Annotated in this window: 50 protein-coding genes (1 of these 50 only partly in view); 20 read left to right on the top strand and 30 right to left on the bottom strand. The window is 66.3% G+C overall.

Annotation, left to right across the window (positions count from 1 at the left end):
* Positions 1 to 55: 55 nt before the first annotated feature.
* Together hpaR and hpaA are read right to left on the bottom strand one after the other, a co-directional pair.
* On the bottom strand, positions 56 to 478 hold the full coding sequence (gene hpaR / locus ACQ4OD_RS04035) for a homoprotocatechuate degradation operon regulator HpaR (RefSeq protein ID WP_023632900.1): 423 nt from the start codon (positions 476 to 478) through the stop codon (positions 56 to 58).
* 170 nt (positions 479 to 648) lie between these two features.
* The gene (hpaA, locus tag ACQ4OD_RS04030) at positions 649 to 1,551 is read right to left on the bottom strand and encodes a 4-hydroxyphenylacetate catabolism regulatory protein HpaA (protein ID WP_430943915.1); all 903 of its coding nucleotides are present in this window, start codon (positions 1,549 to 1,551) and stop codon (positions 649 to 651) included.
* Between the two features lie 163 nt (positions 1,552 to 1,714).
* Between hpaA and ACQ4OD_RS04025 the strand changes: the two genes are divergently transcribed.
* From ACQ4OD_RS04025 to ACQ4OD_RS03990, 8 genes are all read left to right on the top strand, one after another.
* Positions 1,715 to 2,389 carry a fumarylacetoacetate hydrolase family protein gene (locus tag ACQ4OD_RS04025; RefSeq protein ID WP_430943914.1) on the top strand — a complete coding sequence of 225 codons (675 nt, stop codon included), beginning with the start codon at positions 1,715 to 1,717 and terminating at the stop codon, positions 2,387 to 2,389.
* Positions 2,386 to 3,165 (top strand): fumarylacetoacetate hydrolase family protein, encoded by a 780-nt coding sequence (locus ACQ4OD_RS04020; protein ID WP_430943913.1) that lies wholly within the window; start codon positions 2,386 to 2,388, stop codon positions 3,163 to 3,165. The genes ACQ4OD_RS04025 and ACQ4OD_RS04020 overlap by 4 nt, the downstream gene beginning before the upstream one ends.
* Complete coding sequence (hpaE, locus tag ACQ4OD_RS04015; RefSeq protein WP_430943912.1) at positions 3,162 to 4,622, top strand: 5-carboxymethyl-2-hydroxymuconate semialdehyde dehydrogenase; 1,461 nt, start codon at positions 3,162 to 3,164, stop codon at positions 4,620 to 4,622. Before ACQ4OD_RS04020 ends, hpaE begins: the two co-directional genes overlap by 4 nt.
* 141 nt (positions 4,623 to 4,763) lie before the next feature.
* Positions 4,764 to 5,687, top strand: coding sequence for a 3,4-dihydroxyphenylacetate 2,3-dioxygenase (gene hpaD, locus ACQ4OD_RS04010; protein ID WP_102685126.1), 924 nt, complete (start codon positions 4,764 to 4,766; stop codon positions 5,685 to 5,687).
* An 11-nt stretch (positions 5,688 to 5,698) separates the two neighbouring features.
* The gene (locus tag ACQ4OD_RS04005; RefSeq protein WP_102685125.1) at positions 5,699 to 6,109 is read left to right on the top strand and encodes a 5-carboxymethyl-2-hydroxymuconate Delta-isomerase; all 411 of its coding nucleotides are present in this window, start codon (positions 5,699 to 5,701) and stop codon (positions 6,107 to 6,109) included.
* A gap of 7 nt (positions 6,110 to 6,116) precedes the next feature.
* Positions 6,117 to 6,920: a 2-oxo-hept-4-ene-1,7-dioate hydratase gene (gene hpaH, locus ACQ4OD_RS04000; RefSeq protein ID WP_430943911.1), complete on the top strand. Its 804-nt coding sequence runs from the start codon at positions 6,117 to 6,119 to the stop codon at positions 6,918 to 6,920.
* Between the two features lie 9 nt (positions 6,921 to 6,929).
* Positions 6,930 to 7,730 carry a 4-hydroxy-2-oxoheptanedioate aldolase gene (gene hpaI / locus ACQ4OD_RS03995; RefSeq protein WP_139671117.1) on the top strand — a complete coding sequence of 267 codons (801 nt, stop codon included), beginning with the start codon at positions 6,930 to 6,932 and terminating at the stop codon, positions 7,728 to 7,730.
* A 135-nt stretch (positions 7,731 to 7,865) separates the two neighbouring features.
* On the top strand, positions 7,866 to 8,825 hold the full coding sequence (locus tag ACQ4OD_RS03990; protein ID WP_430943910.1) for a ribonuclease Z: 960 nt from the start codon (positions 7,866 to 7,868) through the stop codon (positions 8,823 to 8,825).
* A gap of 40 nt (positions 8,826 to 8,865) precedes the next feature.
* Here the strand turns inward: ACQ4OD_RS03990 and ACQ4OD_RS03985 are convergent, their stop codons facing one another.
* Genes ACQ4OD_RS03985 through ACQ4OD_RS03975 form a run of 3 tightly spaced genes read right to left on the bottom strand, consistent with a single transcriptional unit; the run spans position 8,866 to position 11,511 of the window.
* Positions 8,866 to 10,434, bottom strand: a complete 1,569-nt coding sequence (locus ACQ4OD_RS03985) for a sensor domain-containing diguanylate cyclase (protein ID WP_277504257.1) — start codon at positions 10,432 to 10,434, stop codon at positions 8,866 to 8,868.
* Positions 10,435 to 10,477: 43 nt separating this feature from the next.
* On the bottom strand, positions 10,478 to 11,272 hold the full coding sequence (xth, locus tag ACQ4OD_RS03980) for an exodeoxyribonuclease III (RefSeq protein ID WP_430943909.1): 795 nt from the start codon (positions 11,270 to 11,272) through the stop codon (positions 10,478 to 10,480).
* Complete coding sequence (locus ACQ4OD_RS03975; protein ID WP_102685119.1) at positions 11,269 to 11,511, bottom strand: hypothetical protein; 243 nt, start codon at positions 11,509 to 11,511, stop codon at positions 11,269 to 11,271. Before ACQ4OD_RS03975 ends, xth begins: the two co-directional genes overlap by 4 nt.
* Positions 11,512 to 11,655: 144 nt before the next feature.
* Between ACQ4OD_RS03975 and ACQ4OD_RS03970 the strand changes: the two genes are divergently transcribed.
* Both ACQ4OD_RS03970 and ACQ4OD_RS03965 read left to right on the top strand, forming a co-directional pair.
* On the top strand, positions 11,656 to 12,156 hold the full coding sequence (locus ACQ4OD_RS03970) for a DUF4142 domain-containing protein (protein ID WP_023631357.1): 501 nt from the start codon (positions 11,656 to 11,658) through the stop codon (positions 12,154 to 12,156).
* Between the two features lie 28 nt (positions 12,157 to 12,184).
* The gene (locus tag ACQ4OD_RS03965) at positions 12,185 to 12,436 is read left to right on the top strand and encodes a hypothetical protein (RefSeq protein ID WP_102685118.1); all 252 of its coding nucleotides are present in this window, start codon (positions 12,185 to 12,187) and stop codon (positions 12,434 to 12,436) included.
* Between the two features lie 190 nt (positions 12,437 to 12,626).
* Here the strand turns inward: ACQ4OD_RS03965 and ACQ4OD_RS03960 are convergent, their stop codons facing one another.
* A complete protein-coding gene (locus ACQ4OD_RS03960) occupies positions 12,627 to 13,505 on the bottom strand; it encodes a LysR family transcriptional regulator (protein ID WP_102685117.1) in 879 nt (292 codons plus the stop codon).
* A 104-nt stretch (positions 13,506 to 13,609) separates the two neighbouring features.
* Here ACQ4OD_RS03960 and ACQ4OD_RS03955 point away from each other — a divergent pair, with 104 nt between their 5' ends.
* Positions 13,610 to 14,584, top strand: coding sequence for a polysaccharide deacetylase family protein (locus tag ACQ4OD_RS03955; RefSeq protein WP_430943908.1), 975 nt, complete (start codon positions 13,610 to 13,612; stop codon positions 14,582 to 14,584).
* Between the two features lie 208 nt (positions 14,585 to 14,792).
* On the opposite strand, the gene ACQ4OD_RS03950 is transcribed toward ACQ4OD_RS03955, so the two are convergent.
* The gene (locus ACQ4OD_RS03950; RefSeq protein WP_430943907.1) at positions 14,793 to 15,347 is read right to left on the bottom strand and encodes an ester cyclase; all 555 of its coding nucleotides are present in this window, start codon (positions 15,345 to 15,347) and stop codon (positions 14,793 to 14,795) included.
* Positions 15,348 to 15,476: 129 nt separating this feature from the next.
* Here ACQ4OD_RS03950 and ACQ4OD_RS03945 point away from each other — a divergent pair, with 129 nt between their 5' ends.
* A complete protein-coding gene (locus tag ACQ4OD_RS03945) occupies positions 15,477 to 15,860 on the top strand; it encodes a winged helix-turn-helix transcriptional regulator (RefSeq protein ID WP_102685114.1) in 384 nt (127 codons plus the stop codon).
* A gap of 1 nt (position 15,861) precedes the next feature.
* On the opposite strand, the gene ACQ4OD_RS03940 is transcribed toward ACQ4OD_RS03945, so the two are convergent.
* The 19 genes from ACQ4OD_RS03940 to ACQ4OD_RS03850 all read right to left on the bottom strand — a co-directional run bounded on the left by ACQ4OD_RS03940 (position 15,862) and on the right by ACQ4OD_RS03850 (position 31,377).
* Positions 15,862 to 16,029 carry a DUF6021 family protein gene (locus ACQ4OD_RS03940; protein ID WP_173862475.1) on the bottom strand — a complete coding sequence of 56 codons (168 nt, stop codon included), beginning with the start codon at positions 16,027 to 16,029 and terminating at the stop codon, positions 15,862 to 15,864.
* A 113-nt stretch (positions 16,030 to 16,142) separates the two neighbouring features.
* Complete coding sequence (locus ACQ4OD_RS03935) at positions 16,143 to 16,994, bottom strand: CsgG/HfaB family protein (RefSeq protein WP_110704246.1); 852 nt, start codon at positions 16,992 to 16,994, stop codon at positions 16,143 to 16,145.
* A gap of 32 nt (positions 16,995 to 17,026) precedes the next feature.
* Positions 17,027 to 17,446 (bottom strand): curli assembly protein CsgF, encoded by a 420-nt coding sequence (locus tag ACQ4OD_RS03930; protein WP_198754288.1) that lies wholly within the window; start codon positions 17,444 to 17,446, stop codon positions 17,027 to 17,029.
* A complete protein-coding gene (gene csgE, locus ACQ4OD_RS03925; protein ID WP_102685112.1) occupies positions 17,443 to 17,838 on the bottom strand; it encodes a curli production assembly/transport protein CsgE in 396 nt (131 codons plus the stop codon). Before csgE ends, ACQ4OD_RS03930 begins: the two co-directional genes overlap by 4 nt.
* The gene (locus tag ACQ4OD_RS03920; protein ID WP_430943906.1) at positions 17,835 to 18,356 is read right to left on the bottom strand and encodes a type II secretion system protein; all 522 of its coding nucleotides are present in this window, start codon (positions 18,354 to 18,356) and stop codon (positions 17,835 to 17,837) included. Before ACQ4OD_RS03920 ends, csgE begins: the two co-directional genes overlap by 4 nt.
* Complete coding sequence (locus tag ACQ4OD_RS03915) at positions 18,331 to 18,705, bottom strand: type II secretion system protein (RefSeq protein ID WP_102685110.1); 375 nt, start codon at positions 18,703 to 18,705, stop codon at positions 18,331 to 18,333. Before ACQ4OD_RS03915 ends, ACQ4OD_RS03920 begins: the two co-directional genes overlap by 26 nt.
* Before the next feature lie 5 nt (positions 18,706 to 18,710).
* Positions 18,711 to 19,184 carry a type II secretion system protein gene (locus ACQ4OD_RS03910; protein WP_139671140.1) on the bottom strand — a complete coding sequence of 158 codons (474 nt, stop codon included), beginning with the start codon at positions 19,182 to 19,184 and terminating at the stop codon, positions 18,711 to 18,713.
* Positions 19,181 to 21,058, bottom strand: coding sequence for a secretin N-terminal domain-containing protein (locus ACQ4OD_RS03905; protein ID WP_430943905.1), 1,878 nt, complete (start codon positions 21,056 to 21,058; stop codon positions 19,181 to 19,183). The genes ACQ4OD_RS03910 and ACQ4OD_RS03905 overlap by 4 nt, the downstream gene beginning before the upstream one ends.
* Positions 21,055 to 21,558: a hypothetical protein gene (locus tag ACQ4OD_RS03900; RefSeq protein WP_198754289.1), complete on the bottom strand. Its 504-nt coding sequence runs from the start codon at positions 21,556 to 21,558 to the stop codon at positions 21,055 to 21,057. Before ACQ4OD_RS03900 ends, ACQ4OD_RS03905 begins: the two co-directional genes overlap by 4 nt.
* The gene (gene pilO / locus ACQ4OD_RS03895; protein ID WP_198754290.1) at positions 21,558 to 22,109 is read right to left on the bottom strand and encodes a type 4a pilus biogenesis protein PilO; all 552 of its coding nucleotides are present in this window, start codon (positions 22,107 to 22,109) and stop codon (positions 21,558 to 21,560) included. The genes ACQ4OD_RS03900 and pilO overlap by 1 nt, the downstream gene beginning before the upstream one ends.
* Entirely contained in the window at positions 22,096 to 22,638 is a 543-nt protein-coding gene (locus tag ACQ4OD_RS03890; RefSeq protein WP_046855693.1) for a pilus assembly protein, read from the bottom strand. Before ACQ4OD_RS03890 ends, pilO begins: the two co-directional genes overlap by 14 nt.
* Before the next feature lies 1 nt (position 22,639).
* On the bottom strand, positions 22,640 to 23,422 hold the full coding sequence (locus tag ACQ4OD_RS03885) for a hypothetical protein (RefSeq protein WP_430943904.1): 783 nt from the start codon (positions 23,420 to 23,422) through the stop codon (positions 22,640 to 22,642).
* Complete coding sequence (locus ACQ4OD_RS03880; RefSeq protein WP_198754291.1) at positions 23,403 to 25,091, bottom strand: GspE/PulE family protein; 1,689 nt, start codon at positions 25,089 to 25,091, stop codon at positions 23,403 to 23,405. Before ACQ4OD_RS03880 ends, ACQ4OD_RS03885 begins: the two co-directional genes overlap by 20 nt.
* 54 nt (positions 25,092 to 25,145) lie before the next feature.
* Positions 25,146 to 25,679: a response regulator gene (locus ACQ4OD_RS03875; protein ID WP_173862474.1), complete on the bottom strand. Its 534-nt coding sequence runs from the start codon at positions 25,677 to 25,679 to the stop codon at positions 25,146 to 25,148.
* A 238-nt stretch (positions 25,680 to 25,917) separates the two neighbouring features.
* On the bottom strand, positions 25,918 to 26,559 hold the full coding sequence (locus tag ACQ4OD_RS03870) for a SurA N-terminal domain-containing protein (RefSeq protein WP_198754292.1): 642 nt from the start codon (positions 26,557 to 26,559) through the stop codon (positions 25,918 to 25,920).
* Between the two features lie 19 nt (positions 26,560 to 26,578).
* Complete coding sequence (locus tag ACQ4OD_RS03865) at positions 26,579 to 28,060, bottom strand: cytochrome c/ABC transporter substrate-binding protein (protein WP_372241237.1); 1,482 nt, start codon at positions 28,058 to 28,060, stop codon at positions 26,579 to 26,581.
* A 34-nt stretch (positions 28,061 to 28,094) separates the two neighbouring features.
* A complete protein-coding gene (locus ACQ4OD_RS03860) occupies positions 28,095 to 28,751 on the bottom strand; it encodes an SCO family protein (RefSeq protein ID WP_110704228.1) in 657 nt (218 codons plus the stop codon).
* Positions 28,748 to 29,401 (bottom strand): SCO family protein, encoded by a 654-nt coding sequence (locus ACQ4OD_RS03855; protein ID WP_430943903.1) that lies wholly within the window; start codon positions 29,399 to 29,401, stop codon positions 28,748 to 28,750. Before ACQ4OD_RS03855 ends, ACQ4OD_RS03860 begins: the two co-directional genes overlap by 4 nt.
* A complete protein-coding gene (locus ACQ4OD_RS03850) occupies positions 29,398 to 31,377 on the bottom strand; it encodes a cytochrome D1 domain-containing protein (protein ID WP_198754345.1) in 1,980 nt (659 codons plus the stop codon). Before ACQ4OD_RS03850 ends, ACQ4OD_RS03855 begins: the two co-directional genes overlap by 4 nt.
* A gap of 645 nt (positions 31,378 to 32,022) precedes the next feature.
* On the opposite strand from ACQ4OD_RS03850, the gene ACQ4OD_RS03845 reads away from it, so the two are divergent.
* The 6 genes from ACQ4OD_RS03845 to ACQ4OD_RS03820 all read left to right on the top strand — a co-directional run bounded on the left by ACQ4OD_RS03845 (position 32,023) and on the right by ACQ4OD_RS03820 (position 37,116).
* The gene (locus ACQ4OD_RS03845; protein WP_102685262.1) at positions 32,023 to 32,799 is read left to right on the top strand and encodes an ABC transporter substrate-binding protein; all 777 of its coding nucleotides are present in this window, start codon (positions 32,023 to 32,025) and stop codon (positions 32,797 to 32,799) included.
* Positions 32,800 to 32,823: 24 nt separating this feature from the next.
* The gene (locus ACQ4OD_RS03840) at positions 32,824 to 33,513 is read left to right on the top strand and encodes an ABC transporter permease (RefSeq protein WP_430943902.1); all 690 of its coding nucleotides are present in this window, start codon (positions 32,824 to 32,826) and stop codon (positions 33,511 to 33,513) included.
* A gap of 12 nt (positions 33,514 to 33,525) precedes the next feature.
* Positions 33,526 to 34,224, top strand: coding sequence for an ABC transporter permease (locus ACQ4OD_RS03835; RefSeq protein ID WP_102685260.1), 699 nt, complete (start codon positions 33,526 to 33,528; stop codon positions 34,222 to 34,224).
* 9 nt (positions 34,225 to 34,233) lie between these two features.
* Positions 34,234 to 35,346 (top strand): succinylglutamate desuccinylase/aspartoacylase family protein, encoded by a 1,113-nt coding sequence (locus ACQ4OD_RS03830; protein ID WP_198754294.1) that lies wholly within the window; start codon positions 34,234 to 34,236, stop codon positions 35,344 to 35,346.
* A gap of 19 nt (positions 35,347 to 35,365) precedes the next feature.
* Positions 35,366 to 36,130: an ABC transporter ATP-binding protein gene (locus ACQ4OD_RS03825; RefSeq protein WP_198754295.1), complete on the top strand. Its 765-nt coding sequence runs from the start codon at positions 35,366 to 35,368 to the stop codon at positions 36,128 to 36,130.
* 80 nt (positions 36,131 to 36,210) lie between these two features.
* The gene (locus ACQ4OD_RS03820; protein WP_102685257.1) at positions 36,211 to 37,116 is read left to right on the top strand and encodes a MurR/RpiR family transcriptional regulator; all 906 of its coding nucleotides are present in this window, start codon (positions 36,211 to 36,213) and stop codon (positions 37,114 to 37,116) included.
* Between the two features lie 127 nt (positions 37,117 to 37,243).
* Here the strand turns inward: ACQ4OD_RS03820 and katB are convergent, their stop codons facing one another.
* The 3 genes from katB to ACQ4OD_RS03805 form a co-directional block, all read right to left on the bottom strand.
* On the bottom strand, positions 37,244 to 38,785 hold the full coding sequence (gene katB, locus ACQ4OD_RS03815; RefSeq protein ID WP_198754296.1) for a catalase KatB: 1,542 nt from the start codon (positions 38,783 to 38,785) through the stop codon (positions 37,244 to 37,246).
* A 164-nt stretch (positions 38,786 to 38,949) separates the two neighbouring features.
* Positions 38,950 to 39,363, bottom strand: a complete 414-nt coding sequence (gene arfB, locus ACQ4OD_RS03810; RefSeq protein ID WP_102685255.1) for an alternative ribosome rescue aminoacyl-tRNA hydrolase ArfB — start codon at positions 39,361 to 39,363, stop codon at positions 38,950 to 38,952.
* A gap of 46 nt (positions 39,364 to 39,409) precedes the next feature.
* Positions 39,410 to 40,636: an NADH:flavin oxidoreductase/NADH oxidase family protein gene (locus tag ACQ4OD_RS03805; RefSeq protein ID WP_198754297.1), complete on the bottom strand. Its 1,227-nt coding sequence runs from the start codon at positions 40,634 to 40,636 to the stop codon at positions 39,410 to 39,412.
* 185 nt (positions 40,637 to 40,821) lie between these two features.
* Here ACQ4OD_RS03805 and ACQ4OD_RS03800 point away from each other — a divergent pair, with 185 nt between their 5' ends.
* Complete coding sequence (locus tag ACQ4OD_RS03800; RefSeq protein ID WP_430943918.1) at positions 40,822 to 41,784, top strand: acetoacetate decarboxylase (ADC); 963 nt, start codon at positions 40,822 to 40,824, stop codon at positions 41,782 to 41,784.
* 32 nt (positions 41,785 to 41,816) lie between these two features.
* Here ACQ4OD_RS03800 and ACQ4OD_RS03795 read toward each other — a convergent pair whose 3' ends face one another.
* Positions 41,817 to 42,254, bottom strand: a complete 438-nt coding sequence (locus ACQ4OD_RS03795) for a MerR family transcriptional regulator (protein WP_102685253.1) — start codon at positions 42,252 to 42,254, stop codon at positions 41,817 to 41,819.
* Positions 42,255 to 42,375: 121 nt separating this feature from the next.
* On the opposite strand from ACQ4OD_RS03795, the gene ACQ4OD_RS03790 reads away from it, so the two are divergent.
* Positions 42,376 to 42,881 carry the 5' portion of an alpha/beta fold hydrolase gene (locus tag ACQ4OD_RS03790; RefSeq protein WP_139671184.1) on the top strand. It continues 325 nt past the right edge of the window, so 506 of the gene's 831 nt are visible here — the first part of the coding sequence; its start codon is at positions 42,376 to 42,378; the stop codon falls past the right edge of the window.

Raw genomic sequence — 42,881 nt, 5'->3', positions numbered from 1 at the left:
CACCCCTGTGGGAGCCGGCTTGCCGGCGATGGGCCGCACAGCGGCCCCCTTGATTTCAGGGCCTGACCTTCTTCAGCTCGTTCAACAACCCCATCAACTGCTCCAGCTTGTCCGCGCCGAACTGGCGCTGGATCTCCTGGTAGTTGCGCTCCATCTCCTCGCTCATCGCCAGGAACGCCTGCTGCCCACGCACGGTCAGGCTGATGAAGATGCGCCGCTGGTCCTCCGGCGACTTGCGCCGCGCCACCAGGCCGTCACGCTCCAGGCGCTTGAGCACGCCGCTCATGCTCGGTTTGAGGATGCAGGCCTGGTCGGCCAACTGGTGGCTTTCCAGCTCGCCCTGCTGGCGCAGGATACGGATCACCCGCCATTGCTGCTCGGTCAGGTCGTGGGCATTCAGGGCCGGGCGGAAGAACGCCATGGTCGCTTCGCGGGCCTGCAGCAGGGTCAAGGTCAGGGAGGGTCTTGGTTGGGTCATCAGGATCAAGGGCTGTTTTATTAAGATATTAATAAAGTGAAATACATTTTCACCCGGGCTGTCCAGCCCTGTGAAAAGTACCAGCGCTCCTGGCAATCACCCATTCCCGCGATGCCTTCCCCATAGCACGATCTGCCGACAGCCAGCCGCCCGGAGCCCGTCGCCGCATGTCAACGCAACCCCGCCTGGCGCTGGCGATATTCGCCCGGCGTCATTTGCGCATGGCGCTGGAAGAAGCGGCTGAAGTACGCCGGGTCCTTGAACCCCAGGCGGTAGCAGATCTCGTTGGCCGAGCCGCCGGTGTACAGCAGCAAGCGCCGCGCCTCCTGCATCAGCCGCTCGAACACCAGGCGCTTGGACGGCAGGTCGGCCATGCGCCGGCACACGTCGTTCAGGCGCGCCTCGGTCACGCCCAGGGCCGCCGCGTAGGCCGGCAGGGTCCAGTGTTCGAGGTAGTGGCGCTCGATCAGTTCGTTGAAACGGTGGAACAGCTGCAGGTCCTCGTGCCGCGCGGGCGTGGCCTCCAGCGAATTGGCGCACAGGCGCAACAGGCTGATCATCACCAGGCGGGCCAGGTCCTGCACGGCGGTGCCCTGCCCGGCCTGGCCATGACCCAGTTCGCCGCCCAGCAAGTCGAACAATTGCTCCAGGCGCTGCACCTCCTCGGCCGCCGCCCCCTGCAGGTGGCCGAGGGCAACGCACGCCGGTTGCAGGCGCGGCCCGAGCGCAAGCCCGGGTTCGGCCTGCAGCAGTTGCCAGACCAGTTGCTGGCGCACGGTCAGCACATGGCCGTCGGCATCGGGCTCGGTGACGAAGGCATGGGGAATGGTCGGCGGGGTGAGGAAGAACATCGGCCCCGACTCGTGGTAACGCTGCTCGTCCAGGTACACCCGCACGCTGCCGGTCTTCACGTAGTGGACCTGGAAGAAACGGTCGTGGCGGTGCACCGGCATGTTGCGGCCGAAGAAACCGGCCAGGTTGCCCAGCCGGTCGTAATGCACCTCGCTGTCGCTGTAGCGCTGGTCGTAGACCTGACCGATGTTGATGTTGGGGATCGGCTGTCGTTCTTTCATTGTTGTTCTCGCAGCGGTGAAACGCGCCGGGGGACATCATCCTAGCACCACCGGCCAGCGGCGAATGCCTTGACGATCGTTAACATATTAAATATAACGTTAACACATTAACAAAAACACCACGAAGCGCCCCCTGTCGCTTCGCCCACCGCAGGAGAAATGCATGAGCCGTGCCTTGCACGAGGTCGCCAGCGGCAGCCTGTTCGGCGTCGCCCTGAACTACCAGGGCCTGCTGCAACAGCATCTGGCGTCCTTCCACGAAGCGCCGTACCAGCAGCCGCCGGTCAAGCCGGTGCTGTTCATCAAGACGCCCAACACCCGCAACGGTCACGCCCAGCCAGTGACCTATCCCTCGGCAGTCGAACGCCTTCAAGCGGGCCCTGCACTGGGCGTGGTCATCGGCAAGGACGCCAGTCGCGTCAGCCTGGACAACGCCCTGGACCACGTGGCGGGCTACACCATCGTCAACGAGTTCAGCCTGCCCGAAGACAGTTACTACCGCCCGGCGGTCAAGGCCAAATGCCGCGACGGTTTCTGCCCGCTCGGCCCGCAACTGGTGCCGCCCACGCAGGTCGGCAACCCCGACGCGCTGGGCATTCGCCTGTGGGTCAACGGTGAGCTGCGCCAGCAGAACAACACCGCCAACTGCGTGCGCGGCGTGGCCCGGCTGATCGCCGAGATCAGCGAGTTCATGACCCTGCATGCCGGCGACGTGCTGATCACCGGCACGCCGGAAAGCCGTGTCGATGTGCTGCCCGGTGACCGGGTGACGGTCGAGATCGACGGCCTCGGCCAGCTGACCAACTCCATCGTCGCCGAACAAGGACTCGCCCCATGAAGCACGCCCGTATCCTGTTCGACGGCCAGGTCCACGCGGTCACCGTCGAAAACGACCAGCAACTGCGTCTGGCCGATGGCCGCCTGGTCGGCGCCGACCAGGTCACCTGGCTGCCGCCGGCCAGCGGTAGCATGTTCGCCCTGGGCCTGAACTACGCCGACCACGCCGCCGAGCTGGCCTTCACACCGCCCACCGAGCCGCTGGCCTTCGTCAAGTCGCCCGGCACCTACACCGGGCACGACCAGGTCAGCTGGCGCCCGGACAACGTCAAGTACATGCACTACGAGTGCGAGCTGGTGGCGGTGATCGGTAAGCCGGCGCGCAACGTCAAGCGCGAGGACGCCCTCGACTACCTGGCCGGCTACACGGTGTGCAACGACTACGCCATCCGCGACTATCTGGAGAACTACTACCGCCCCAACCTGCGGGTGAAGAACCGTGACGCCACCACCCCGGTAGGCCCGTGGATCGTCGACACCGCCGATGTGCCGGACCCGTCGAACCTGACCCTGCGCACGTGGATCAACGGCGAGCTGAAACAGCAAGGCACCACGGCCGACATGATCTTCGACATCCCCTACCTGATCGAATACTTCTCCAGTTTCATGACCCTGCAACCCGGCGACATGATCGCCACCGGCACCCCGGAAGGCCTGGCCGACGTGGTCCCGGGCGACGAGGTGGTGGTGGAAGTGGAAGGCGTCGGCCGCCTGGTCAACCGGATCGTCAGCGAAGCCGAGTTCTTCGCCCGCAACGCACAAGAGGCAACAGCATGATCAAGCACTGGATCGATGGCCGCGAAGTCGAAAGCCGCGACACCTTCGTCAACTACAACCCGGCCACCGGCGAGGCCATCGGCGAAGTCGCCAGCGGCGGCGCCGAGGAAGTCGCCCTGGCCGTGGCCGCGGCCAAGCAAGCCTTCCCGAAATGGGCCAATACACCGGCCAAGGAGCGCGCGCGCTTGATGCGCCGCCTGGGTGAGCTGATCGAGCAGAACGTGCCGCAGTTGGCCGAGCTGGAAACCCTGGACACCGGCCTGCCGATCCACCAGACGCGCAACGTGCTGATTCCCCGCGCCTCGCACAATTTCGACTTCTTCGCCGAGGTGTGCACACGTATGGACGGCCACAGCTACCCGGTGGACGACCAGATGCTCAACTACACGCTCTACCAGCCGGTTGGAGTGTGCGCGCTGGTGTCGCCCTGGAACGTGCCGTTCATGACCGCCACCTGGAAGACCGCGCCGTGCCTGGCCCTGGGCAACACCGCGGTGCTGAAGATGAGCGAACTGTCGCCGCTGACCGCCAATGAGCTGGGGCGCCTGGCCGTGGAAGCCGGCATTCCGGATGGCGTGCTCAACGTCATCCAGGGCTACGGCGCCAGCGCCGGCGATGCCCTGGTGCGTCACCCGGACGTGCGCGCCATCTCCTTCACCGGCGGCACCGCCACCGGCCGGAAGATCATGCAGACCGCCGGCCTGAAGAAGTACTCGATGGAACTGGGCGGCAAATCGCCGGTACTGATCTTCGAGGACGCCGACCTCGAGCGTGCGCTGGACGCTGCCTTGTTCACCATTTTCTCGCTCAACGGCGAACGCTGCACCGCCGGCAGCCGCATCTTCATCCAGGAGAGCGTGTATCCGCAGTTCGTTGCCGAGTTCGCCGCCCGTGCCAAGCGCCTGATCGTCGGAGACCCGACCGACCCGAAGACCCAGGTCGGCTCGATGATCACCCAGCAGCACTACGACAAGGTCACCGGCTATATCCGCATCGGCCTGGAAGAAGGCGCGCGCCTGCTGGCCGGTGGCCTGGAACGCCCGGCCGGATTGCCGGCGCACCTGGCCAAGGGGCAGTTCATCCAGCCGACGGTGTTCGCCGATGTGAACAACAAGATGCGCATCGCCCAGGAAGAGATCTTCGGCCCGGTGGTGTGCCTGATCCCGTTCAAGGACGAGGCCGAGGCGCTGCAACTGGCCAACGACACCGAGTACGGCCTGGCTTCGTATATCTGGACCCAGGACATCGGCAAGGCCCATCGCCTGGCACGTGGCATCGAGGCAGGCATGGTGTTCATCAACAGCCAGAACGTGCGCGACCTGCGCCAGCCGTTCGGCGGTGTCAAGGGCTCGGGCACCGGCCGCGAAGGCGGGCAATACAGTTTCGAGGTCTTCGCCGAGATCAAGAACGTGTGTATATCCATGGGTAGCCACCACATTCCGCGCTGGGGGGTGTAACGCGGGGCTGCTGAGCAGCCCATCGCCGGCAAGCCGGCTCCCACAGGGATCACCGCACACTGTGGGAGTCGGCTTGCCGGCGAAACGAGGGCGAAGCCCTCGCCATGGATACATAACAACAACTCGTTACCGGAGACTCCCATGGGCACACTTGCTCTCGCCGCCAAGATCACCCACGTGCCGTCGATGTACCTGTCCGAACTGCCCGGCCCGCGCCAGGGCTTTCGCCAGGCGGCCATCGACGGCCACCTCGAGATCGGCCGGCGCTGCCGCGAACTGGGCGTCGACACCCTCGTCGTGTTCGACACCCACTGGCTGGTCAACGCCAACTACCACATCAACTGCGCCGCGCACTTCGAAGGCCTGTACACCAGCAACGAACTGCCGCACTTCATCGCCAACATGAACTACGGCTTCCCAGGCAACCCCGAGCTGGGACGCATCCTCGCCGACGAGTGCAATCGCCTGGGCGTGGAAACCATGGCCCACGACGCCACCACGCTGGCGCCTGAGTACGGCACCCTGGTGCCGATGCGCTACATGAACACCGACCAGCACTTCAAGGTGATCTCGGTCTCGGCGCTGTGCACCTCGCACTACCTCAACGACAGCGCGCGCCTGGGCTGGGCCATGCGCAAGGCGGTCGAGGAACACTACGACGGCACCGTGGCCTTCCTGGCCAGCGGCTCGCTGTCGCACCGTTTCGCCCAGAACGGCCAGGCCCCGGACTTTGCCACCAAGGTCTGGAGCCCGTTCCTGGAAACCCTCGACCACCGCGTGGTGCGCCTGTGGCAGGACGGCGACTGGGCCGATTTCTGCGCAATGCTGCCCGAGTACGCGGTCAAGGGCCACGGCGAAGGCTTCATGCACGACACCGCCATGTTGCTCGGCGCGCTCGGCTGGTCGAAATACGACGGCAAGGCCGAGGTGGTGACGCCGTACTTCGGTTCCTCCGGCACCGGCCAGATCAACGCGATCTTCCCGGTCACCCCGCAGGATGGCAGCGCGATCCCTGCCGCCCAGGCCTCGAACCGGGCCGGCGTCACCTCCACAAGCCGCCTGTAAGGAGCATCACCATGCCCCATCTGGTCCTGCTCTACAGCCCGGATATCGAAGCCGACGCCGATATGCCAGGCCTATGCCGCGCCCTGGCCGACTGCATGCTCGCCCAGCGCGACGAACACCATCGCCAGGTGTTCCCCACCGGCGGCACCCGTGTGCTGGCCTACCCCGCCGCCCATGCGGCAATCGCCGATGGCCGCGGTGCCTACGGTTTCGTCTACGCCAACCTGCGCATGGGCGCTGGCCGCAGCGCCGCGGTGCACCAGCAGGTCGGTGACGCGCTGCTGGCGGTGTTGCGCCGGCACCTGGACGCGCTGCTGGAACGTCGCCCGGTCGGCGTGACCCTGCAGATCGACGAAAGCCAGGCCCAGGTTTACGACGCCAAGCACAGCAGCCTGCACCCTCTGTTCACCCGCCAGCCCTGAGGTCTCCATGCTCGACGCCCGTATCATCCAGCAAGCCGCCGCCCGCCTCGACCAGGCCGAACGCACCCGCGAACAGGTCGGCCAGTTTTCCCTGGAACATCCCTCGATCGGCATCGAGGACGCCTACGCCATCCAGCGTGCCTGGGTGGCGCAGAAGATCAAGGATGGCCGCAAGCTGGTCGGCCACAAGATCGGCCTCACCTCCCGGGCCATGCAGGTCTCCTCGAACATCACCGAGCCAGACTACGGCGCGCTGCTCGACGACATGCTGTTCGAGGAAGGCCGCGACATTCCCTTCGAGCGTTTCATCGTGCCCCGGGTCGAGGTGGAACTGGCGTTCATCCTCGGCAAGCCGCTCAAGGGGCCGAACGTGACCTTGTTCGAGGTGCTCGACGCCACCGAGTGGGTGATCCCGGCGCTGGAGATCATCGATGCGCGCATCCAGCAGGTCGACCCACTCAGCGGCGTCACCCGCAAGGTCTTCGACACCATCTCCGACAACGCCGCCAACGCTGGCGTGGTCATCGGCGGGCGTGCGGTGCGGCCGGGCGATATCGACCTGCGCAAGGTACCGGCGGTGCTGTACCGCAACGGCGTGATCGAGGAATCCGGCGTGTCGGCGGCGGTGCTCAACCACCCCGCCAAGGGCGTGGCCTGGCTGGCCAACAAGCTGGCGGCACATGACGTGAGCCTGGAAGCCGGCCAGCTCATTCTCGGCGGCTCGTTCACCCGCCCGGTGGCCGCCCGCCCCGGCGACACCTTTCACGTCGACTACGACCAGCTTGGCTCGATCGCCTGCCGTTTCGTCTGAGGAGCGCCCATGCACATGCCCATCAACACCTTCAAGCAACGCCTGCGCGACGGCCAGGCACAGATCGGCCTGTGGCTCGGCCTGGCCGACCCATATTGCGCGGAGCTGGCGGCCAACGCCGGCTTCGACTGGCTGCTGCTCGATGGCGAGCATGCGCCCAACGACCTGCGCAGCCTGCTCGGCCAGTTGCAGGCGGTGGCGCCCTACCCGGCCCAGCCCATCGTGCGCCCGGTGATCGGCGATACCGCGCTGATCAAGCAGTTGCTCGATATCGGCGTGCAGACCCTGCTGGTGCCCATGGTCGAAAGCGCCGAGCAGGCACGTCAGCTGGTGCGGGCGATGCGCTACCCGCCCCACGGCGTGCGCGGTGTCGGCAGCGCGCTGGCGCGGGCGTCGCGCTGGAACAGCATCCCCGGCTACCTGGACCAGGCCGACGAGCAGATGTGCCTGCTGGTGCAGGTGGAAAACCGCGAAGGGCTGGCCAACCTCGACGCGATCTGTGCCGTCGAAGGTGTCGATGGCGTGTTCATCGGCCCCGCCGACCTCAGCGCCGCCATGGGCCAGCGGGGCAATCCGGGGCATCCTGAGGTCCAGGCGGCCATCGAGGATGCCATCGTGCGCATCGCGCGGGCCGGCAAGGCGGCAGGTATTCTCAGCGCCGACGCGACGCTGGCCCGACGTTACATCGAACTGGGCGCGGCGTTCGTCGCGGTGGGGGTCGACACCACGGTGCTGATGCGCGGCTTGCAGGGGTTGGCGGGCACGTTCAAGGCAGGGACCGCCGCCATCGCCCAGGGCGGTGTCTACTAGCCTGGCCTTGTAGCGCGTAAGCTCGATGTTGGGGCGATCCGGTGAAGCACTGCTGGCTCGCCCGGCAGCACCATGCTAGCCTCCGCGCGCCCCGCCCTGCGGGGTCGCGACAACGTCGAATCAAGGAGTCAGGCAATGGACCTGCAGTTTCTGGGCACCTCCTCCGGGGTGCCTACCAAGGCCCGCAACGTCAGCGCGACCGCGGTCATCGAGGCCACCGGCACCGGTTGGTTCCTGGTCGATTGCGGCGAAGGCACCCAGCATCAGCTGCTGCACAGCCCGCTGTCGGTGCGCGACCTGCGCGCCATCTTCATCACCCATGTACACGGCGACCATTGCTTCGGCCTGCCGGGGCTGCTGGCCAGCGCCGGCATGTCAGGGCGCAAGGAGCCACTGGTGCTGGTCCTGCCGGCCGACCTGCACCCCTGGGTCCGGCAGAGCCTGGAGGTCAGCGACACCTACCTGCCCTTCGAGTTGCAGATGCAGGCGCTGGAGACCTTTGGTGGCTTGAGCCACGGTAACATCCAGGTCGGCGTGGTCGAGCTGTCGCACCGGGTACCCTCCTACGGCTTCGTGTTCGAGGAGCGCGACCCGCAACCGCACCTGGACACCGAGCGCCTGCGCGCCGACGGCATCCCCGCCGGGCCGCTGTGGGGGCAGATCGCCCGTGGCCGAACGGTCGAGCACGAAGGTCGCCAGATCGACCCGCAGGCCTACCTGCAACCGACGCGCCCGGCGCAACGCATCATCGTCTGTGGTGACAACGACCGCCCCGAATTGTTGAGCGAACTGGCCGCCAACGTTGACGTCCTGGTCCACGAAGCCACCTTCACCCAACCGTTGGTCGAACGCACCCAGGCCAGCTTCGGGCACAGCACCGCCGCCGCTGTGGCGCGCTTCGGCGAGATGGTGGGGGTGAAGAACCTGGTGCTGACGCACTTCAGCGCCCGCTACCAGTCGGGCGGTGGGCGCGGCGGTTCCATCGAGGAGGTACGCGATGAGGCGCTGGCGCACTACAAGGGGCACCTGACCCTGGCCCGGGACCTGGCGCGCTATCGGATTGGCCGTGACGGGGTGCTGGTCGAGGTGGAGTAAGGCCCTGCCTTGGCGCCATGACAGACCTCAGGCGATGGCTTCAATGCGCCGGATGCTGCTCCACACTGGCCGCCAGGCAGTAGCGATCACGCCCCTGCCGCTTGGCCTGGTAGAGCGCCGCATCCGCCGCCGCCATCAGGTTTTCCGGGGTCACCGTCGCCAACGTCGGCGCACCCACCGCAATTCCGGCGCTGGCCGTGACATGGCCGTACGGACTGCCACCGTGCTCGATGGCCTGCCGGCGCAGCAACTGCAGGATCTCCTGCACGATCTGGCTGGCCCCCGCGGCATCGGTATCGGGCAGCAGCAAGGTAAACTCTTCGCCACCATAACGCACCGCCAGGTCGCCCGGGCGTTTCAGCGCCTGGCGCAACAGCTCGCCGAAGCGGCGCAGGCACTGGTCGCCGGCCGGATGCCCGTAGCGGTCGTTGTAGGACTTGAAGCAGTCCAGGTCGAGCATCACCAGGGCCAGGGCATAGCCCTGTCGCCGCGCCCGGCGTATCTCCGGTTCCAGCACCGCATCCAGCCGCCTGCGGTTGCCCAGCCCGGTCAGACTGTCGGTCAGGGCCAGCGCCTTGAGGGTCTGGTGGGCCTGGTGCAGGGCACGCTCGATGGCGATGCGCTCGCGCAACTGGCGCAGGACGATCCAGCCGAAGCCGGCCAGGCCGATCAGTACCAGGACCAGCACCGCCACCGACTTGATCATGTCATGGCGCCACGGCGCGATGATCGACTCGCGCGACAACCCCGCCTCCACCACCAGCGGGTAGCTGCTCAGTGCGCGAAACCCGTACAGGCGCGGCGTGCCATCGACCACCGCCACCGCCTCGGCCACCCCTTCGCTGGCATGGGGCAGGTACTTGCGGAAGATGTCGCTGGCCGCCAGGCTGCGGCCGATCACCGGCTCGACGAACGGCCGGCGCACGAGGATGGTGCCGTCGCGCTTGGCCAGCACCAGGGCGCCACGTTCGTCGATCTTGAAGTCGCCGTAGTAGCGCACGAACCAGTCGACCTTGATGGTCCCCAGCAACACCCCGGCAAAGCTGCCGTCGGCATTTTCCAGGCGCCGCGAGATGGGGATGATCAGGTCACCCGTGGAGCGGCTGCGCACCACCGTGCCGATACGCACCTGACGGTCGGGATGGGTGCGGTGATAGATGAAATAATCTCGGTCGGCATTGTTGGCACCCGCTGGCACGTCATCCTTGTCGGTGACGATCCAGCCGCCGTCGGGGCCATAGACGAACAGGCCATGCAGTTGCGGCATGATCTGCGCCTGCTGCTTGAGCAACGCGTGCAGGCGCGGTCGGTCGACATGGGCGAAGCCATCGCCCTCCAGGCGCTCGGCCAAGGCCGCGGTGATCGCGTCCACCTGGCGGATGGCATCCTCGGCATGCTGGGCGGTGGCCCGGGCCAGGTTGCTGACCGCGTTTTCGGCATTGGTGAACACCTGCCGGTAGTCGCGCCAGATCCGCCAGCCCTCCACCAGTACGAAAGCCAGCATCACCACCGCCATGAAGCTGAGCATCAGGCGGAACAGCGACACGGCGCGGCCCTCGCCGGTCACCGGGAAGAGGCCGTCCTCGGTCTGTTTCCTGACTGCGCGCATTGAAGTCCCTTGTCATCGACCCTTGGCCGCCAATGACTATAGTTCAGCGCCGCTTGCGTGTGCCGAGGCTGATCCACACCGGCGCGTGGTCGCTGGCGTGCGCCTCGTTGCGCACCCAGGCGTCGACCCCGGCGTCCTTCAGGTAAGGCGCCAGGGCCGGGTTGAGCAGCAGGTGGTCGATGCGCAGCCCGGCGTTGCGCGGCCAGTGGTTACGGAAATAGTCCCAGAAGGTGTAGACCCGCTCGTGCGGGTACAACTGCCGCAACGCATCGCTCCAGCCCTGCTCCAGCAAACGCTGGTAGCAGGCGCGTGACTCGGGCTGCAGCAGCGCGTCCTTGAGCCACGATTTCGGGTTGTAGATGTCCTGGTCGGTGGGCACCACGTTGAAGTCCCCCGCCAGCAACACAGGGTGATCGGCGCCGCGCAGCGTGTCGGCATGGGCGATCAGGCATTCGAACCAGCGCAACTTGTAAGCAAACTTCGGGCCCGGTTGCGGGTTGCCGTTGGGCAGGTACAGGCAGGCCACCTGCACGCCGTGCACCGCCGCCTCGATATAACGGCTCTGGCCGTCATCCTCCATGCCCGGCAAGCTGCGGCGCACCTCCAGGGGCTGGCTGGCGCGGGCGAGGATGGCGACCCCGTTCCATGACGCCTGGCCGAAGTGCAGGCAGCCGTAGCCGGCAGCCTCGATGGCCGCACCGGGAAACTGCGCGTCGCTGGCCTTGAGTTCCTGCAGGCAGACGATGTCGGGCTGCTCACGCGCCAGCCAGGCCAGCAGGTTGTCGAGCCGGCTGCGGATGCCGTTGACATTGAACGTGGCTATCTTCAGCGCTTTCATGCGTCGGGGTCGTCCACGCGGGCCTGCACCGCGTCTTGCAGTGCCCCCAGGTGGGCCTGGTCGGCCAGCTCCTTGAGCTTGAGCCAGTCGTCCCAGTCGATCGCGCCATCATCGCGCAGCGCCTCGGCCGTGCGCAGCAATTCATGGTGATAGGCGTCGGGCGATTCGCGCCGATAGCTGGCATCGTCGTACTGGGCGTACCAGGCCTCGAGTTCGGGAATGCTGCGTTCGATGCTCATGGTCGGGTTCCTCTGCACCTTTGAAGGTGTGAGCCTTGCTTGTCATCATCGGTTCAAAGCGCGCAGAAAAATTAAACCTTTGCCCGCCGCCGGCCCTCAACCGTACGCGACACTGACGTCGCGCCAACGGATAAGGAGTCACAGATGAGCAATCTGTTCCTCAAGCGGGTCGGGTTTTCCATGGTGCTGGGCATGGCGTCGCTACAGGCCATGGCCGCCTCGTCGGACGACTTCGTCGACGCCGCCACCGAGGCCGGCATCGCCGAGGTGGTGACCGGCAAGCTGGCGCTGGACAAGAGCAAGGACCCGCAAATCAAGACCTTCGCCCAGCAGATGGTCACCGATCACACCCAGGCCAACCAGAAGCTCGGCGACATCGCCCGCAAACTCGACATCAGCGTGCCCGATGAAGCGGCGCTGACCGACAAGGTCAAGAAGATGATCCTGGAGTGGCGTGACGAGTCGTTCGACCGCTCCTATGTCAACAACCAGGTCGAGGCCCACGAGAAAGCCGTGGAACTGTTCAGGAAGGAGGCCGCCTCGTCCGACAAGGCCGAGCTCAAGGCTTTCGCCGGCGAGACCCTGCCCAAGCTCGAAGAGCACTTGAAGCATGCCAAGGAACTACAGGCCAAGCACGGCCAGTAACCCGCCCCACTGAAAAAGCGAGGCTCCCATGAGCAATGATGCACTGCGTTCGGAAGTCCTGACCCGCCTGTTGCACGCCCACCCACAAGGGCTGGGCAAGGAAGTGCTGGACAACTACCGCGGCGAGAAAGCCGTGGCCGGCATGCTCAAGACCCTGCAGGAGCAAGGCTTGATCCACGATGGCAGCGTGAATGTCGAATCCGGACACGCGCTCAGCGTCAACTACCCGATCAAGCTGTCGTCCGCCGGTGTCGAGGCCGCCAGGCAAGCCGAAGGCTGATGCCGGTCCGCCCTGTGGCAATGGTTCGGCCAACTGCCACAGGGCGTGCCAGGGTCTGTACGAAATGTGTCTGCGCGAAGGCCAGACAAGGCGAAACGGGGGGAGGAAGCGGAGTGTACTGGAGTACATGAGCATTCCGAGCCCCGTTTCAACGCAGTATGGGCGAGTGCAGATACATGTCGTACAGACCCTACCGCAGGCCTTCGATGATCGCCTCCATCAACGCCCGCACCCGCCGTGGCTGCACCCGCGTCGGCGCATAGACGATCTGCAGCGCCACCTGCCCGGCGCTGAAGTCCTCCAGCACTTCGACCAATCGGCCATTGTCGAGGTCGTCGCGCACATCGCGAAGCGATTTCAGGCACAGCCCGTGCCCATCCAGCGCCCAGCGGCGCACCTGCTCGCCGCTGTTGGCAACCCGCCGCCCGCGCACGCCGACCGGGTAAGCCGCGCCGTCCAGGCGAAATGGCCAGACCCGTTCGGCGTGGATGCCGAAACGCATGACGATGCAATCGTGGTGGGCCAGGTCGTCCGGGTGCAGTGGCGTGCCGTGGCGATGCAAGTAGTCGGGCGCGGCGCACACCACCCGGCGGTTGTCGCCCAGGGGCCGTGCGCGCAGGGAACTGTCGGCCAGGGTGCCGTAGCGGATGGCGAAGTCGATGCCCTGCCCCACCAGGTCGACGTATCCATCGGTCAGGTCCAGGTCGATCGAGACTTGCGGATGCTCGGCCAGGAAACGGTCGAGCAGCGGCACGATGCAGTGCTGGCCAAGGTCCACCGGCGCGCTCAGGCGCACCAACCCGGAGATCTTCTGCTGGCCGTCTCTGAGACGGCTTTCCAGCTCGTCGGCCTCGGCCAGCAGGCGCCGTGCGCCCTCGGCGAGTTGCCGGCCGGCGTCAGTGAGGCTCAGCGAACGGGTGCTGCGGGTCAGCAGCGCCACCCCGTAGTGTGCCTCCAGCGCCGCCAGGCGCTCGGACACCGTGGCCGGTGACAGCCCGCGCTCGCGGCCTGCCGCCGACAGGCTGCCTTTTTCGATTATGGTCAGGAACAACGCCAGGTTATCCAGCATGCTTTTCGATTTTCCCGAAATATGATTTTGACTTTCGCCTGATTATTGGTGATTTCCTCGCTAATTACACTGCCCGGCATCGACACCCGCACAGGAGCAACTCGATGACCAGCAGAAGAGATTTCATGAAAGGCACCCTCGCCGGCGGCATCGCCGTGGCGGCGGGCGCGGTATTGGCGAAAGAGCCAGCCGGCAGCACCGGGGCGCCGCCCGATAGCGCCGAGGGCAAGGGGTTCTGGCCCAATGGCGCGCAACTGGTGATTTCCGTGTCGTTGCAATTCGAATCCGGTGGCCAGCCGGAACACGCCGAAAGCCCCTTCCCGCCCCTGGATTCGCGCTATCCCGACACCATCGCCCCCAGCTGGTACCGCTACGGCCCGCTGGAAGGCGTGCCGCGCCTGCTCGCGCTGTTCGACCGGCACGGCATCAAGGTCACTTCGCACATGGTCGGCAAGGCTGTGGAGGCTTACCCGGAGCTGGCGGCCGAGGTGGTCAGGCGCGGCCACGAAGCCGCCGGGCACGGCCTGCACTGGGCTCCGCAGTACAGCCTGACGCCGGCGGAGGAGCGTCGCCAGTACGAGCAGGCCAGCGCCATCATCGAGCGCGTCACCGGCCAACGCCCGGTGGGTTTCAACGCGTTCTGGATGCGTCACTCCCGCGAAACGTTGAACATCCTCCAGGACCTCGGCTTTCTCTACCACATCGACGACCTGGCCCGCGACGAACCCTCGATCATCCCGGTGCGCGGCAAGCCTTTTGCGGTAGTGCCCTACACCCTGCGCAACAACGACATCGGTCGTATTGCCGGGTCCACGGCGATGACCGGCGCCGCGCTGTTGCAGGAGCTCAAGGACGAGTTCGACGTGCTTTATGCCGAAGGCCGCCAACGGCGCCGGCTGATGTCGCTGTCGGCGCATGACCGCATCGGCGGCACACCTACCGTGGTGCGCGCGCTGGACCAGTTCTTCACCTATGCCCGCGGCCATGCCGGCGTGGCGTTCATGCGCAAGGACGAGATTGCCCGTTGGGCCCTTGCCCAGGCCGATACGCCGGTCAATCCGCCACGGGTGTTCGCCTGACCGACAGGGGGTGCTTAGCGCCCTTTCGCCGGCAAGCCGGCTCCCACACCGACCGCGCCGCCCTCAAGCCAAGCGCCATCTCTGTGAGAGCTGGCTTTGCTCCCACACCGACCGCGCAAATGTCACGCCATGCACTGTACCTGTGGGAGCCGGCTTGCCGGCGATGAGGCCAGTCCTGACAACCCTGGATCAAGGCCGGCCCGGGTATTCAACGCCCAACCAACCCCGCCTGCCGCATGAACGCAAGGTTGTCCTCCAGATGCCAGTCCTCGGCGATCCGGCCCTCGGCGACACGGTAGATATCCATGGCGATGAAATCGATGGCCTGGCCCTGCCCCTGGTGCTCGCCCAGCTTGCCGCTGAAGTGCCCGGTGAAACGCAGCGCCGCGGTGACCCGGTCGCCTGCGACGATCATCTGCAGCACCTCGCAGCGCAGGTCCGGCACCGCTGCGCGAAATGCCCTGGAAGCGCTCAATGGCCCTTCCACGCCCTGTGGCCGTCCCGGTGGCAGGGTGTTGTCGCGAAAGTCGCTGGCCAGCGCGGCGCGGGCCATGGCCTCGTCGCCGGTGTTCCAGAAGGTGTCGTAGCGGCGGGCGGCGAGGATCTGCTGCTCCAGCTGGGCCTTGGGCAGGCTCCGGTCCACGACCAGGGTGGCCGGAGTCACCAGCTCGCCGGCACTGCCCGGATTGGCCGCCGCGCTCAGCAGCAACAGGGTGATCCAGCGGCCAGCACGCAGCGCCGAAGCCTTGGGTTCGGTGTTCATCTCAGTTTCCTTCAGTGCGTTCAACGGGTGGGTATGGCGCGGCCGCGAACCATGGATAAAAGCCTAACCAGTCCCGCCCAGGCGCTCAAGAAGGCACTTTTCACTCACCTGATTACCTTGGAGTAACCCATGGCCCATTACCGCGAATGCCCCGCCTACGACGTGTTCGCCCCGAATTGCCCGGCCCGCCTGGTACTCGACCGCCTCGCCGACAAATGGGTGCTGTTGCTCATCGACCGCCTCAGCGCCGGTGAGCGGGTGCGCTTCAACCAGCTGCGCCGAGATATCGCCGGTGTATCGCAGAAGGTGCTGTCGCAAACCCTGAAGCGGCTCGAACGCGACGGCCTGGTGGAGCGCCAGGTGCATCCGAGCGTACCGCCCACCGTCGAATACGCCCTCACCGAACTGGGCGCGACACTGGGCGGTACGGTGGAGCGTCTGGCGCAGTGGGCGGAGTCGAACATGCCGGCGATTCTTCTGGCGCGCCGGCTGTATGACCAATGCGCCGAATGATTCAGGCCTCCTTTTCGACATCCCTCGGTGGCTTGGCCGGCCCCTGGGGATCAACCTGCGGGTCATCGACATCCGGCGAGTCCGGGTCGAAGCCGAGGTCGTCGGGCGCGGTGGCCTGCTCGGATGAGTGCGGGCCCTGCTTGGCCGGCGATTGGCGTGGATCTGACATGGTGATTTCTCCTGGTTGCGTTCAATGGAGATACCGCCACGGCTGCAAAGTTTGATTTGCTTTGAAATGCCGACTGCCGGGGGCGTCGACGGACCACGAGCCCCCGTTGCCCGCTACTGCTGCTGGTACTGACTCAGGTACTTGTCCAGCACCGCCTTGTCCCCCGCCCCGTCCCCGGCCACCTGCCACAACCGCCGCTCGATGCCCTGGGCCAGCAGGTGGCCCACCGCGGCTTCGATGGCCGACAACACGCACAGCTGCGCCGGCTCGTTGGTGGTGTAGCCGACCTCGGCCTCGAGCAGCTTCTTGAACTCGATGAACTTGAACACCCCGGCGTTCTGCCCGACCGAGTAGATGGTCTTGCTGGTCATCACGTTGGCCAGCACCTGCCCGGTGCGCACGTCCACCGCCCGCAGGTTGACCGTGACCTGGTCGACCCGGTACTCGCGGGACAGGCCGATGCCCAGGTAGCGGGCGCCCTCGCCGCCGCTGCGCACGTTGGTGTCGTAGGCAATGATGCCGCCCTCGAGCATCAGGTTGGCCGCCTGCAACGGCGGCAGTTCGCCCTGGATGTTCTCGGCAACGTCAGGCTTCTTCTGCGAGGCGCGGATGATCTTGCGCTCGGTCAGCAGGTTCTGCAGGCCCTCGCGCTCGAGCACCACGAACCAGCCACTGGCGTTGAGGGCGTCCATCAGCATGCTCGCCGCCCCCTGGGTGACACTGGTGGAGAACGAGCTGGCCGGAGTCGGCTTGTACTGCCCGGTCTGGTCGCGGAAGCCGTATACCACAGCCATCAGCCGGCCACGGGGCCGGGGCATGTTGACCAGGTCGTAGTAGGTCGAGGCCCGCGGTGTCAGCGTCGGAGTCTCAGGGTCTTGTTCGGCGGGCATCGGCTCGCGCAGGCCGCAACCTTGCAGGCTAGCCAGGGCGGTGAGGATCAGCAGTGTGCTCAGCAGGCGTTTCATGGCGTTCTCTCCCCAGTAAAGACCCGTCCCTCTCAGGGGTTCAGGCCGCTGACCTCGATGATCGAGACTTCCCCGGTGGCCCGGTCGGTGACCTTGATGCTCAGCGCCCCGGAATCGTCGATCACGTCGATCAGGAAGGCGTCGGTGGACATGCTGCCGGTGTTGCCGTTGCTGATGTTGTCCAGCAACTGCCCGAGCAGGCGCGACTCGAGCTGGTTGCTGAAGCGCTCCAGGGCCGAGGTGCCGGCGAATGCCGAGCTGCGGTCCTTGAGGTCGGGATCGTCGTAGTCGTTCTGCGCCTGGGCGTTGTTCAACAGCCAGGCGCCATTGATCGGATTGCCGCCGAAGGACGGGTTGACCGGGGTGTACACCAGCTCGGTGGCCAGGGCCTGGCCACCGAGGCCGACGGCCAGCAGGCAGGCGGCGATGCGTCGTGCAAGGTGGTTGCTCATAGCTCGTCCCTCTCCAGATCGGTTGTGTCCTGCAGCAGCCGTTGCAATTTGCGCTGGATGATCTGCTGCCTGACCAGGTCGGCGGCCGCGATGGCCTCGTCGTTCAGTTGCGTGGTGTTGGGCGGCAGGAAGCGCCGGTACAGCACCTCGCGTTCGTACTCCACCGTCACCAGGCTGCCCCAGCGGGCATCCGGGCGTTCGCGCACCACCAGGTTGAAGTCGAGCCGGCTGGTGGCGCGCAGCCGGTCGCTGAAGGCGTGATAAAAGTCGTGGCCGATGTGCGAGATGGTGTTGTCGACGATGAAACCCATCATCTCGTCCTCGGCCCCGGCCTGTGCCTGGCCATGCAACAGGGCCAGGCACAGGCACACCCGCGCGGCCAGGCGTTTCATGGCGCTTCTCCCAGGCCGGCGTGTGGACGGGCGCCAGCGGCGCTCTCGGCAAAGGCCTGCTCGGCGACGAACTGCCAGTCGCTGTAGTGCTCCAGCCCCTCGAAGGCACTCCACTGGGCATCGAATCCACTGCGCTTGAGCGGCGCGGCGTCGGAGCGGCTGTACACCCCGGTGATGCGGCCATCGACCGCGCGCAACAGGCCCCATTCTTCGCCGCCACCGACAGGGTCCGGGTAGAGCCGACGCAGGTGGCGCTGCGGCGACGGGAAACGGTTGTCTTCCACCAGCTCCCCAAGGTCCTGCGGATACTGGGCCAGGCCCGGCGAGGCGCGGTAGTAGCTGCGCAGGGCCTGGGCGTACTGGCCGCCCACCCACAGCAGCTGGCGCTCGTGCTCGCGCTGCGCGCGGGTGGCCCACAGGGTGCCGGTGGCCGCCAGGGCCATGCTGCTGACGGCGATCAGCAGCAGCACGCCCAGGTAGGTGAAGCCGGCTTCACCATTCGGCATAGAGGCTGCCATCGCGTGCCCTCCCGGTTGCTCCGCTCTTGATGTCGGCCACCGCGCCGGAAACGCCCTCGGGCGGCGGCACCAGCTGCCAGGCATCGCGCCGCTCGGTGATCGGATCGACCGGGGTGTTGCGCAGGTAGCGCTGCTCCACCAGCTGGTCGATCGAATCGGGGTAGTGCCCGGTGTCGCCGTAGTAGTGATCCAGGGCCTCGCGCAGCACCGCCAGGCTCTGGCGCAAGGTGGCCTCGCGGGAGGCCTCCAGGCTGTTGAAGTAGCGCGGCATGGCGATGGTCATCAGGGTGGCGATGATCGCCATCACCACCAGCAGCTCGATGAGGGTGAAGCCTCTGCTCGCTTTCATCGCCGTCACCATTGCCCGTAGGGCACGTTGTTCAGGCCTTTGCCGCTGGCCTTGGAATACACGTCGAACACATCCTCGCCCTCACGCGGGCTGTCGGCCGCGCTGTCGTAGGCGCGCAGGCCCCAGCCGCCCTGGTCGTCGTCCTTGGCGGCGCGCAGCGGGTCGTGGGGGATGCGACGCAGGAAGTAGAACTTCGCACCCTTGGCGCTGCGCACATCGCGCACGCCGTCCACCAGCACCTGCAGGTTCGGCGGATAACCGCTGGCGTTCAGGCGCTTCTCGATGTAGCCGGCGTCGAAGGCGCGCTTGTAGGCGTCGATGGCGTCGCGCAGCTGATACAGGGCCTCACGCAGCTGCTGCTCCTTGCCCCGGCGCACCACGGTCTCGGTCAAGGGCGCGGCCATGGTGGCGAGCAGCCCGAGCAATGCCAGGGTCAGTACCACTTCGATCAGGCTGAAACCCTGCTGGCGGTGTGTCATGGCCGTGGCCTCGCGGCGGCAGGCACCACGGCCATCTGCCCCTCGACCAGCGGCGCCGCGGCCGGCTCGTCAGCCGGGGCGTCGGCGGGCAGCGCGCTGGCCGGCGCCGGTTGCGCCAGCTGGCGCACCTGCAGGGCCGACTCGGTGCCGGTGGCGAACTCCATGTCCGACGGGCTCTGGTACGGCAGGTTGCGCACGATGCGCGGGGTGATCGCCAGCACCAGTTCGGACTTGCTCATGTCGTCCTTGTTGCTGCCGAACAGCCGGCCCAGGCCGGGAATGTCGCCCAGCCCCGGGATCTTGTTGCCGCTGGCGTTGTGGTCGTTGCGCACCAGGCCGGCCAGCACTTGGGTCTCGCCATCGTGCAGGCGCAGGCTGGTCTGGGCGTTGCGGGTATCGACCTGGACCGGAATGGTGCCCTGGCGCGTGGCCTCCAGGGGCGTGGCGTTGCTCACTTCCAGGGCCACCTTGATCGCCACCTCGTTGTTCAGGTGCACGGTGGGCTGCACTTCGAGCTTGAGGCCGACATCCAGGTAGGTGACGCTTTCGGTGATCACCGGGCCTTGGGTCGAGGGCACCGAGGTGGCGCTGATGATCGGCACCCGCTGACCGATGTGGATGCGCGCCTGTTCGCGGTTGCTGACCCGGATCACCGGGCTGGCCAGGGTGTTGATGTCCTTGTCCTGGGCATTGATCTTGGCCTGCGGCGCCGGCGAGATGCTGATGCGGCTGGAGTCGATGCCGCGCAGCTGGTCGAGCACGCTCACCGACTTGCCGTCGCTGGTCAGCACGCCGAAGGTGTTGGGCCATTGCAGGCCGAGGTCGAGGATGCGCGAAGTGGCCACTTCCATCACCTCCACTTCCAGCACCACCTCGGGGTTGGACTGGTCCTGGGACTGCAGCAGCTTCTCGGCCATGCGCACGGCGTCGGGGGTGTCGCGCATGGTCAGGGTGTTGAGGCGCTCGTCGACGAACACGTCGCGGGTCTTGAGCATGGTCTTGACCATGTTCAGCGCGGTGTTGGCGTCGATGCTGGTCAGGTAGAAGGTGCGCATGACCAGTTCCTGGTAGTCCTTGGTCTTCTGCGGCGAGTCCGGGTAGAGCAGCAAGGTGTTGTCGTTGACGATCTTCTGGCGCAGCTGGTTCTGCTCCAGCAGCAGGGCCACGGCATCCTCGATGCGCACCTCGCGCACGAAAATGGTGGCCTTCATGTCCGGGCGCAGGTCTTTGTCGAAGATGAAGTTGATCCCGGCGACCTGGGCCAGCACCTCGAAGATGGTCTTCAGGTCGGCATCGCGAAACTCCAGGGTGACCGGGCGCTCCAGCTTGCTGCGCAGTTGCGGGTAAGGCGTGGCGGTACGGGCCTGGACGTTCTCGATGTCGCTGCGCAGCATCTGGCCCTTCTGGCTCTGCGGGTCGAGGCGCAGCACCTCGCGCATGTAGCGCTCGGCGCCGAACAGGTCGCCCTGGCGCAATGCAGCCTGGCCAAGGGCGACACGGTCGTCGAGGGTGCGGATCAGCTCCAGCTGGCGGATGCCCTCCTGGGCGCGGCGGTTGTTGGCCTCGATGGTCAGCACCCGACCGTAGCCCATGCGCGCGCCGGCGAAGTCGTGGCGCACGCGGTCGCTGTCGGCCTGGGTCAGCAGCGCCTCGACCGCGGCCTGGCGGCCGTGGGCCAGGGCGATGTTCAGCTCGGTGTCGCGCGGATCTTCGCGCAGGGCTTCTTCCAGGCGAGCGATACCGGCCTCGTACTGGCCTTCCTTGATCAGTTCCTGGCTGTCCTTGCGCGCGGCGCTCGAGCCGCATCCGGCGATGGCCACGCACAGGGCCAGGAGCACGAACGGCGCAGGCTTGCACAACTTCGACGGTTTCATGGTGCGCTCCCGACAGACAGGGTCTGTGGCTGATGCAGTGGCAGGTAGACCAGGCTCAGCTCGGTGGCCGAGACGCGGTCCAGACGGTAGGTCTCGTCGATCACATCGCCCTGGCGCACGACGTAGAGCTTTTCGCCGCTCTGCAGGAAGATCTGCAGGTCGTCGCGCTCACCCATGCGACCGATGAAACGAAACGGCAGCGTCGGGGCGGTAGGTGCGGCGGGTTCCGGGGTGTTGACCACGGGTTGTTCGGTGACGGTGGCCAGGGCCTGGGGTGGGGTCCATTGCTGGCTGGGGAACAGGTCGCGTGAAGGGCTTTTGGCTTCATCGCGGGGCAAGCCCGCTCCCACGTTCGTGGGTGTCGCTTGGGGGCGGGTTTGCTCCGCGACAGGGCCTGCCAGCTCATCCTCCACCACGCCGAACCAGCGCCCCGGCGCCCAGGCCAGCGCCGCGCTCAACCCCAGGAACCCGGCCCACATCACCGCACGCTGAGTGTTCATCACGACCTCGACAGGTAAAGGGTCATGCGCACACGGCCGGTCAGTTCCCGGTCACCGATCCGCTTGCGTTGCAGTTCGAGGTCTTCCAGCACCAAGGTCGGCAGTTGGCCGAGCAGTGCCTTGAGAAAGCCACGGATCTGCGGGTAGCTGCCGCGCACCGGCAGGACGATCTGGTAGCGCGCCAGTTGGGTCTTCGGGTCCACGCCCAGGGCGTACTCGCCCCGGGCCAGGCTGATGCGCTCGGCGCTGGCCAGGTGGTACAGGCGCTCGATCAGCTCGCTGGCCTGGGGCTGGCCGGGCAGTTGCTGGCGCAGGTCGTCCAGCGCCTGCTGCTCGGGCTTGGCCTGCACCTTGAGCTCGCCACGCGCCAGGCGCTGCACCTGGACGCTGGCATCGGCCTCGCTGGCACGCAGTTCGCGCACCGCTTGCCATTGGGGCAGCACCCCGGCCAGGGCGACTGCCAGGGCCAGGCCGCCGACCAGCACCGCGGCCAGCCCTGCCCGGCCCAGGCGCCGCAGCGCTTCATGGACGATCAGGCTACGGACGCGCATGGCCGGTCTCCCAGGTGGCGGTGAGGTTGAAGCGCACCGGATGCTCGACCTGCCCGGCCACCACCTCGTGGTTGAGCAGCGACACGTCCGACAGCTCGGCGCTGCGCTCCAGGCGCTGGTGGTACTGCAGCATGGCCTCGAGGTTGCGCGCCTCGGCACTGATGCGTACCTGGCCTTTGCGGGCGTCGGGGGTAAGGCTGAGCAGCGCCACGTCTTCCTGCGGCATCGCCTCGAGCATGGCGAACAGCTGCTGCCATGGCCGCTGCAACTGCTGCGAGACGCTGCGCATCTGCGCCAGGCGCTCGGCCTGCTCGCGGATCACCGCGCTGCTCTGCACCGCGGCGGTGGCCGGGCGTCGGCCAAGCTTGAGTTCGAGTTGGTGCACGCGGCCTTCCAGGTGCACCTGCTCGCTCACCAGTTGCTGCTGGGCCAGCACAAGCACGGCCAGCACGGCGCCGCCCAGGGCCAGCAACGACCAGGCCAGGGGGCTGCTGTGGCGGGGTTGGAATTCCAGGTCGAGGCGGCGCATGTCAGGCCACCGCCCGCCACATGGCGCACAACGGATCGGCTTCGGCGCTGGCGGCGCACAGCTGCACCGCGGCCAGTTGCGAGGCTGCCGTGCGCCCCGGTGCGTGCAGGTACACCCGAGGCAACTGCTCGCCATACAGTTCGCAGGTACGCTCGATCAGCGCCTGCAGGGCCTGGTCGTTGTCGGCGCAGCCCTGGGCCAGCACCTGCTGCCAGGCACCGCCTGAAGCCAGCAGCAGCACGCTGCGGCGCGGCTCGGCCAGCACGAACAGGAAGTCGCCTTGGGCCAGTTGCGCCGAGCAGCGGTTGTAGGCAGCCATCAGGTACGGCTGCACCGAGCGCAGGCTCAGGCGGCTTTCCCGCCCCAGTGCCTGCAGGCCCTGGAGCAGCGCCTCGGGCAGCGCCGTGGCGATGCGCGCGGCGCCGGCCGGCTCCGGCGATAGAACGATGCGCCAGTCATCCAAAGGCTGCCCGTAGAGGTTCTCGAAACAGGCCCGCGCGTAGGCCTCGAGTTCGCACGGGGTACCGATGGCATCGCTCCAGGGCACCAGGCAGAAGCGGCTGTAGCGGGCCGAGAGCAGCACGCGCAACTGCGCGCCGCGTGCCGGATGCTCACCCAGCAGCCCGGCCAGGGCCTGGAGTGCCGAGGCCCAGGCCGGCTGGGCGGCGTCGCAGGCGAACGCGCGGCTGCCCAGCCATTGATGCTGCCGGCCGTGCCAATGGCCCAGGCCGACACCCTCGGCGCCGAGCACCGCGCAATACCGATCAGGCGATAAATGTGACACGGTTGATCTCCTCGAGTGTGGTACGGCCATCGCGGACCAGGTCCACGGCCGAAGCGCGCAACAGGCGCAGGCCGCGTTGGCAGGCCAGCTGCTTGATCTGCGAGAGCGGGCGACGTTCGACGATCATCTGCCGCAGGTCGTCGTCCAGGTGCAACAGTTCGGCAATCGCGCTGCGCCCGCGGTAGCCGCTGCCACGGCACTGGCCGCAGCCCTGGGCGCGCACGAAGCGCCAGCCGGCCACCGCATCACGGGTCAGGCCCGAGGCGGCCAGCAAGTCGTCATCCGGGTCGCAGGCCTGCGCGCAGTGCGGGCAGGCCAGGCGCACCAGGCGCTGGGCCAGCACGGCATTGAGCGCCGAGACGAAGCTGTAGGGGTCGACCTGCATCTGGCTGAAGCGGCCGATCACGTCGAACACGTTGTTGGCGTGGATGGTGGTGAACACCAGGTGCCCGGTGAGCGCCGACTGCACGGCAATCTGCGCGGTGTCCGGGTCACGGATCTCTCCGACGAGGATCTTGTCCGGGTCGTGGCGCAGGATCGAGCGCAGGCCGCGGGCGAAGGTCAGGCCCTTCTTCTCGTTGACCGGGATCTGCAGCACGCCGGGCAGCTGGTACTCGACCGGATCCTCGATGGTGATGATCTTGTCCATGCCATGGTTGATCTCGCTGAGCATGGCGTAGAGGGTGGTGGTCTTGCCGCTGCCGGTGGGGCCGGTGACCAGGATCATGCCGTAGGGCTCGGCGGCCAGCCGGCGCAGGGCCTGCAGGGTGTGCGCCTCGAAGCCCAGGGCCTGCAGCTGCACGCCGCTGACCTGGTCGGACAGGTCCTGCTTGTCCAGCACCCGCAGCACCGCGTCCTCGCCGAAGATGCTGGGCATGATCGAGACGCGGAAATCGATCTGCCGCTCGCCGATGGCCACCTTGAAGCGACCGTCCTGGGGCACGCGCTTCTCGCCGATGTCCAGCTCGGCCATTACCTTGATCCGCGAGATCACCTGCTCGGCGAAGGCGCTGCCGCTGGCCTTGCCGGCACCGTTGAGCACGCCGTCGATACGGTACTTGATGGTCAGGCCCTGGCCGGTCATCCCTAAGTGGATGTCGCTGGCGTGCAGCTTGAGCGCGTCGTACAGGGTGGAGTTGACCAGCTTGACCACGCGGCTCTGGTCTTCGCTGATGCTGGTCAGCGACAGGCGCTGCAGCGGGTCGGCCTCACTGCCGGGTTCAGCCTCGTGGCCGAGGGCCTCTACGGCGTGGAAGCTTTCCTCGTGGCGGGCCAGGAACGCGGCCAGGTCGGCGGCGTGGGCCAGGTACAGCGGCGCGCCCTGCAGGCGGTCGTCGATCCAGGCCAGGCGGGCGCTGTCGAAGGGGTCGGCGAACACACCGACCCGCTCGCCTTCGTGTTCGACCAGGGCGAATTCGTGTTTCAGGCACTGCGCCAGGCTGACCCGGTCGAAGGCCGGGGTGCAGGCAAACAGGGCCTCGGTGGCGAGCACCGGGTAATGCAGGGTGGTGGCCAGGCGCTGGGTGAAGGTGGCCGGGGTGTCGCTGGACAGGTGTTCCAGGCAGGCCAGAAGACGCTCTTGGCCGGCTTGCTGGCGGGCCTGGGCCAGGAGTTCGCGGGGGTAGCCCCGCGATGGGTCCAGTGGGTCTTTATCGAATGCCTGGGACATGGCCTGCGACTCCGCTCAGGGGCGGCGCCGCGGGCCTGGGGGCCTTGGGCGCCGCTATTCCCCGGTGAGCAGTTGTTCGTCGTCAGGTTTGGCAGGCTTGTCGCCATTGCGTCGGCGGTCGGCCAGGACCCAGCTGCCATCGTACAACTGCAAGGGGAACGACTCGTTCCTGTTCTGGCGTCGTTCGACGTACCCTTCGGCCGGCTGGTCGGTGCTCCTGCGCTGGCGCTCGATGCCCATCAGGTCGAAGACGGCGCGGGCCAGTTCCATCAGCGGGAACGGCTTGAACAGGACATGGGTCACGCCCAGTTCGGCGGCCCGCTCACGGACCTCGGCGGTCGGGTGGGCGGTGATCAGCACGAAATGGCATTGCCTGTTCCTGCGCACGGTCTCCAGGACCTGAAACCCCTCCATGTCGGGCAAGCGGTAATCCAGCACGATCACGTCCGGTACCTGTCTCTCGGCCTCTTCGATACCCGTGGTACCGTCGTGGGCGAGATGGACCTCCAGGCCTTGCGCCTGCAGATAGGCTTGCAGGTTCTGCGCAAGGGTCTGTTCGTCATCGACTACCAATACTCTGTTCACCAAGGTCCACTCCCATGAACTGCCCGGTCTCCCGGTCTGCGAAGTGCGGCCTTGTAGAGGCTTGAGCATGCTTCGTGCCAGGCATGAAAATTCACTGCTTACCGCTTTCAAGTCGCTGATATCGTTGAAGCTCGTCGGTCACCCCAGACCTTGGCGGCTGGCCGTTCCCCATAACCGGGGAAGATGATGGCACATTGCCCTGAAGGGTTTCCCCAACTATGGGGAAAGCCCTGCACGCCCCTCAGTCGACGCGCTCCACTGTAGCGGAATCACGCAAACGTTGGCGTACGGCTTGCCGGGCCTGGGCCTGGAGTTGCGCGACGAGCGCGTCCCTGGCCAGGCGCAGGCCGTGTTCTGGTAGGACAGAAGTATTATCACTTTGGTTCTGCATTCCTTGCAGTCTTTGCCAGTTGGCCTGATGGAAGGCCGCAACTTCGGCGCTGCTGGGTTCTTCGATCGCACTCAGCCGGGCAAAGACCTGCTGGGCGGCCATCTCATGTCGAGTGTAGTCAGCGAAGCCTGCCCGATCGAAGCCGGCTTGCGCCAGGCGCTGCTCGAATACCGCGGGGCTGCCGAAGGCCGCCTCAACCTCGCTGACCCGCGCCGTCACCTGCGCATCATTGATGTCGATGCCCTGGCGCTGGGCCTCCTGCCAAAGCAGTTCCTTGTCGATCAGTTCATCCAGGGCCTGCGCGCGCAGGCGCTGGTAAAGATTGGGGTTGCGGATACTCGCCACCGCCCGCCCCTGGGCCTGGAGGTATTCGCTGAAGTAGCGTTCGAGGCGTAGCACCCCGATCTCCACGCCATTGACCCGCGCCGCCGGGGTGTCGGCGTGGCTGGCCAGGGCGAGCAGCGACAACAGGCAGGCAATCAGGGTGCGCATGGTGATCTTCTCCTGAGTCTCAAGGGCTATCCGGCACCGCTCGGTACGGCGCCACTTCAATGAAACCAGGCCCCGGCAGGCTTACCTCCACCACATGCGCACCTGTCATGCCGTGGCGGCGTCCGGGGCCGAAACCGAGCAACGGCGTGAGCCCGGTATCGATGTCATGCAACTGCTCCAGGGCGACCAGCAACTGCTCACGGCTGGCGTCGCGCCCTATCTGCTTCAAGGCTTCGACCAACAACTGCCAGGCGCACAGGGTAGTGACCTGCAACGATGCCTGGCGCGGCTCCAGCCCCTGGCGCAACTGCACCCCGGCAAGGGTCGCCCGGCCTTGCGCGGTCCAGTCGCCGGGTACGAAGGGATAGGCCAGCAGCACCCGCTGCGACCAGGACGGCGCCAACCCCGGCACGGCACCAGCCACCTGGCCCGACGCGGCGAACAGGTAAGGGTTGCGCCCGCTTGCTTGCAGGCTCGACGCCAGCGCGGTGAACGCCTGGGCGTGGCCGAGGAAGAGGATACCCTCGCCGTCCGGGGCCTGGCCCATGAACGCCAGGGGCGGCGCGGTAGCGAACCCCAGTTGAAGCAAACGCTGCTGCAGCACCTGCGCCGCATCGGCCTGCTCTGCGCCGGCATACACCACCCGCAAGGCAGCGGGCGCCAGGCCAAGGGCATCACGGGCATGCAGCGCCACGCTGAGCAATTGCCCGGGCACGCCCGGCAAGGGATCGAACACCTGCGCGCTGCCACCGCTACGCGGCGTGGCACCGATCAGGGGCAGGCCGGCCTGCTCCAGCTGGCGGCTGTCGAGCAGTGGTGCGAGGGGCGCGACCAGGGCGAACACCCGTTCTCGTTGTGTCAGCGTGTCCAGTGCCTGTGCGGTGCTGGCCGGGTCCTGCCCGGGGTCCAGCGCGACCAGTTGCAGGCGTCGCCCATGGATGCCTCCCTGTTGGTTCAACTGCGCGACACCATCCTCCAGCACTGCCCGCACTGTCCGCCCGGCCTCGGACAGCGGGCCCTGCTCGGGCAGCAAGGTGCCCAGGCGCAAGGTGCCCTCCTCCACGCCGGGGTCACGGTCTTCACCCAGGCGCTTGAGGTAGGCGGTGAGATTGCGTTGGTCGGCCAGGCTCAGGTCGAAGCGTGGCATCGCCGGGTCAAGGCGATTGCCGGCGGGGTCGGTGCCGCTGCGGATGACCCGCGCCAGGCTGGCATCGGTGTAGGCCGGGTAGCGCCGGTTGTTGGCCTCGCGATTGCCGGAGCCAAGGGCCAGGCGTTGCCAGTCCAGGCTCGGCGGGCGCACTCCGCCTTCGCTGCGGCCGCGCCCGTCGTTGCCATGGCAACCAGCACAGGGCAGCACGCTGGCCGGCACGCGCATGTCCCCGGGGCCGACCCGGGCCAGCAACTGGGCGTCGCTGCTGGAGACGCCTTCGCGGTAGAGGCGTTTGCCGGCGAGTTCCTGCTCGCTCAGTTGCACTGCCCCGCACAGGCACCACCACAACATGAGCAGGACCCACTTGGCAGCGGCGGCCATGATGTCAGCGCCCCGCCAACGGCTGTGCCAGCAGTTGCATGCGCTGGGCGATCGCCGCGGGTGGCGCGTCGGGGCGGATCTTGCTCCAGCGCTTGCCCGCCACGTCACCGGCAATCAACTGCGTCGAGTGCTGCTCGGGACTGGGCAGGAACTGGCCCAACCGCCCCAGCACCAGGTCGACGCTGGCCTTGTCGCCGGTCAGGAACAGCCAGTTCGGACCATCCACCCCCTGCTTCTGCGCAAACGCCTTGAGTACCTCTGGCGTGTCGTTCAGAGGATCGCTGCTCAGCGACACGAACGTCACCTGCGCCGCCAGTGCCGGGCCCATGGCCTCGCGCACCTCGCGCAATTTGCGGGTGATCAGTGGGCAGGCATCGTTGCAGTGGGTGAAGATCACGTTGAGCATCACCACCTTGTCCTTGAGCACATCGCTGTAGAAACGCAGCTCTCGGCCGTCCTGGTCCTTGAGCACGGTGTCGGTGAACCAGGTCTGCGCATCGCGGGTGCCACCGCCGCTGGTCATGGTCTGCGGCGCCGGTTGTGGCGTCGGCGCGTGGCCCTCGTGGGCGAACGCCACCGAGGCGAGGATCCACAGGCAGGCGCCGAGCACCAGCCAGTCAAGGCTGCGCATGCTGGCATGGCGGGAGGTGTGGGCGCTCATGGCTGTACCTCCTGGCCGGCGATGGCGGTGCTCTTGGCGTGCACGCGACGCGCGCTCAGGCGGTTGACCTCGCCGATCAGCACGTTGGGGTCGGTGAAGCCGTAGTAGCGGGTCCAGTGCCCGCTGCGCCCATCACCCACCAGGATCAACGGCGGGTGCTCGCTGAGGTTGGCGCTGAAGCTGCCCAGCCCCTTGAGCGTTTCGCTGATGGCATAGGGTGAACCGGTCAGCCAGCTCCACCCCGGCCCGTGCTGGAATACCCGGGCGTAACCGGCCAGGCGCCTGGAATCGTCACGCTGTGGATCGACGCTGATCGACACCAGACGGATCTCCTCCCCCACCCGCCCACCCAACTGCTGCTGGACCTTGCTCATGATCGACGACACCACCGGGCACACCGTGGTGCAGCTGGTGTAGATGAACCCCATGACCACCAGGTGATCGCCCACCAGGTCCTTCTCCAGGCGCACCGGCATGCCGTCCTGGTCGAGCAGCGCCACATCGGCGAAGCGCACGCTGGCTTTCTCCTGGTAAGCGGCCGGTGGTTGCGCGGGCGTGCCGCCGTGATCGTGGCCGGCGTGGGCCAGCGCCAGGTTGCTCGCCAACAGCAGGCTCAGGCCCAGCAGTTTTCCACCCTGCAGACGGTTCATCGCACACTCCTGGGTTCCCCTTGGGAAGCGGTGGGCGCCTCGGCGGCCGGCAGGACGCGCAGGCTGGTGTAGTTTTCTTCGGTGAAGGCACGCCCGAGGCTCGGCGACTGTACGTGCAGGTACCAGGCGCCGGCCTCGGCCAGCTCCAGCGGCGCCTGGTAGAGCCCCTCGCCCACTTCGACCAATGCCACGTTGCGTGGCAGCGACGAAGGCGCCAGGAAGTAGCGCAAGCTCAGGTCGCCAAGCCCAGGGCGTGGTTTTCCGTCCTCGCCGAGGATGCGCACCCGGGCCAGGTAGGGGGTGTGCTGCAGCAGCGGCTGGTCGGTGCCGATGAACTCGGCGCGGGCACGCTTGGGCACGCCCGACTGCGGCAACGCCGCGACTTCGGTGCTGAAGCAGTGGATGATCTGCGGCTGATTGAGCAGGAACGCGACGTCGAAGGTGCCGGCGGCCGGCAGCTTCACCGTCGAGCCGTACACCCCGGGCGCCAGCTCGCGCAGGCTGCGGTCGATGACCCGCGCGGCGCGGGCCTGGTGGCCGCGGTTGTTGTAGCCCGACATCGGCGCGTTCATGCCCTCGGCGTAGAAGTAGGTGGTGTTGTCCACGGGGTTGACCACGAACACCGAGTTGTCGTCGCGGGAAATGCTCACCCCCTGGGCCAACGGCAGGTCGCCGGCCTGGCGCGGCGCCGCCGGGCCGGCCTCGAAGCCCTGGACGATCGGTTCGCGCCCCTGCCCGAGGCTTGCCAGGTTGATCATGCTCACCTTCGAAGAAGCCAGCCCACGCACATAGGCGTAGGCCTTGGTGAAGGTCAGTTGGTACGGCTCGGCGGCCACCGGTATCCGATGGAGCAACTGGTCGGTACTGGCATCGATCACCAGCGCCTGGTTCTCCAGGGTGTTGAGCACCACGCCATAACGACCATCCTGGCTGAAGCGCATCGGCCCCAGGCCCTGCTCGGCCTTGACCGTGTGGCGCAGGGTGTGGCTGCGGGCGTCGATCACCCGCACCGTGCCCTCCTGGCCATCGACCACGTACACTGCCTGCGACAAGGGCGAGTAAGCCACCGACAACGGATGCGGGCCGACTTCGAGGGTCTTCACCAGGCGCATCTGGGCGGTGTCGATGACGCTCAGGGTGCCGCCGTCGCGGTTGCTGACGAAGGCAAAGCGCGAATCGGCGCTGAAGGCAATCTCGTGGTGGCCGGAGCCGGTGACGAACGACTTGAGCTTGGCCCGGCTGGGCACGTCGATCACCGTCACCCCGCCCTTGGCCGGGTCATGGCTGTTGTTGCCCACCCACAGCAGGCGCTGGTCGGGTTGCAGCGCCACCCGCAGCGGCTGCTCGCCGGCCTCCAGGGTGGCAACGCGGGTGAAGGTCTCGGTGTCGATCAACGCCACCTGGTTGCGTTCGGGCATGGACACGAACACCTGCTTGTCATCGCCGGTGGCCACCCAGTCCATGGGCCGCCCCGGAAGGTCGATGCGCGCCAGCGTGCTGGTGACCCCGCCCACCGACACGGTCGGGTCGATCACCGTCAGGCTGGCGTCCTTGTTCAGCACCAGCAGGAAGTAGCTGTTCAGATCGAGCAAAGGACGAGCGCCGATGCTGCTTTTGAGAAACAACGCCACGCGCGCCTTGCAACTGCTGTCGCGGTCGCCGACCGGTGCCGACTGCGCGGGGTCGAGCCAGGCGCCGGGGGCCATGCCCGACAGCGGCTGGCCGCTGGTCTGGTCGCTGACCTTGAAGCGGATATTGGCAAAGTCGCCCTCACGCAGTTCACCGCCGCTGAGGGGGCGCGCCTCGAACTCAACGGTGACGCCATCGCGGCTGAGCGTGTGCAGGGCCTGGGGATCGGCGGCCTCCTGCAGCAGTTCGCGGGGGTCGCACCAGAGCTTTTCGTAGGCCACGCCGAGGCCGATCAGCGCGGTGCCCAGCAGCAAGCCCAGGTATGCAGGGCGCAGCTTGCGGTTCATGCCGGCACGCATGGGGTAGCGCCTTCGAGGGGAATGGTCATGCTGCACCTCCACAGGAATCACGGTTCTGTGGAGGGGGAAGCAAGCGTTATGCCATTAAACAAACACCATTAAATCAACGGGTTAGCCAAACAACCCGAGAATATTGGGGAGGCGGCCCCAATACCGGGGGCTGTCTGCCGGGCCCGCGCTTTATAAGAAGACCCTGCTCATTTGCCCGACCCGGCGCCATGCTTGTCCATTCCCACACTCGATCTGGTGGTGCAGGCGAGCCTACCGTTCAGTACACAAATAGTACGTATCAAGCATGAAACAATTGACTGATTCAGGCCATTTTCAGGCAGTTGCAGTACGTACCATGTAGCATCAGCCGAAGGCATTCCGCCCCCAATTCAGCGCAATGTGTCCTATCGATCTCGAGCAGTATCTGGAAACCGCCGGCAGGCTGGAGGCCAGAACGCTGGGTGTGATCCGCAAGATCGAGCAGCTCAGGAAGAAGGACGGCGACCTCAAGGCGAGTGCCGATCTGACACATTTATTTTCACTATATTGATTTGTGATATGAATCATGTCATTTTCAGGCCGCACCCAACCCATGGTTCCTTTCGGGCCATGGCTGGTAACGCCCCCACCGGAGCCAACAACATGAATAAAACCGGACTTCTCGGCGCGCTGGCACTCTGTGCCTGCAGCGCCTTCGCCCAGGCCGACGATGCCAGCCTGCGCATCGGCATCGAGGCCGCCTACCCGCCCTTTTCCTACCGCACCCCAGAAGGTGAGCTCGCCGGCTTTGACTACGACATCGGCAACGCGCTGTGCGCGCAGATGCAGGTCAAGTGCCAGTGGGTGATCCAGGAGTTCGACGGCATGATCCCGTCGCTGAAGGTACGCAAGATAGACGCCGTGCTGTCGTCGATGTCGATCACCGAGGATCGCTTGAAATCGGTCGATTTCACCGACAAGTACTACCACACCCCCGGCAAGTTCGCGATGAAGGCCGGCAGCCGCCTGGACACCCCGATGGTGGACCTGAAGGGCCGCAAAGTGGGCGTGCAGCGGGCCTCGACCTATGACCGCTTCGCCACCGAACAACTGGAACCGGCGGGCGTCGAAATCGTGCGCTACGCCTCGCAGAACGAAGCCTTCCTCGACCTGGTTTCCGGGCGCCTGGACGCCACCCTCGCCGATATCGTCAACACCGAGGAGAGCTTCATCAAGACCCCGGCGGGCCAAGGCTTCGCCCTGGTCGGCCCGGACATCGGCGACCCTCACTATTTTGGCCGCGGCGCCGGGATTGCCGTGCGCAAGGGCGACACCGCCAACCTCGCGCGGCTCAACGCCGCCATCGCCGCGATCCGCGCCAACGGCATCTACCAGCAGGTGCAGGGCAAGTACTTCCCGTTCGACATCTACGGCCAGTAACGCCGGCCGACGAGGGTTTTCATCATGCTTCATGGCTATGGATCGAGCATTCTCGATGGCGCCTGGCTGAGCATCAGCCTGGCACTGCTGGCGATGGCCTTGGCCATCGGCCTGGGCCTGTTCGGTGCGGCCTGCCGGTTATCACCGTTGCGATGGCTGGCGGCACTGGGCGAGGTCTATGCCACGGTAGTACGCGGCATCCCCGACCTGGTGCTGATCCTGCTGGTGTTCTACGGCGGCCAGGACCTGGTCAACCGCCTGGCACTGGCGCTGGGCTACGAACAGTACATCGACATCAACCCGTTCGTTGCCGGGGTGTGCACCATGGGCTTCATCTTCGGCGCCTACCTCTCGGAGACCTTTCGCGGCGCCTTCCTGGCGATCCCCAAGGGCCAGGCCGAGGCTGGCGCTGCCTATGGCATGAGCGGCCTGCAAGTGTTCTGGCGGATCAGCCTGCCGCAGATGGTGCGCCTGGCGCTGCCGGGCTTCACCAACAACTGGCTGGTGCTGACCAAGTCCACCGCGCTGATCTCGGTGATCGGCCTGCAGGACATGATGTTCAAGGCCAAGAACGCCGCCGACGCCACCCACCAGCCGTTCACCTTCTTCCTCGCCGTGGCCGCGCTGTACCTGCTGCTGACCAGCGTGTCGCTGCTGCTGTTGCGCGGTGTTGAACAACGTTACTCGGTCGGCTTCAAAGCCGCCGAACTCTAGGGGAGCTGCCCGATGACGCTCGACTATCAACTGATCTGGCAGAACCTGCCGCTGTACCTGAACGGCGTTGCCCTGACCCTCAAGGTGCTGCTGATTTCTCTGGCCTGTGGCCTGGCGCTGGCGATCCCCCTGGCGCTGATGCGTGTCTCGCGCACGTGCCTGCTGGGCTACCCCGCCTGGCTCTACACCTACGTGATCCGCGGCACGCCGATGCTGGTGCAGCTGTTCCTGGTGTACTACGGCCTGGCCCAGTTCGAGGCCGTGCGCCAGAGCCCGCTTTGGCCGTACCTGTCCAGCGCGACGTTCTGCACCTGCCTTGCCTTCGCCCTCAACACCAGCGCCTACAGCGCCGAGCTGCTGGCCGGGAGCCTGCGCTCGACGCCCCGGGGCGAGGTCGAGGCTGCCCGTGCCATGGGCATGTCACGGTTGACGCTGTACCGGCGCATCCTGCTGCCCTCGGCCTTGCGCCGCGCCCTGCCGCAGTACAGCAACGAAGTACTGATGATGCTGCAGACCACCAGCCTGGCGTCGATCGTCACCCTGGTGGACATCACCGGGGCGGCGAAGACCTTCAACGCACGCTACTACCTGCCTTTCGAGGCCTTCATCACCGCCGGGCTGATCTACCTGGCCCTGACGTTCATGCTGGTGCGCCTGTTCAAGCTGGCCGAGCGCCATTGGCTGGCCTACCTGGCACCGCGCAAGCACTAAGGAGCTTTCATGCAGCACATTGACCATACCCTGCCCTGGAGCGCCTGCGGCACCGAGCGTTCGCTGCGCGTGCTGCGCTTTGGCAGCGGCCCGCGCAAGGCCTATATCCAGGCTTCGCTGCACGCCGATGAATTGCCCGGGATGCGCGTGGCCATCGAACTCAAGCGCAGGTTGCTGGAGCTCGAGGCGCAGGGCCTGCTGGACGCGGTGATCGAACTGGTGCCCCTGGCCAACCCGATCGGTATCGGCCAGATGTTCCAGGCCACCCACCAGGGCCGCTTCGAGTTCAATAGCGGCAAGAACTTCAATCGCGATTTTCCGGCACTGACCGAAGCGCTGGCCGCGCACCTCGAAGGCCGCCTGGGCGGCGATGGCCAGGCTAACGTCACGACTATCCGCCGGGCCATGCTCGAGCTCCTTGATGAACTGCCCGCGCCACACTCGGAGCTCGATGGCCTGCGCCGCCTGCTGCTGCGCCACGCCTGCGACGCCGACCTGGTGCTGGACCTGCACTGCGATTTCGAGTCGGTGATGCTGCTGTACGCCATGCCGCACCACTGGGCGCAGTTGCGTCCGCTGGCCGCCCGCCTGGGCGCGCAAGCGGCGCTGCTGGCCGAGGGCGCCGGTGGCGACGCCTTCGACGAAGCCTGCGCCGCGCCCTGGCTGCACCTGCGCGAGTACTACCCTGATGCCGAGATCCCCCTGGCCTGCGTTGCGACCACCATCGAGTTGCGCGGCATGGCCGACACCGGGCGTGAGCAATGCCAGGCCAGCGCCGAACAGATCCTCGGCTACCTCGCCGACCAGGGCATGATCCGCGGCCCCTGGCCGGCTGCCCCGCAACACTGCTGCCAAGCCACGCCCTTCGCTGGCGCGCAATACGCCTACGCCGAGCACCCGGGCGTGGTCAGCTACCTGCAGCCGCTGGGCGCGCAGGTGCGCGTGGGTGATCCGCTGTTCGAAGTGCTCGACCCGCTCAACGACCGCCACAGCGTGGTCAGGGCCACCACCGACGGCATCCTCTATGCCCGTGAACGCCTGCGCTTCGCCCAGCCCGGCCTGTGGCTGGCCAAGGTTGCCGGCAACACCTCCATCCGCCAAGGTCGCCTGCTCAGCGACTGAACCCTGCGAGTACCGTCTGATGAACAAACTGCATATCCACGACCTGCACAAAAGCTACGGCAACCACCAGGTGCTCAAGGGCGTTTCGTTGCAGGCCGATGCCGGCGACGTGATCAGCATCATCGGCTCCAGCGGATCGGGCAAGAGCACTTTCCTGCGCTGCATCAACCTGCTCGAGCAACCCAACGCCGGGCAGATCCTGGTCAACGGCGAACAGCTCAAGCTGCGCGAGTGCCCCCGTGGCGGGCTGCGCGCGGCGGACCCACGCCAGTTACAGCGCCTGCGGGCGCGGTTGAGCATGGTCTTCCAGCACTTCAACCTGTGGGCGCACATGAGCGCCCTGGACAACGTCATGGAAGCCCCGGTGCACGTGCTCGGCATGAACCGCAAGGAAGCCCGCGAGAAAGCCGAGCACTACCTGGCCAAGGTCGGCGTCAGCCATCGCCGCGACGCCTACCCGGCGCACATGTCCGGTGGCGAGCAGCAACGGGTGGCCATTGCCCGGGCGCTGGCCATGGAGCCCGAGGTGATGCTGTTCGACGAACCGACCTCGGCGCTCGACCCGGAACTGGTCGGTGATGTGCTCAAGGTCATGCAGGACCTGGCGCAGGAGGGCCGGACCATGGTCGTGGTCACTCACGAGATGGGCTTTGCCCGCGAGGTGTCCAACCAGCTGCTATTCCTCCATCAGGGCCTGGCCGAGGAACGCGGCGACCCGCGCGAGGTGCTGGCACGGCCGCAGTCCGAGCGCCTGCGCCAGTTCCTCGCCGGTAGCCTGAAGTGACCCCGTGGCGCGCTGTGGCGGCCCGCCGCAGAGCGCCTTGGGATACACTACCCGGCAATTCACAGGGAGCCTTGCGCCGGATGTCGAGCCATACCAAGAACACCACGGTCTACGCCGCGCCGGTCATGCGCAAGCTGTCGGAGAGCCTGGCCGAACTGCCACCGTCGTTGCGCAAGGTCGCCGAGTACATCCTGCGCCACCCGCTGAAGGCCGCGACCCTGACCATCGAGGACATGGCCCAGGCTACCGCGACCTCGCCGGCGGCGGTCAATCGCCTGGCCAAGGCCCTGGACCTGGGCGGCTACAGCGGCATGAAGGCCGAGCTGGTGAGCACCCTGCAACAGATGGTCTCGCCGGTGGACAAGCTGCGTAACGAGCTGGCCCAACGCCCGGGCGGCGACTTTGGCTTGCATGAGCAGATCCAGAGCGCCACCAGCAACCTGGCGACCACCGCCAGCAACAACCAGGCCGATGCCTTCGAGGCGTTCGTCGACAGCCTGATCGCGGCGCGCAAGGTCTACGTGCTGGGCTTCGGCAACAGCGTGTACCTGGCCGGGCTGGCCGCCTCGACCCTGGTGCCGTTCTGCAGGGACACCTGTGCCATCAGCATGGAAGGTGGCAACGAGAATGCCGCCTACCGCCTGGCGGCGATCACCGAGCAGGACGTGCTGCTGGCCATCGCCCTGCCACGCTATTCGCAGGACACCCTGCAACTGTCGCGTTTCGCCCATGAGCGCAACGCAACGGTACTGGCGATCACCGACTCACCCGCCTCGCCGCTGGCGCCCATGGCCCACCATGTGTTGTACGCGCCCGCCGATCATCCGGTGCTGACCAGCTCCAACATCGCCGTGCTGGCATTGATCGAAGGGTTGGTGGCCGGGGTCATGGCGCGCAACAAGGAGGCGGTGAAACTGGCCACGGAGCTGACCGAAAGCGTGATGTCGTATCTGCATGTGCCGGGTGACAAGCTCACCAGAAAATAAGACGCGCCGGACAACATGGTCGTCGTGCGGGAACGGATTTACCGGTGGTCGCGGCGATCCGGCTGCCCCGATGAATCCGTTCCCGCAGGTTCATGTCATGTCAATGGATCTGGGCAGCAGTGGCCGCTCAGTCCTGCAGCTTCGCCGCCAACTGCCGGACCCGCTCGAGGTCGGCCTTGGCCACCTTGGCCAGGCCGGTGCCGTAGTCCGCATCCGCCTTGTAGAAGAACGACAGCATGATGTAGCGGCTCTCCTCATCTGCGGTCGCCAGGGCCTGGCCGAGGCTGTTGATCAGGTCGGTCTGGTCCTTCTTGCCGTAGGAACGGAACAGCTCGCCCGCCTGCTTGAAGTTCTGCTCGCGCTGGATCCTCGCCTGCTGGGTGCTGCCGCTCAGCGGGGTCTGCACATAACGGGCGTCGGCCTGCTCGTCACGCAGCTGGCGACGGCTCGGCTGGTAGTTCACGCCGCTGTCGGTGTGCCCGGCGTTCATCGCGCCATCCTGGTTGACGGTATTGACCTCGGCACGCGGGCGGTTCACCGGCAGGCTCAGGCCATTGGCGCCAACCCGGTACATCTGGGTATCGGCGTAGGCGAACAAACGTCCCTGGAGCAGGCGGTCCTCGGACGGTTCGATACCCGGTACCAGGTTCGACGGCGCCATGGCCACCTGCTCGGTCTCCTGGAAGAAGTTGTCGACGTTACGGTCGAGCACCATCTGGCCAATCTTGCGCTCCGGCACGTCGGGCCAGATCTTGGTCGCGTCCAGCGGGTCGAAGTCGAACTTGGCCAACTCCTCGGGCTTGAGCACCTGGATGTACAGGTCCCATTTCGGCAGCTTGCCCTGGTTGATCGCGCTGACCAGATCGTGGGTCATGTGGCTGTAGTCGCGGCCCTGTACCTGGGCGACCTGTTTCGGGTCGAGGTTCTTCTGCCCTTGCAGGCTCTTCCAGTGGAACTTCACGTAGTGCACCTGGCCCTTGGCGTTGACCAGCTTGTAGGCGTGCACGCTGTTGCCGTCCATCTCGCGGTAACTGGCCGGCGTGCCTTCGTTGGAGTACAGCAGGGTCAGGGTGCGGGTAGCTTCCGGTACATGGGAGAAGAAATCGAAGCGACGCGAGTCGTCATCGAGGTTGCTCCGTGGGTCGGGCTTGAAGGCGTGAACCATGTCCGGGAACTTGATCGCGTCGCGGATGAAGAAGGTCGGGAAGTTGTTGCCGACCAGATCCCAGTTGCCGTCGGCGGTGTAGAACTTGGTGGCGAAGCCGCGCGGGTCACGCAGGGTTTCCGGCGAGTGATTGCCGTGCACCACCGAGGAGAAGCGCACGAACACCGGGGTCTTCTCGCCGGGGCGGAACACCTTGGCCATGCTCAGGTCGCTGATGTCGGCACTGGCGGTGAACTGGCCATGGGCGCCGGTGCCACGTGCGTGCACCACGCGCTCGGGGATGCGTTCACGGTCGAAACGCTGCAGCTTCTGCAGCAGTTGCACGTCCTGTAGCAGCACCGAGCCGTTGGGGCCGGCAGTCTGCGAGTTCTGGTTGTCGCCCACCGGCGCGCCGTTATCACGGGTCAGGGTCGCGGCCTGCACGGACAGTGACAGCAGACTGGCGGCGAGACTGCCCGCCACCAGCAGGCGACCGGGTTGGAACAGCTTGAGCAAAGGGATCATGGGGTACTCCTAAAGGTTCTTTCAGGCGTCTTGATGCGCCTCGAAAAGGGTAAGTAGCCCGTGACCGATCCCTAAATTGATCCTGCTCATCAGTGCAATTGGTAATTTCAATCCTGTTTTTTATTCATGAATGCTACAGGCAGGCATAGGTGGCCTGGCCAAGCTCAGAAGTCCACCTTGCCGCGCCCCGCCTTGATCGTGCCGCGCTTGGACTTCGAGTCGAGGCGGCGGGTCTTTGAACCGAGGGTTGGCTTGGTCGGCCGGCGCTTCTTCTCGACCTTGCCGGCGCCGATGATCAGTTCGGCCAGACGCTCCAGGGCGTCGATGCGGTTCTGTTCCTGGGTGCGGTACTGCTGGGCCTTGATGATCAGCACGCCGTCAGCGGTGATGCGGCTGTCACGCAATGCCAGCAGTCGCTCCTTGTAGAAGGCGGGCAGCGACGAGGCCGCGATGTCGAAGCGCAGGTGCACGGCGCTGGAGACCTTGTTGACGTTCTGGCCGCCGGCGCCCTGCGCGCGAATATAGCTCAGCTCGATCTCGGCATCCGGTACCTGCACGTTGTTGGAGATGGTCAGCATGGTGTGCCTCTTGTGATAGCGCAGCCATTATCACATCTCCTTGGCTTCACTGCCGCGCCATGTGCCGCCGATATTGCCTGGCACGGGCGGCGTCGCTCCATTGCTGGCGCAGCAGCGCCCACCAGGGCGCCACCTGCGGATCGGGCGCCTTGGCTTCGCTCAGCCTGCGCAGCTGGAACTTGACCATCGCCATATTGCCCAGCGAGGCCAGCGCCTTGTTCTTCCAGGTGATCGGGCGCAGTTCCGGTACCGCCTCCTCCCCCGCCTGCCAGTCACGGGGCAAGGCCGGCGCGATGGCCAGCGCGGTACCGATACCGACCATCTCGACCCCGCTGTGCACCACCTGCTCGGCGACCGGTCGGCGGCGGATGCCGCCGGTGACCATCATCGGCATCTTCGCCACCCTGCGAATGTCCCGGGCAAACTCGAGGAAGTACGCCTCCCGCGCCAGCGTGCGGCCATCCCTGGCCTGGCCCTGCATCGCCGGGGCTTCGTAGCTGCCACCGGACAGCTCCACCAGGTCGACCGCCAGCTCATTGAGCAGGGCCACCACCTGCCGCGCATCGTCTGCGCTGAAGCCGCCGCGCTGGAAGTCCGCCGAGTTGAGCTTGACGGCCACGGCGAAGCCGGGGGACACCACTGCACGCACCGCCTTGACCACCTCCAGCAGCAGTCGCGCACGATTTTCCAAGGTGCCGCCCCACTGGTCGGTACGCTGGTTGCTCAGGGGCGAAAGGAACTGGCTGAGGAGGTAGCCATGGGCCGCGTGGATTTCCACCCCACTGAAACCCGCCTGCTCCCCCAGCCGCGCGGTGTTGGCAAAACGGCGGATCACATCTTCGATTACTTCGTGGGTCATCGCCCGCGGGGTGGAAAAATGCCTGGACATGCTGCCCAGGTCCAGCGCCACGGCCGACGGGCCCCAGGTTTCCTGGCCCAGGCTCGCAGGCATCTGCCGGCCGGGGTGGTTGATCTGCAACCAGAACTGCGCACCCTTCGAGCGGCCGATGGCGGCCCACTGGCGAAAACGCGCCAGGTGCCGGTCATCCTCCAGCACCACGCCGCCGGGGCCGGTCATGGCGCGGTTGTCGACCATGACGTTACCGCTGATGAGCAGGCCGGCGCCACCTTGCGCCCAAGCTTTGTACAAGCGCATCAGTCGGTCGGAGGGCGCATGGTTGGCGTCGGCCATGTTTTCTTCCATGGCGGCCTTGGCAATGCGGTTGGGGATGACCGCGCCATTGGGCAGGGTCAGGGGGGAGAACACGTCCATCGGCAATACCTCAACAAGTACGTGCCGCAGACGTTAGCTTTAAAGTCAACTTTAAGGTCAAGCCCTGAACCGGCAAAAATTTCGCCATTGACTCTCAAGTTGGGTTGAACGTTAGGGTGATTACGCAGCCCCGACATCATCTACCCTGGAGATACAGCACCGTGAAACTCGGAACCGCCACCGCCCTGGCCGGCGCCCTGCTGATACCCGTCACCCACGCCGCCAACGGCCTCCCTGAGCATGCCGACACCACGCAGATCGACATCGCCGGGCACCCGGTACCCGTGCTCAAGGGCGGGGTGTACGACCGTTACCGCTCCAACCCGCCGCTGCCAGTGATCCAGGCCGAGGCGCCGGACATTGACCTGAGCTGGTTCAAGGGCCTGGAGAAGACTCGGGTCGACATGGGTTTCGAGTCGTACTCGCCAAACTTCTACTACCGCAACAGCCGTGTCACCGCCGTCTACACCGCCGATCTCGAACGCCTGCGGGCGTTGATGCCCGCCGCCGTGCTGGAGCAGGTGCAGCCCCTGCAGGTATGGCCTGGGCGCGGCCTGGTGGCGTTCACCGCCTACACCTACGACTATTGCGACAACGACAGCTACAACGAGGTGGCCGTGTCGATCATTACCAACAGGCCCGGCAAGGCGAACCTCGGGCCCTTCTCTCTGGTCGGGCAGTCGATGGCCAAGGATTTCTGGGGCTATGTGCTCAAGCTGCCGGTCAACACCGAGCTTGCACGGGTGCGCGGCGTGGTGGGCTACAACCTGCCCAAGTGGCTGACCGGGATCGACCGGCGCGAGGACGCCCAGGCGGTAACCTACACCATCGGCGATGCGCGAAGCGGCGAGGTGGACGTGGTGTTCAGGGCCAGGAAGCTCGACGGGTTGTCCCACGAGCCAGACCTTGTGACCAACAGTTTCACCAACCTCGATCACCAGAGCCGGTTGGCCTACGGCTACGCCACCTCGCGGCAGGTCAGCCATGCCTCCAGCATGAAGGCTGATTCAGTGGAACTGGTGCTGGGGGATGGCGAACTGTCGCGCTATATCCGTGATCTGCAGCTGGGGCGGATGGTCAAGTACGAGTATGTGCCCGAGTTCCAGAGCGCGCTGTATGCGCCCAAGCCATTGGCGGCGCTTGACTGAAACGATGCAGGCCCCCTGTGGCAGCGGCGCTGCTACAGGTCCGCGACCCGCGCCTTTTCCTGAGCCATTTCCTCACGCAGCCGCTCCAGTACCCGCTGCGAATTGTCCACGCACTGCATGCCTTCGGGCTTGCTCTCGATCCCTTCGATCACCAGCAACAACTGCGCCTTGTTGCGTGCCAGGCGCGCCTGCAGGCGTTCGATTTCCTCGACCTTGCGCCTGAGCCCAGCGAGCAGTTCATCGTGCTGCCAGCCCTTGGCCTTGGCCGGCAACAACTGGCGGATCTCCTCCAGCGAGAACCCGGCGGCCTGGGCGTTGGTGATCATCTCAAGCACCCACACCGCATCGGCGTCGTAGTCGCGGTAGCCATTGGCCTTGCGCTCGACCGAGCTGATCAGCCCACTGGCCTCGTAGAAGCGGATACGCGAAGGGGCCAGACCCGTAAGCTTGGCCAGCTCTCCTATTCTCATGCGGCACCTTTGCAATTGCATTGACCTTGAAGTGCACTTTAATCCTAGAGTTGTCCGGTGGCCAGTGCCCCCTCACTGCCCACCTTCACCAGCTCCTCACCCAAGAATCAGGAGACGCGAAATGGCATACGTCACAACCCCGGAAGGACTCGAGATCTTCTACAAGGACTGGGGCCCGCGGGACGCCCAGGTGATCTTCTTCCATCACGGCTGGCCGCTCAGCGCCGACGACTGGGACGCGCAACTGCTGTTCTTCGTCGCCGAAGGCTACCGCGTGGTCGCCCATGACCGCCGTGGCCATGGCCGTTCGAGCCAGGTCTGGGACGGCCACGACATGGACCACTACGCCGACGACGTGGCGGCGGTGGTCAAGCACCTGGGTGTCGAGGGGGCGATTCATGTCGGGCACTCCACCGGCGGTGGCGAGGTGATCCACTACATGGCCCGCCATCCCGAGGACAAGGTGCCCAAGGCAGCCATTATCGCCGCCGTGCCGCCGCTGATGGTCCAGACCGCCAGCAACCCCGGTGGCCTGCCCAAGTCAGTGTTCGACGACCTTCAGGCCCAGCTCAAGGCCAACCGCGCGCAGTTCTACCACGATATCCCGGCGGGGCCGTTCTACGGCTA

It is taken from the genome of Pseudomonas sp. WC1, from assembly GCF_050586565.1.
Taxonomy (GTDB): Bacteria; Pseudomonadota; Gammaproteobacteria; order Pseudomonadales; family Pseudomonadaceae; genus Aquipseudomonas.
The sequence above is the reverse complement of the archived record's forward strand: the minus strand, read 5'-3'. Positions and strand labels throughout refer to the sequence as shown.

What these genes read in the sequence shown, in the direction of transcription:
- xth (WP_430943909.1), bottom strand. Translation starts at nt 11,272, where the DNA reads ATGAAAGCGCTGAAGATAGCCACGTTCAATGTCAACGGCATCCGCAGC.
- ACQ4OD_RS03855 (WP_430943903.1), bottom strand. Translation starts at nt 29,401, where the DNA reads ATGAACCGTCTGCAGGGTGGAAAACTGCTGGGCCTGAGCCTGCTGTTG.
- ACQ4OD_RS04020 (WP_430943913.1), top strand. Translation starts at nt 2,386, where the DNA reads ATGAAGCACGCCCGTATCCTGTTCGACGGCCAGGTCCACGCGGTCACC.
- ACQ4OD_RS03990 (WP_430943910.1), top strand. Translation starts at nt 7,866, where the DNA reads ATGGACCTGCAGTTTCTGGGCACCTCCTCCGGGGTGCCTACCAAGGCC.
- ACQ4OD_RS03860 (WP_110704228.1), bottom strand. Translation starts at nt 28,751, where the DNA reads ATGAGCGCCCACACCTCCCGCCATGCCAGCATGCGCAGCCTTGACTGG.
- ACQ4OD_RS03970 (WP_023631357.1), top strand. Translation starts at nt 11,656, where the DNA reads ATGAGCAATCTGTTCCTCAAGCGGGTCGGGTTTTCCATGGTGCTGGGC.
- ACQ4OD_RS03945 (WP_102685114.1), top strand. Translation starts at nt 15,477, where the DNA reads ATGGCCCATTACCGCGAATGCCCCGCCTACGACGTGTTCGCCCCGAAT.
- pilO (WP_198754290.1), bottom strand. Translation starts at nt 22,109, where the DNA reads ATGCGCGTCCGTAGCCTGATCGTCCATGAAGCGCTGCGGCGCCTGGGC.
- ACQ4OD_RS03850 (WP_198754345.1), bottom strand. Translation starts at nt 31,377, where the DNA reads ATGAACCGCAAGCTGCGCCCTGCATACCTGGGCTTGCTGCTGGGCACC.
- ACQ4OD_RS03965 (WP_102685118.1), top strand. Translation starts at nt 12,185, where the DNA reads ATGAGCAATGATGCACTGCGTTCGGAAGTCCTGACCCGCCTGTTGCAC.
- ACQ4OD_RS03840 (WP_430943902.1), top strand. Translation starts at nt 32,824, where the DNA reads ATGCTTCATGGCTATGGATCGAGCATTCTCGATGGCGCCTGGCTGAGC.
- ACQ4OD_RS03935 (WP_110704246.1), bottom strand. Translation starts at nt 16,994, where the DNA reads ATGAAACGCCTGCTGAGCACACTGCTGATCCTCACCGCCCTGGCTAGC.
- ACQ4OD_RS03890 (WP_046855693.1), bottom strand. Translation starts at nt 22,638, where the DNA reads ATGCGCCGCCTCGACCTGGAATTCCAACCCCGCCACAGCAGCCCCCTG.
- hpaR (WP_023632900.1), bottom strand. Translation starts at nt 478, where the DNA reads ATGACCCAACCAAGACCCTCCCTGACCTTGACCCTGCTGCAGGCCCGC.
- ACQ4OD_RS03830 (WP_198754294.1), top strand. Translation starts at nt 34,234, where the DNA reads ATGCAGCACATTGACCATACCCTGCCCTGGAGCGCCTGCGGCACCGAG.
- ACQ4OD_RS03960 (WP_102685117.1), bottom strand. Translation starts at nt 13,505, where the DNA reads ATGCTGGATAACCTGGCGTTGTTCCTGACCATAATCGAAAAAGGCAGC.
- ACQ4OD_RS03930 (WP_198754288.1), bottom strand. Translation starts at nt 17,446, where the DNA reads ATGAGCAACCACCTTGCACGACGCATCGCCGCCTGCCTGCTGGCCGTC.
- ACQ4OD_RS03845 (WP_102685262.1), top strand. Translation starts at nt 32,023, where the DNA reads ATGAATAAAACCGGACTTCTCGGCGCGCTGGCACTCTGTGCCTGCAGC.
- ACQ4OD_RS03825 (WP_198754295.1), top strand. Translation starts at nt 35,366, where the DNA reads ATGAACAAACTGCATATCCACGACCTGCACAAAAGCTACGGCAACCAC.
- ACQ4OD_RS03870 (WP_198754292.1), bottom strand. Translation starts at nt 26,559, where the DNA reads ATGCGCACCCTGATTGCCTGCCTGTTGTCGCTGCTCGCCCTGGCCAGC.
- ACQ4OD_RS03880 (WP_198754291.1), bottom strand. Translation starts at nt 25,091, where the DNA reads ATGTCCCAGGCATTCGATAAAGACCCACTGGACCCATCGCGGGGCTAC.
- ACQ4OD_RS03950 (WP_430943907.1), bottom strand. Translation starts at nt 15,347, where the DNA reads ATGAACACCGAACCCAAGGCTTCGGCGCTGCGTGCTGGCCGCTGGATC.
- ACQ4OD_RS03920 (WP_430943906.1), bottom strand. Translation starts at nt 18,356, where the DNA reads ATGGCAGCCTCTATGCCGAATGGTGAAGCCGGCTTCACCTACCTGGGC.
- ACQ4OD_RS03865 (WP_372241237.1), bottom strand. Translation starts at nt 28,060, where the DNA reads ATGTTGTGGTGGTGCCTGTGCGGGGCAGTGCAACTGAGCGAGCAGGAA.
- katB (WP_198754296.1), bottom strand. Translation starts at nt 38,785, where the DNA reads ATGATCCCTTTGCTCAAGCTGTTCCAACCCGGTCGCCTGCTGGTGGCG.
- ACQ4OD_RS03795 (WP_102685253.1), bottom strand. Translation starts at nt 42,254, where the DNA reads ATGAGAATAGGAGAGCTGGCCAAGCTTACGGGTCTGGCCCCTTCGCGT.
- hpaI (WP_139671117.1), top strand. Translation starts at nt 6,930, where the DNA reads ATGCACATGCCCATCAACACCTTCAAGCAACGCCTGCGCGACGGCCAG.
- hpaD (WP_102685126.1), top strand. Translation starts at nt 4,764, where the DNA reads ATGGGCACACTTGCTCTCGCCGCCAAGATCACCCACGTGCCGTCGATG.
- ACQ4OD_RS03955 (WP_430943908.1), top strand. Translation starts at nt 13,610, where the DNA reads ATGACCAGCAGAAGAGATTTCATGAAAGGCACCCTCGCCGGCGGCATC.
- hpaH (WP_430943911.1), top strand. Translation starts at nt 6,117, where the DNA reads ATGCTCGACGCCCGTATCATCCAGCAAGCCGCCGCCCGCCTCGACCAG.
- ACQ4OD_RS03985 (WP_277504257.1), bottom strand. Translation starts at nt 10,434, where the DNA reads ATGCGCGCAGTCAGGAAACAGACCGAGGACGGCCTCTTCCCGGTGACC.
- ACQ4OD_RS03910 (WP_139671140.1), bottom strand. Translation starts at nt 19,184, where the DNA reads ATGACACACCGCCAGCAGGGTTTCAGCCTGATCGAAGTGGTACTGACC.
- ACQ4OD_RS03820 (WP_102685257.1), top strand. Translation starts at nt 36,211, where the DNA reads ATGTCGAGCCATACCAAGAACACCACGGTCTACGCCGCGCCGGTCATG.
- hpaE (WP_430943912.1), top strand. Translation starts at nt 3,162, where the DNA reads ATGATCAAGCACTGGATCGATGGCCGCGAAGTCGAAAGCCGCGACACC.
- ACQ4OD_RS03905 (WP_430943905.1), bottom strand. Translation starts at nt 21,058, where the DNA reads ATGAAACCGTCGAAGTTGTGCAAGCCTGCGCCGTTCGTGCTCCTGGCC.
- hpaA (WP_430943915.1), bottom strand. Translation starts at nt 1,551, where the DNA reads ATGAAAGAACGACAGCCGATCCCCAACATCAACATCGGTCAGGTCTAC.
- arfB (WP_102685255.1), bottom strand. Translation starts at nt 39,363, where the DNA reads ATGCTGACCATCTCCAACAACGTGCAGGTACCGGATGCCGAGATCGAG.
- ACQ4OD_RS03900 (WP_198754289.1), bottom strand. Translation starts at nt 21,558, where the DNA reads ATGAACACTCAGCGTGCGGTGATGTGGGCCGGGTTCCTGGGGTTGAGC.
- ACQ4OD_RS03915 (WP_102685110.1), bottom strand. Translation starts at nt 18,705, where the DNA reads ATGAAAGCGAGCAGAGGCTTCACCCTCATCGAGCTGCTGGTGGTGATG.
- ACQ4OD_RS03975 (WP_102685119.1), bottom strand. Translation starts at nt 11,511, where the DNA reads ATGAGCATCGAACGCAGCATTCCCGAACTCGAGGCCTGGTACGCCCAG.
- ACQ4OD_RS03940 (WP_173862475.1), bottom strand. Translation starts at nt 16,029, where the DNA reads ATGTCAGATCCACGCCAATCGCCGGCCAAGCAGGGCCCGCACTCATCC.
- csgE (WP_102685112.1), bottom strand. Translation starts at nt 17,838, where the DNA reads ATGAAACGCCTGGCCGCGCGGGTGTGCCTGTGCCTGGCCCTGTTGCAT.
- ACQ4OD_RS03805 (WP_198754297.1), bottom strand. Translation starts at nt 40,636, where the DNA reads ATGGACGTGTTCTCCCCCCTGACCCTGCCCAATGGCGCGGTCATCCCC.
- ACQ4OD_RS04005 (WP_102685125.1), top strand. Translation starts at nt 5,699, where the DNA reads ATGCCCCATCTGGTCCTGCTCTACAGCCCGGATATCGAAGCCGACGCC.
- ACQ4OD_RS03835 (WP_102685260.1), top strand. Translation starts at nt 33,526, where the DNA reads ATGACGCTCGACTATCAACTGATCTGGCAGAACCTGCCGCTGTACCTG.
- ACQ4OD_RS04025 (WP_430943914.1), top strand. Translation starts at nt 1,715, where the DNA reads ATGAGCCGTGCCTTGCACGAGGTCGCCAGCGGCAGCCTGTTCGGCGTC.